The sequence below is a fragment of the Mesorhizobium sp. L48C026A00 genome, from assembly GCF_000502375.1.
Classification (GTDB): Bacteria; Pseudomonadota; Alphaproteobacteria; order Rhizobiales; family Rhizobiaceae; genus Mesorhizobium; species Mesorhizobium muleiense.
Genome location: NZ_AYWU01000002.1, coordinates 477416 through 533138, shown reverse-complemented (window position 1 = coordinate 533138; position 55723 = coordinate 477416). Strand labels below are relative to the sequence as shown.

General features: G+C 62.4%; 58 protein-coding genes, 1 tRNA gene and 2 pseudogenes (2 of these 61 cut by a window edge). 29 read left to right on the top strand and 32 right to left on the bottom strand.

What is annotated here, in order from left to right; genetic code table 11:
• The 3 genes from X738_RS49625 to X738_RS49615 all read right to left on the bottom strand — a co-directional run.
• Positions 1 to 2672 carry the 5' portion of a sarcosine oxidase subunit alpha gene (locus tag X738_RS49625; RefSeq protein WP_023797526.1) on the bottom strand. Its footprint begins 319 nt before the window's first position, so only the first 2672 of its 2991 coding nucleotides appear in the window; its start codon is at positions 2670 to 2672; the stop codon falls past the left edge of the window.
• Positions 2669 to 2965, bottom strand: coding sequence for a sarcosine oxidase subunit delta (locus X738_RS49620; protein WP_023797525.1), 297 nt, complete (start codon positions 2963 to 2965; stop codon positions 2669 to 2671). Before X738_RS49620 ends, X738_RS49625 begins: the two co-directional genes overlap by 4 nt.
• Before the next feature lie 88 nt (positions 2966 to 3053).
• Positions 3054 to 4307: a sarcosine oxidase subunit beta gene (locus tag X738_RS49615; protein ID WP_023797524.1), complete on the bottom strand. Its 1254-nt coding sequence runs from the start codon at positions 4305 to 4307 to the stop codon at positions 3054 to 3056.
• 259 nt (positions 4308 to 4566) lie between these two features.
• On the opposite strand from X738_RS49615, the gene X738_RS49610 reads away from it, so the two are divergent.
• Both X738_RS49610 and X738_RS49605 read left to right on the top strand, forming a co-directional pair.
• Complete coding sequence (locus tag X738_RS49610) at positions 4567 to 5325, top strand: SDR family oxidoreductase (RefSeq protein WP_023797523.1); 759 nt, start codon at positions 4567 to 4569, stop codon at positions 5323 to 5325.
• 83 nt (positions 5326 to 5408) lie between these two features.
• A complete protein-coding gene (locus X738_RS49605) occupies positions 5409 to 5795 on the top strand; it encodes an SET domain-containing protein (protein WP_023797522.1) in 387 nt (128 codons plus the stop codon).
• An 88-nt stretch (positions 5796 to 5883) separates the two neighbouring features.
• Here X738_RS49605 and X738_RS49600 read toward each other — a convergent pair whose 3' ends face one another.
• Together X738_RS49600 and X738_RS49595 are read right to left on the bottom strand one after the other, a co-directional pair.
• Complete coding sequence (locus X738_RS49600) at positions 5884 to 6327, bottom strand: DUF6766 family protein (RefSeq protein WP_023797521.1); 444 nt, start codon at positions 6325 to 6327, stop codon at positions 5884 to 5886.
• Positions 6314 to 6823, bottom strand: a complete 510-nt coding sequence (locus X738_RS49595; protein ID WP_023797520.1) for a ferritin-like domain-containing protein — start codon at positions 6821 to 6823, stop codon at positions 6314 to 6316. Before X738_RS49595 ends, X738_RS49600 begins: the two co-directional genes overlap by 14 nt.
• Before the next feature lie 406 nt (positions 6824 to 7229).
• Here X738_RS49595 and rpsU point away from each other — a divergent pair, with 406 nt between their 5' ends.
• From rpsU to X738_RS49580, 3 genes are all read left to right on the top strand, one after another.
• Positions 7230 to 7496, top strand: coding sequence for a 30S ribosomal protein S21 (gene rpsU / locus X738_RS49590; RefSeq protein ID WP_023797519.1), 267 nt, complete (start codon positions 7230 to 7232; stop codon positions 7494 to 7496).
• A gap of 153 nt (positions 7497 to 7649) precedes the next feature.
• On the top strand, positions 7650 to 8498 hold the full coding sequence (locus tag X738_RS49585; RefSeq protein ID WP_023797518.1) for a tetratricopeptide repeat protein: 849 nt from the start codon (positions 7650 to 7652) through the stop codon (positions 8496 to 8498).
• Positions 8499 to 8662: 164 nt separating this feature from the next.
• Complete coding sequence (locus X738_RS49580; protein WP_023797517.1) at positions 8663 to 9136, top strand: DUF992 domain-containing protein; 474 nt, start codon at positions 8663 to 8665, stop codon at positions 9134 to 9136.
• A 137-nt stretch (positions 9137 to 9273) separates the two neighbouring features.
• Here X738_RS49580 and X738_RS88295 read toward each other — a convergent pair whose 3' ends face one another.
• The 5 genes and pseudogenes from X738_RS88295 to X738_RS49565 form a co-directional block, all read right to left on the bottom strand.
• Positions 9274 to 10194, bottom strand: a complete 921-nt coding sequence (locus X738_RS88295; protein WP_084833617.1) for an ABC transporter permease — start codon at positions 10192 to 10194, stop codon at positions 9274 to 9276.
• 199 nt (positions 10195 to 10393) lie between these two features.
• Positions 10394 to 10540 (bottom strand): annotated as a pseudogene (locus tag X738_RS88965) (ABC transporter permease); the annotation flags it as partial.
• A 94-nt stretch (positions 10541 to 10634) separates the two neighbouring features.
• Positions 10635 to 11378: an ABC transporter ATP-binding protein gene (locus X738_RS49575; RefSeq protein WP_063830523.1), complete on the bottom strand. Its 744-nt coding sequence runs from the start codon at positions 11376 to 11378 to the stop codon at positions 10635 to 10637.
• A gap of 7 nt (positions 11379 to 11385) precedes the next feature.
• Positions 11386 to 12843 (bottom strand): efflux RND transporter periplasmic adaptor subunit, encoded by a 1458-nt coding sequence (locus X738_RS49570; RefSeq protein WP_023797515.1) that lies wholly within the window; start codon positions 12841 to 12843, stop codon positions 11386 to 11388.
• A gap of 143 nt (positions 12844 to 12986) precedes the next feature.
• Positions 12987 to 13325, bottom strand: a complete 339-nt coding sequence (locus X738_RS49565; RefSeq protein ID WP_023797514.1) for a hypothetical protein — start codon at positions 13323 to 13325, stop codon at positions 12987 to 12989.
• A gap of 627 nt (positions 13326 to 13952) precedes the next feature.
• On the opposite strand from X738_RS49565, the gene X738_RS49560 reads away from it, so the two are divergent.
• Entirely contained in the window at positions 13953 to 15389 is a 1437-nt protein-coding gene (locus X738_RS49560) for an MFS transporter (RefSeq protein WP_023797513.1), read from the top strand.
• Here the strand turns inward: X738_RS49560 and coaBC are convergent.
• The 6 genes from coaBC to ubiE form a co-directional block, all read right to left on the bottom strand.
• Positions 15386 to 16603, bottom strand: a complete 1218-nt coding sequence (gene coaBC / locus X738_RS49555; protein ID WP_023797512.1) for a bifunctional phosphopantothenoylcysteine decarboxylase/phosphopantothenate--cysteine ligase CoaBC — start codon at positions 16601 to 16603, stop codon at positions 15386 to 15388. The genes X738_RS49560 and coaBC overlap by 4 nt on opposite strands.
• 19 nt (positions 16604 to 16622) lie before the next feature.
• On the bottom strand, positions 16623 to 17030 hold the full coding sequence (locus tag X738_RS49550) for a type II toxin-antitoxin system VapC family toxin (protein ID WP_031254220.1): 408 nt from the start codon (positions 17028 to 17030) through the stop codon (positions 16623 to 16625).
• Positions 17027 to 17281, bottom strand: a complete 255-nt coding sequence (locus X738_RS49545; protein ID WP_023797510.1) for a FitA-like ribbon-helix-helix domain-containing protein — start codon at positions 17279 to 17281, stop codon at positions 17027 to 17029. Before X738_RS49545 ends, X738_RS49550 begins: the two co-directional genes overlap by 4 nt.
• A gap of 2 nt (positions 17282 to 17283) precedes the next feature.
• Positions 17284 to 17493 carry a FitA-like ribbon-helix-helix domain-containing protein gene (locus X738_RS49540; RefSeq protein WP_023797509.1) on the bottom strand — a complete coding sequence of 70 codons (210 nt, stop codon included), beginning with the start codon at positions 17491 to 17493 and terminating at the stop codon, positions 17284 to 17286.
• 76 nt (positions 17494 to 17569) lie between these two features.
• Complete coding sequence (ubiB, locus tag X738_RS49535; protein WP_023797508.1) at positions 17570 to 19144, bottom strand: 2-polyprenylphenol 6-hydroxylase; 1575 nt, start codon at positions 19142 to 19144, stop codon at positions 17570 to 17572.
• 70 nt (positions 19145 to 19214) lie between these two features.
• Positions 19215 to 19991 (bottom strand): bifunctional demethylmenaquinone methyltransferase/2-methoxy-6-polyprenyl-1,4-benzoquinol methylase UbiE, encoded by a 777-nt coding sequence (ubiE, locus tag X738_RS49530; RefSeq protein ID WP_023797507.1) that lies wholly within the window; start codon positions 19989 to 19991, stop codon positions 19215 to 19217.
• Between the two features lie 148 nt (positions 19992 to 20139).
• Here ubiE and X738_RS49525 point away from each other — a divergent pair, with 148 nt between their 5' ends.
• From X738_RS49525 to X738_RS49515, 3 genes are all read left to right on the top strand, one after another.
• Positions 20140 to 21114, top strand: a complete 975-nt coding sequence (locus tag X738_RS49525; protein WP_023797506.1) for an adenosine deaminase — start codon at positions 20140 to 20142, stop codon at positions 21112 to 21114.
• A 177-nt stretch (positions 21115 to 21291) separates the two neighbouring features.
• Complete coding sequence (upp, locus tag X738_RS49520) at positions 21292 to 21921, top strand: uracil phosphoribosyltransferase (RefSeq protein ID WP_023797505.1); 630 nt, start codon at positions 21292 to 21294, stop codon at positions 21919 to 21921.
• Between the two features lie 110 nt (positions 21922 to 22031).
• A complete protein-coding gene (locus X738_RS49515; protein WP_023797504.1) occupies positions 22032 to 22583 on the top strand; it encodes a TIGR02281 family clan AA aspartic protease in 552 nt (183 codons plus the stop codon).
• Between the two features lie 59 nt (positions 22584 to 22642).
• Here X738_RS49515 and deoA read toward each other — a convergent pair whose 3' ends face one another.
• The 6 genes from deoA to X738_RS49485 all read right to left on the bottom strand — a co-directional run bounded on the left by deoA (position 22643) and on the right by X738_RS49485 (position 28933).
• Entirely contained in the window at positions 22643 to 23971 is a 1329-nt protein-coding gene (gene deoA / locus X738_RS49510) for a thymidine phosphorylase (RefSeq protein ID WP_023797503.1), read from the bottom strand.
• Positions 23971 to 24789, bottom strand: a complete 819-nt coding sequence (locus X738_RS49505) for a purine-nucleoside phosphorylase (protein WP_023797502.1) — start codon at positions 24787 to 24789, stop codon at positions 23971 to 23973. Before X738_RS49505 ends, deoA begins: the two co-directional genes overlap by 1 nt.
• A gap of 31 nt (positions 24790 to 24820) precedes the next feature.
• The gene (gene cdd / locus X738_RS49500) at positions 24821 to 25213 is read right to left on the bottom strand and encodes a cytidine deaminase (protein WP_023797501.1); all 393 of its coding nucleotides are present in this window, start codon (positions 25211 to 25213) and stop codon (positions 24821 to 24823) included.
• A gap of 78 nt (positions 25214 to 25291) precedes the next feature.
• A complete protein-coding gene (locus tag X738_RS49495) occupies positions 25292 to 26263 on the bottom strand; it encodes an ABC transporter permease (protein WP_023797500.1) in 972 nt (323 codons plus the stop codon).
• A gap of 1 nt (position 26264) precedes the next feature.
• Positions 26265 to 27404 (bottom strand): ABC transporter permease, encoded by a 1140-nt coding sequence (locus X738_RS49490; RefSeq protein ID WP_023797499.1) that lies wholly within the window; start codon positions 27402 to 27404, stop codon positions 26265 to 26267.
• Complete coding sequence (locus X738_RS49485; protein WP_023797498.1) at positions 27401 to 28933, bottom strand: ABC transporter ATP-binding protein; 1533 nt, start codon at positions 28931 to 28933, stop codon at positions 27401 to 27403. The genes X738_RS49490 and X738_RS49485 overlap by 4 nt, the downstream gene beginning before the upstream one ends.
• 163 nt (positions 28934 to 29096) lie before the next feature.
• On the opposite strand from X738_RS49485, the gene X738_RS49480 reads away from it, so the two are divergent.
• Positions 29097 to 29306 (top strand): SlyX family protein, encoded by a 210-nt coding sequence (locus tag X738_RS49480; RefSeq protein WP_031254215.1) that lies wholly within the window; start codon positions 29097 to 29099, stop codon positions 29304 to 29306.
• A 21-nt stretch (positions 29307 to 29327) separates the two neighbouring features.
• Here the strand turns inward: X738_RS49480 and X738_RS80705 are convergent, their stop codons facing one another.
• The 4 genes from X738_RS80705 to X738_RS49465 all read right to left on the bottom strand — a co-directional run bounded on the left by X738_RS80705 (position 29328) and on the right by X738_RS49465 (position 32122).
• On the bottom strand, positions 29328 to 29663 hold the full coding sequence (locus X738_RS80705; RefSeq protein ID WP_245277592.1) for a GNAT family N-acetyltransferase: 336 nt from the start codon (positions 29661 to 29663) through the stop codon (positions 29328 to 29330).
• A gap of 226 nt (positions 29664 to 29889) precedes the next feature.
• On the bottom strand, positions 29890 to 30879 hold the full coding sequence (locus tag X738_RS49475) for a BMP family lipoprotein (protein WP_023797496.1): 990 nt from the start codon (positions 30877 to 30879) through the stop codon (positions 29890 to 29892).
• A gap of 186 nt (positions 30880 to 31065) precedes the next feature.
• Positions 31066 to 31728: a peptide-methionine (S)-S-oxide reductase MsrA gene (gene msrA / locus X738_RS49470; RefSeq protein WP_023797495.1), complete on the bottom strand. Its 663-nt coding sequence runs from the start codon at positions 31726 to 31728 to the stop codon at positions 31066 to 31068.
• A gap of 76 nt (positions 31729 to 31804) precedes the next feature.
• Complete coding sequence (locus X738_RS49465; RefSeq protein ID WP_023797494.1) at positions 31805 to 32122, bottom strand: hypothetical protein; 318 nt, start codon at positions 32120 to 32122, stop codon at positions 31805 to 31807.
• Between the two features lie 415 nt (positions 32123 to 32537).
• Between X738_RS49465 and X738_RS49460 the strand changes: the two genes are divergently transcribed.
• A tRNA-Ser gene (locus tag X738_RS49460) sits at positions 32538 to 32627 on the top strand.
• A gap of 1201 nt (positions 32628 to 33828) precedes the next feature.
• Here the strand turns inward: X738_RS49460 and X738_RS49455 are convergent.
• The 3 genes from X738_RS49455 to X738_RS49445 all read right to left on the bottom strand — a co-directional run bounded on the left by X738_RS49455 (position 33829) and on the right by X738_RS49445 (position 36842).
• Positions 33829 to 34185, bottom strand: coding sequence for a hypothetical protein (locus X738_RS49455; RefSeq protein ID WP_023797493.1), 357 nt, complete (start codon positions 34183 to 34185; stop codon positions 33829 to 33831).
• Positions 34186 to 34870: 685 nt separating this feature from the next.
• Positions 34871 to 35593, bottom strand: coding sequence for a hypothetical protein (locus tag X738_RS49450; protein WP_023797492.1), 723 nt, complete (start codon positions 35591 to 35593; stop codon positions 34871 to 34873).
• Positions 35594 to 35945: 352 nt separating this feature from the next.
• The gene (locus tag X738_RS49445) at positions 35946 to 36842 is read right to left on the bottom strand and encodes an ATP-dependent DNA ligase (protein ID WP_051407697.1); all 897 of its coding nucleotides are present in this window, start codon (positions 36840 to 36842) and stop codon (positions 35946 to 35948) included.
• Between the two features lie 138 nt (positions 36843 to 36980).
• Between X738_RS49445 and X738_RS86785 the strand changes: the two genes are divergently transcribed.
• Entirely contained in the window at positions 36981 to 37100 is a 120-nt protein-coding gene (locus X738_RS86785) for a DUF3606 domain-containing protein (RefSeq protein ID WP_023797490.1), read from the top strand.
• A 61-nt stretch (positions 37101 to 37161) separates the two neighbouring features.
• Here the strand turns inward: X738_RS86785 and X738_RS49440 are convergent, their stop codons facing one another.
• Positions 37162 to 37569: a hypothetical protein gene (locus tag X738_RS49440; RefSeq protein ID WP_023797489.1), complete on the bottom strand. Its 408-nt coding sequence runs from the start codon at positions 37567 to 37569 to the stop codon at positions 37162 to 37164.
• A gap of 227 nt (positions 37570 to 37796) precedes the next feature.
• The gene (locus X738_RS49435; RefSeq protein WP_023797488.1) at positions 37797 to 38687 is read right to left on the bottom strand and encodes a LysR family transcriptional regulator; all 891 of its coding nucleotides are present in this window, start codon (positions 38685 to 38687) and stop codon (positions 37797 to 37799) included.
• A gap of 139 nt (positions 38688 to 38826) precedes the next feature.
• Here X738_RS49435 and X738_RS49430 point away from each other — a divergent pair, with 139 nt between their 5' ends.
• The 14 genes from X738_RS49430 to X738_RS49365 all read left to right on the top strand — a co-directional run bounded on the left by X738_RS49430 (position 38827) and on the right by X738_RS49365 (position 50858).
• The gene (locus tag X738_RS49430; RefSeq protein ID WP_023797487.1) at positions 38827 to 39552 is read left to right on the top strand and encodes an SDR family oxidoreductase; all 726 of its coding nucleotides are present in this window, start codon (positions 38827 to 38829) and stop codon (positions 39550 to 39552) included.
• Between the two features lie 85 nt (positions 39553 to 39637).
• Positions 39638 to 39910 (top strand): Atu4866 domain-containing protein, encoded by a 273-nt coding sequence (locus X738_RS49425; RefSeq protein WP_156941535.1) that lies wholly within the window; start codon positions 39638 to 39640, stop codon positions 39908 to 39910.
• Positions 39911 to 39996: 86 nt separating this feature from the next.
• A complete protein-coding gene (locus X738_RS49420) occupies positions 39997 to 40758 on the top strand; it encodes an NYN domain-containing protein (protein WP_023797485.1) in 762 nt (253 codons plus the stop codon).
• A gap of 132 nt (positions 40759 to 40890) precedes the next feature.
• Positions 40891 to 41121: a hypothetical protein gene (locus tag X738_RS49415; RefSeq protein WP_023797484.1), complete on the top strand. Its 231-nt coding sequence runs from the start codon at positions 40891 to 40893 to the stop codon at positions 41119 to 41121.
• Between the two features lie 167 nt (positions 41122 to 41288).
• On the top strand, positions 41289 to 41549 hold the full coding sequence (locus tag X738_RS49410; protein WP_023797483.1) for a DUF982 domain-containing protein: 261 nt from the start codon (positions 41289 to 41291) through the stop codon (positions 41547 to 41549).
• Between the two features lie 196 nt (positions 41550 to 41745).
• On the top strand, positions 41746 to 41934 hold the full coding sequence (locus tag X738_RS49405) for a DUF3606 domain-containing protein (RefSeq protein ID WP_023797481.1): 189 nt from the start codon (positions 41746 to 41748) through the stop codon (positions 41932 to 41934).
• Complete coding sequence (locus tag X738_RS49400) at positions 41934 to 42116, top strand: hypothetical protein (RefSeq protein WP_023797480.1); 183 nt, start codon at positions 41934 to 41936, stop codon at positions 42114 to 42116. The genes X738_RS49405 and X738_RS49400 overlap by 1 nt, the downstream gene beginning before the upstream one ends.
• A 516-nt stretch (positions 42117 to 42632) precedes the next feature.
• Positions 42633 to 42722 (top strand): K(+)-transporting ATPase subunit F, encoded by a 90-nt coding sequence (locus X738_RS49395; protein WP_023797479.1) that lies wholly within the window; start codon positions 42633 to 42635, stop codon positions 42720 to 42722.
• Between the two features lie 33 nt (positions 42723 to 42755).
• The gene (gene kdpA, locus X738_RS49390) at positions 42756 to 44459 is read left to right on the top strand and encodes a potassium-transporting ATPase subunit KdpA (protein WP_023797478.1); all 1704 of its coding nucleotides are present in this window, start codon (positions 42756 to 42758) and stop codon (positions 44457 to 44459) included.
• Positions 44460 to 44483: 24 nt separating this feature from the next.
• Positions 44484 to 44696 (top strand): hypothetical protein, encoded by a 213-nt coding sequence (locus X738_RS49385; RefSeq protein WP_023797477.1) that lies wholly within the window; start codon positions 44484 to 44486, stop codon positions 44694 to 44696.
• Positions 44693 to 46786 carry a potassium-transporting ATPase subunit KdpB gene (kdpB, locus tag X738_RS49380; protein WP_023797476.1) on the top strand — a complete coding sequence of 698 codons (2094 nt, stop codon included), beginning with the start codon at positions 44693 to 44695 and terminating at the stop codon, positions 46784 to 46786. Before X738_RS49385 ends, kdpB begins: the two co-directional genes overlap by 4 nt.
• Positions 46787 to 46798: 12 nt before the next feature.
• Positions 46799 to 47368: a potassium-transporting ATPase subunit KdpC gene (gene kdpC, locus X738_RS49375; RefSeq protein ID WP_023797475.1), complete on the top strand. Its 570-nt coding sequence runs from the start codon at positions 46799 to 46801 to the stop codon at positions 47366 to 47368.
• A gap of 69 nt (positions 47369 to 47437) precedes the next feature.
• Positions 47438 to 50155, top strand: coding sequence for a sensor histidine kinase (locus X738_RS49370; RefSeq protein WP_023797474.1), 2718 nt, complete (start codon positions 47438 to 47440; stop codon positions 50153 to 50155).
• Between the two features lie 10 nt (positions 50156 to 50165).
• Entirely contained in the window at positions 50166 to 50858 is a 693-nt protein-coding gene (locus X738_RS49365; RefSeq protein ID WP_023797473.1) for a response regulator transcription factor, read from the top strand.
• A gap of 31 nt (positions 50859 to 50889) precedes the next feature.
• Here the strand turns inward: X738_RS49365 and X738_RS88960 are convergent.
• Positions 50890 to 51214 (bottom strand): annotated as a pseudogene (locus tag X738_RS88960) (IS5/IS1182 family transposase); the annotation flags it as partial.
• Between the two features lie 236 nt (positions 51215 to 51450).
• Here X738_RS88960 and X738_RS49360 point away from each other — a divergent pair.
• From X738_RS49360 to X738_RS49350, 3 genes are all read left to right on the top strand, one after another.
• Positions 51451 to 52692: a CAP domain-containing protein gene (locus tag X738_RS49360; protein WP_023797472.1), complete on the top strand. Its 1242-nt coding sequence runs from the start codon at positions 51451 to 51453 to the stop codon at positions 52690 to 52692.
• A 78-nt stretch (positions 52693 to 52770) separates the two neighbouring features.
• Positions 52771 to 54531, top strand: coding sequence for a type I secretion system permease/ATPase (locus X738_RS49355; RefSeq protein WP_031254207.1), 1761 nt, complete (start codon positions 52771 to 52773; stop codon positions 54529 to 54531).
• Positions 54528 to 55723, top strand: the 5' portion of a protein-coding gene (locus X738_RS49350) for an HlyD family type I secretion periplasmic adaptor subunit (RefSeq protein ID WP_084833615.1). Its footprint extends 259 nt past the window's final position; the window shows 1196 of its 1455 coding nt (coding positions 1–1196); it begins with the start codon at positions 54528 to 54530; the stop codon falls past the right edge of the window. Before X738_RS49355 ends, X738_RS49350 begins: the two co-directional genes overlap by 4 nt.

Here is a 55723-nt window from a genome sequence, read left to right as displayed (position 1 = left end):
CCCCTGATACCGACGAAATCGGTCTTCTTCTTGCCGACCGCCCATTCGAGCCCGGCATCGCCGGGCGTCACCGTACCGTCGGTGTCCTGGCCGACGATGATGTAACCCTTTTCGGCACGCAGCACGTGCATCGCTTCGGTACCGTAAGCACAGGCGCCGTGCTTCTGGCCCTCGGCCCACAGCGCTTCCCAAACGGCCTGGCCGTAATCGGCCGGCACGTTGACCTCGAAGCCGCGCTCGCCGGTGAACGACATGCGGAACAGCCTTGTCGGCACGCCGCAAATCCTGCCCTCGCGCACCGACATATGCGGCAGCGCCCCGTCCAACATGTCGATGCCCTCGACCAGCGGCGCGATGATCTCCCGCGACTTCGGTCCCTGCACGGCGATCACCGCCCACTGCTCGGTGATCGAGGTCAGCCAGACGTTGAGATGCGGAAACTCGGTCTGGAGGTAATCCTCCATATGGTTCATGACTCGCGGCGCACCGCCGGTCGTCGTCGTCACATGGAAACGGTGGGGTGCAAGCCTGCCAACGACACCGTCGTCATAGATGAAACCATCCTCGCGCAGCATGATGCCATAGCGGCAGCGGCCGGGCTCCAGTTTCTCCCACGGATTGGTGTAGAGCAGTTCCATGAACTTCGCCGCATCCGGCCCGACCACCTCGATCTTGCCCAGCGTCGAGGCGTCGAACAGGCCGGCCGTCTTGCGCACCGTGACACACTCGCGATCGACGGCGGCGTGCATGTCCTCGCCTGCCTTGGGAAAATACCAGGCGCGCTTCCATTGGCCGACATCCTCGAACACTGCACCTTGGCGCTCGGCCCACGGATGGATCGCCGTCTTGCGGGTCGGGTCGAAGAGCGGACCCCGCGCGTGTCCGACGATCGAACCGAAAGTGACCGGCGTGTAAGGCGCCCGGAACGTCGTCAGGCCGACTTGCGGGATCGGCATGCCCAGCGTCTCGGCGGCGATCGCCAGGCCGTGCATGTTCGAGGTCTTGCCCTGGTCGGTCGCCATGCCGTTGGTGGTGAAGCGCTTGACGTGCTCGATCGAGCGCATGCCTTCATGCACCGCCTGGCGGATGTCCTTGGCGGTGACGTCGTTCTGGAAGTCGACGAAGGCTTTTACCGTCGTGTCCGGCCCGGCGCCGGGCGCCGCGCCCAGCATGCCACGCGACCAACTCTCGCTGGCGTCGACCTTCGGCTTGGCGCCGGCATTCTTGACGCCCGCATCCTTGGCCACCTTGGCGCCCGCCGCATAGGCCTCGTCGATCGTCGCCGACAGTCCGTCCGTGCCGTTGCAGGCGCCGACCGACACGCAATCCTGCGCGTAGGTACCGGGCACGAAACGCTTGGTCTCGTCGTTGAAGGCGACCTTGCCGCGCGATTGCGAGAACAGATGCACCGACGGTGTCCAGCCGGCCGACATCAGGATGGCGTCGACCGGGATGGTGCGCTCGCCGCCGCCATTCTTCGGCTGAACGGTCATCGACGAAACCCGCAATTTGCCGCCGGCGCGGATCACCGCGCGGCCGAAATTGACCTCGATTCCAAGCGCCCTCGCCTCGTCGATCACCGATCCGGTCGGGTTGTCGCGCAGGTCGACTATCGCCGCCACGCCGACGCCGGCCTTCTTCAGGTCGATCGCCGCCGCATAGGCGGAATCATTGACCGTATAGACGCCGACATTCCTGCCGACCGCGACGCCAAAATGGTTGAGATAGGTGCGCGCCGCCGACGCCAGCATGATGCCTGGCCGGTCGTTGTCGGCAAACACCATGTGCCGCTCGATGGCACCGGTCGCCAGCACGACGCGTTTGGCACGGACCTGCCACAGCCGCTCGCGCGGCAGCTCGCGGCCGGCATTCTTTAGATGGTCGCTGACGCGCTCGACCAGCCCGACGAAATTCTGCGCGTAATAGCCGAAGGCCGTGGTGCGCGACAGCACGCGGACATTGTCCATGGCCTTGAGCTTGGCGACTGCACCTTGCGCCCAAGCAAAACCATCCTGGCCGTCGATCCTGGCGCCACTCTCGAAATGCAGGCTGCCGCCAAAATCCGGCTGCTCGTCGGCAAGGATGACGCGCACGCCGGTTTCGGCCGCGGCAACTGCCGCGGCGATGCCGGCAGCACCGCCGCCCAGCACCAGCACGTCGCAATGTGCGAAACGCGCCGAATAGTGGTCGGGATCCGGCTGGTCGGGAGCGACGCCAAGCCCTGCCGCAGCCCTGATCCTGGGCTCGTAAAAGTTCTTCCAGGCGGACTTCGGCCACATGAAGGTCTTGTAGTAAAAGCCCGCCGAAAGCAGCGGCGAGGCGATGTCGCCGAGCGCGCTGACGTCGAAGGCCAATGACGGCCAGCGGTTCTGCGACTGTGCCGTCAGCCCGTCATAGAGCTCCTGCACGGTGGCACGGACATTTGGCGTCCTCCTGGCCGAGTCGCGCTTGATCTCAACCAGCGCGTTGGGCTCTTCCGCCCCGGCGGACAGGAAGCCGCGCGGCCGGTGATATTTGAACGAACGGCCAACCAGATGGACGCCGTTGGCGAGCAGCGCCGAGGCCAGCGTTTCGCCCTCGACGCCGGCATAGGACTGGCCGTCGAAGCTGAACCGCGCGGTCTCTGCCTGCTTGAGGCGCCCGGCGCCGGGAATGCGGAACGTCGCGATCATTCGGAGGCTCCCGGCAGCTTCGCCGGCTTCGGCTCGCCGGCCTTGTAGGTCATCAGGAACCTGTCGCTGACGGTGTCGCGCACGGCATTGAAGAAACGCGCGCAGCCATGCATGTGCCGCCAGCGCTCATAGATGATGCCTTTGGGATTCGAGCGGATGAAGAAGAACTTTTCGAAGTCGTCATCGCTTGTCGCGGCCATATCCGCCGAACGCGCGATATGCGCCTCGCCGGCGTTGCGGAATTCGAGTTCCGGACGCTCTTCCTCGCAATAGGGGCAGCGGATGAGAAGCATGGTTGTTCCTACAATTCGCCGTGGCCGACGCAAGCGCCGGCGGGTTGATCGCAAAGCCTCTGTCCCAACATCACAAAGCGGGCCATCATCAGTGTGCCACCGCCGCCGCCGCCGCCTCGTCGATCAGGCGGCCGGTGCGGAAGCGCTCGATGGTGAAGGGCGCGTTGATCGGGTGCGGATCGTCCCTGGCGATGGTGTGGGCAAAGACATGGCCCGAGCCCGGCGTCGCCTTGAAGCCGCCCGTGCCCCAGCCGCAATTGACATAGAGGCCGGGCACTGGCGTCTTGGCCAGGATCGGCGAACGGTCGGGCGTCACGTCGACGATGCCGCCCCACGAGCGCAGCATCTTCATGCGCGTGAACATCGGGAACATCTCGCAGATGGCGTCGAGCGTGTGCTGCAGGATGTGCAGGCCGCCGGTCTGCGAATAGGAGATATACTGGTCGGTACCGGCGCCGATGACCAGTTCGCCCTTGTCGGACTGCGAGATATAGGCGTGCACCGTGTTCGACATCACCACGGAGGGGAAGACCGGCTTGACAGGCTCGGAAACCAGCGCCTGCAGCGGATAGCTTTCCAGCGGCATCCGCACGCCGGCCATGTCCATGATGACGGACGAATGGCCGGCGGCAACGACGCCGACTTTTTTGGCGCCGATGAAGCCGCGCGTCGTCTCGACGCCGGTGACCGAACCGTTCGGCGCCCGCTTGACGCCGGTGACCTCGCAATTCTGGATGATGTGGACGCCGCGCGCCGAAGCGCCGCGCGCATAGCCCCAGGCGACCGCATCGTGGCGGGCGGTGCCGCCGCGACGCTGCAGGGTCGCGCCCATCACCGGATAGCGGGCATCGCGCGAAATGTTGAGCGGCGGGCAGAATTCCTTGGCGGCTTCCGGCGTCAGCCATTCATTGTCGATGCCGTTCAGACGGTTGGCATGGACGTGGCGTTTCAAGACCTGGATGTCGTGCACATTGTGGGCCAGCATCATGACACCGCGCGGCGAATACATGACGTTGTAGTTGAGCTCCTGGCTGAGCCCGTCCCACAGCTTCAGCGCATGGTCGTAGATGCCGGCGCTCTCGTCATAGAGATAGTTGGAGCGGATGATGGTGGTGTTGCGGCCGGTATTGCCGCCGCCGAGCCAGCCCTTTTCCAGCACCGCGACATTGGTGATGCCGTGCACCGTGGCGAGATAATAGGCGGTGGCCAGGCCATGGCCGCCGGCGCCGACGATGATGACGTCGTACTCCTTCTTCGGCTCTGGCGAGGACCACTGTTCCTCCCAGCCCTTGTGGCCGCGCATGGCCTCGCGGGCGATGGCGAATACCGAGTATTTCTTCAACGTTCCAGCCTCGCAGATAGCGGCCGGACATCCAATCGAGCCCCGGCGCGCGAGGTGTATCACTAGCGAAACAGCGCTGCCACCCTTGCGCTGTTTGCGACGGCGCTTGCCGTTTTGCGCCACGGCCAAAAAGACCTGTCGAGCAACGAGCCGAACGACGCATCCGGACGCCTTCAGGTGTCGGGTGGCTCGTGCCGCCTCGATCTGCGACCAAGCATCCGATTGCCGGCGAAAGCTGGCGCGAAAGAAGGATGCAAAAATGCTCGCACTCGCCAACAAGATCGCCATCGTCACCGGCGCCAGTTCCGGCATCGGCCGCGCCACGGCAAAACTCTTTGCCGAGGAAGGCGCCAAGGTGGTCGTCGCTGCCCGTCGCCAGGCAGAGCTGGACGCGCTCGTCGCGGAAATCGAGGAAGCCGACGGCACGGCGATCGCCCTTGCCGGCGACGTTCGCGACGAAGCCTATGCCAAAGCCCTTGTCGACCTGGCGGTCGAGAAATTCGGCGGGCTGGATATCGCCTTCAACAACGCCGGCTCGACCGGCAAGATGGGTCCAATCTCGGAGCTGTCGCTGGAAGGCTGGCGAGAGACGCTTGACACCAACCTGACCAGCGCATTCCTCGGCGCGAAATATCAGGTCCCGGCGATGGTCGAACGCGGCGGCGGATCGCTGATCTTCACCTCTACCTTTGTCGGCCATACCGTCGGCATGCCCGGCATGACCAGCTATGCCGCAAGCAAGGCCGGGCTGATCGGATTGACGCAGGTGCTTGCCGCCGAATACGGCGCCAAAGGCGTGCGGGTCAACGCGCTCCTGCCGGGCGGCACCGACACGCCTTCGGCAACGTTCAAGACACCTGAATCGCGAGCCTTCGTCGAAAACCTGCATGCCTTGAAGCGCGTCGCCGAGCCTGAGGAGATCGCCCATTCGGCGCTCTATCTGGCTTCCGACGCATCGAGCTTCACCACTGGAACTGCGCTGTTTGCCGATGGCGGGGTCTCGATCAATCGGACGTGAGGCAATCTCGCAAAAGCGGTCTTGCTTTCCGGTGCGATTTGGCGATTTCTTCGGACACTTCTGTTCGAAGACAGGCCTAGAACATGCTGCTGATCAGGACCTACATCGCTGCTAGCGCAATCGAGGGCGTCGGCGTGTTCGCCGCCGAGCCGATCAGGAAGGGAGCGTCGATCTGGCGGCTCGATCCCGACTTCGATCGGCTGATCCCGCTGGAAAAATATGGGGCCGCGCCGCCGCACCTCAGGGAATTGCTCGACAGATATGCCTATCCAAGCCCGGACCGGCTCGGATTCATCGTCTATGAGGTCGACAATGGCCGCTTCATGAACCATTCTGAAAGGCCGAACACGGATTTTTCTCGGCATGGTGGGGCAACCGCGATCCGCGCCATTGCGGCGGGCGAGGAAATAACCTGCGATTACGGCGAGTTCTTCGAAGATTTCGAGCGGCTTCATTTGGCGACGGCATAGAGGAGCGCCTGTCGCCGCTTGCGAATGCAAGGACCATCAAACGGGCCCGGAGTGGTGAGCGGCTCCGGGCCACATTTCCATTCCCAGATCAGTTCCGGTGGGCGTGCGGCTCGTCGGTGTGGCGGCCGTCATACTGCAGGTCCAGCTCGCGAATCGCCTCCTTGCCTTTCTTCGGATCGACAAGCCTGAGAAGCGCGTCGATCTTGGCCTCCATCCGGTCGGTACTCTCCTTCGATTGCGGCGAACCGACGAAGAGCAGGAACGCCAGGCCACCGACCTGCCAGAGCAGCTGCAGGAATTCCGATTGCCAGTTCTCGAGCGTGTCGCGGCTCATCTCGATCAGATAGCCGCCGAACTCTGGCGGTTGGCTCAGCGCTCGCTGCTCGTCGAGATAGGCGAACCAGCCGAAAACCCAGTGGCCGACGATCGAAATGATGAAGAAGCCGAGGGTAATCCAGGCATAGCTGTAAGCCCGCCACACCGAAGGTGGTGTCACCTTGGCCGCCGGCCTGTCGTCCTCATCGTTTGGCATTGTCGCTGTCCGACCCCGAGCGAGCCAAGAACTGCTCCGTAGTCGCGGGCAGCTTGTTTTTCAGCCACTCGGCCATCGCCTCCTCCTCACGCAGATTTTCTTCGCAGGCCCGGGCGACTTCTGTTTCGCCTAGGGATTCGGCGGCTGCGATGAGGATCGTGTAGGATGCGATCTCCATGTGCTCGAAGGTGTAGCTCGCCAGTGAGCCTTTCATCACCTCGTCGCCGGCGAAGACGCCGCTTAGGGACTGTGCCATCGCCAGCAGCTTGCCGCCGGCGTCCTTCAGCGTGGACGTATCTTCGCCCACTTGTTCCAGGCAGGTCCTGAGGCGCGCGGCTTGCCCTCTCGTCTCGTTGAGGTGCAGGCTGATGCGCTCACGGAGTTCGGGATAACTCTCCAGCCGGCTCAGCTGGCCGTTCAGCATGGTTTCGGCCTGCTCCTCCATCGCATGCGCGTCCCTGAGCCACTGGACGAGCCATTCACGGGTCTCTGACATCGGTTTTCTCCTGTGCTTGCGTATGCGAAACAACCATGGGGAACGAGGTTTGTTCCTTCGTCGATAAAGCCGGGCGGACCGTTTTGCCGGATTGAGGCAGCAGGTTTTATCGGTGGCTGAGAAAACGTCAACGATGCTCTCATCGGCGCGGAGAGCCCGCCCGATAAGGCAAATCTACTACCAAGGGTCGTAATTCCTTGCTTTCTGACGGCAGTTATGCTAATGATTTGCGCATGGTGCTGATTGCGCCGACGACCCGCCGCCGAGGCGGGTTTTTCGTTTCGGCAGTGGACAGAGCGGCGTGATTCTGCTATCAGCCGCCACAATTCGTGGTGTAGACCGCCGCGGAGGCAAGCGACTATGGCCACTTGCCTGTTGTTAACAAACCCGAAAGACAGGATTGCCCGTGCAGGTACTCGTCCGCGACAACAATGTTGATCAGGCGCTTCGCGCGCTCAAGAAAAAGATGCAGCGCGAAGGCATCTTCCGCGAAATGAAGATGCGCGGACATTATGAGAAGCCTTCCGAGAAGCGCGCCCGCGAAAAGGCGGAAGCCGTTCGACGCGCCCGCAAGCTGGCCCGCAAGCGCGCTCAACGCGAAGGCCTGCTGCCGATGACGCCGCGCCCGGTGGCGGCTGGTGCTGCTGGCGCGCCGCGTCCGCCGCGGTTCTGACGTCAATTTTTCGTCCTTTTCGAAGGATACCAAGGGTGGCGCGATGTATAATCGCCGCCACCTTTTTGTTTTGAATTCGACCAGTTCGCAGAGGACCGGTTCGGAGAGGGAACAGACCTGACGGCGCGGGCGGGCAGTGAGGACAGAGCAGACATGAACGCAATTAGCGTGGAGCGCAGAACCGCAATGCGCGGCTTCGCCCTGACGGCAACCTTGCTTTCCGGGCTGGCGCTCGCCAGCTGCCAGACAGCAGCCCCGACCGGCGAATTCACCAACATCGACAGGGCGCAAGGGTCGGCCGAGAACATCTCCTCGCTATCGGCCGTTATCCAGCGCAGTCCTCAGGACCCGGAAGCTTACAATGTGCGCGGCTCGGCCTATGGCCGCGGCGGCCAGTATCAGGCGGCGCTCAAGGACTTCAACACCGCCATCCAGCTCAATCCGAATTTCTACCAGGCCTATTCGAACCGCGCTCTCATCCAGCGCTTCCTCGGCGATCAGGCGGCCGCCCTTGCCGACTACAACCGCTCGATCCAGATCAATCCCGATTATGACGCAGCCTATATCGGCCGCGGCAATCTCTACCGCAAAGCCAACCGCATCCAGGAAGCGTTCAACGATTTCCAGAAGGCCATCCAGCTCGACACGACAGATGCGCGCGCCTATCACAATCGCGGCCTGATCTATCAGAGCCAGGGCCAGCACGCTTTCGCCATCGAGGATTTCTCGACCGCCATCTCGCTGGCGCCGGACGCCGCCGATCCCTACAATGGCCGCGGCCTCTCCTATCTCGCGACGAACGACGAGGACAACGCCTTCGCCGACATCAACATGGCGATCAAGCTCGACGGCAAGAATGCCGAGGCCTGGTCCAACCAGGCGCTGATCTACGAGCGGCGCGGCGACAAGGCCAAGGCGGCAAAATCCTATCGAGAGGCCGTGCGCCTCAGCCCCACCTACCAGCCGGCCAAGGACGGCCTGGCGCGTACCAGCGCCGCCTGACCGACGGCGGCTTTTCGGCCTGATATGGCGGGCCTGCTGTTTGGCATGGCTTCGAAACCTTCAACGACTGTGCATTGACGCCCGCCTTGATCGCGCCAAGTTCTCGGCGGAACGCTCGCGACGCTTAGCCGTTGTTCAAGGCTATTCGCGAAAGGACCCCTCCCATGATCAAGAAACTCGCCTGTGCCGCCGCCCTCGCCGCTACGGTTCTCGCCGCCCCTGCCAGCGCGGGCAGGCTACAGCTCGGCGTGCTCGACTGCACCATCGACGGCGGCACCGGCTATATCGTCACATCCAACAAAGGCGTGGCCTGCACCTTTCGCCCTCATCATGGCGGTCCCCCCGAAGCCTATACCGGGGTCATTTCCAAGCTCGGCGTCGACGTCGGCAAGACCCACCAGGGCGAATTGATATGGGCGGTTCTGGCGGCCACCCGCGACCGTGATGCCGGCGATCTTGCCGGCAGCTATTATGGCGTCAACGCCGAGGCCAGCGTGGTAACCGGCGGCGGCGCCAACCTTCTGGTCGGCGGCTTGAACAGCGCCTTCTCGCTGCAGCCTCTCAACGTACAGGCGCAGACCGGCGTCAACCTGGCAGTCGCCGTCACCTCACTGCAACTGATTCACTCGTTCAAGTAGACGGCAAAGCGCGGCTCTGCGCGGCGCGGAACGGGATAGGACTGTTCCGCGCCGCGTGGCCCCGGCGCGTGGTAGCCTTTTGATTAGGCGCTTTGGGGCTTCGAGATTAACCGATTATCGCGCGGTGGCGCCAAACCTCATTCTGTGCGCAGCGCTTCGATTGGCTGTAGTCGTGCGGCCTTGCGGGCGGGATAATAGCCGAAGGAGACGCCTACAGCCGCCGCAAAGCCGATAGCCAACAGGACGGCGCTGAGGTCGATGATCACCGGCCATTGGGCGATAGAGCCAACGGCGATTGCCGCAGCAATCCCAATAGCGGCACCCAGAATACCGCCGAGCAAGGCAAGCGTTGCTGCCTCAACGAGAAACTGGGCAAGGATATCTCGCCGTCGCGCGCCAACCGCAAGCCGAAGTCCGATCTCACGGACCCGCTCCGTCACCGTCACCAGCATGATGTTCATGATGCCGATCCCGCCCACCACCAGCGAAATTGACGCCACCGCCGAAAGCAGCAGCGACACCACGCGCGTGGTCGAACCCTCGACATTCGCAGCTTCGGCGAGGTTGCTCACCACGAAGCTGTCTTCCTGACCCGTCCGCAACCGGTGGCGCTGCCACAGAAGGTTGCGGATAGCTGCCATTGTGTCCTCGGCCGAGGCCCAATCTGCGAACTTGACCGTGATGCTGTGTACGAAGGTCGGATTGGCGCGGCTCGTGCCGATGAACTGACGTCGTACTGTCTTTAGCGGCACAAGTGCCACATCGTCCTGATCATCGCCCCATACGCTCTGACCCTTCCGCTCCAGCAGTCCGATCACCGTGAACGGCACGTCGCGGATGCGAATCGCGGCACCTACCGGATCGGCTCTTCCGAACAATTTCTCCCGCATCGTCGTTCCGAGGAGCACCACATTGGCGACGCGCTTGTTGTCCTCCGGGGTCATCTCCTGCCCGGCGATAACCCGCCATTCGCGCGCCGAGAAATATTCCGGCGTCACGCCGCGCACNCGGCTCTTCCGAACAATTTCTCCGCATCGTCGTGCCGAGGAGCACCACATTGGCGACGCGCTTGTTGTCCTCCGGGGTCATCTCCTGCCCGGCGATAACCCGCCATTCGCGCGCCGAGAAATATTCCGGCGTCACGCCGCGCACCACGCCTTGCCAATTGCTGGAACCGATCGTGAACTGCTCGCGGGCGTGGAGGAGTGGCGCCGCCACCACAACGCCGGGGATTTCCATTCCGATCGCCGTCGCGTCCTCTTCACTCAGCCGCGGCGCGCCACCGGCCCCAAGCCGGACGCTGCCCATCTTCGCACTGCCCGGACTGATGCTGATGAGATTGGCGCCAAGGCTGCGGATCTGAGCTGCGATGCGTTCGCGCGCACCAACTCCGATCGCGATCATCACCACGACAGCCGCCACGCCGATGATGATGCCCAACATGGTGAGCGCGCTGCGCAAATGATGGGAGCGTAATGATCGCAGCGCCGTTCTTGTGCTACCGGACATTGCTGTTAGCCAAAGATAGATGGCGAGGGTTACCTAGAGATCGGGCTTGTTGCGCGACAGGGGTGTCGGACACAACGCGACCGTCTCGAAAGGCGACAATGCGATCGGCATGGGCAGCTATCTGCGCCTCATGGGTGACCAGCACAATGGTCAGGCCCTCTTCATTGAGGCGGCGGAAAATTGCCATGATCTCCAGCCCGGTTTGGCTGTCGAGCGCACCAGTGGGTTCATCGGCGAGCAGAAGCAAGGGCTGCGTCACCAGAGCACGGGCAATGGCAACGCGCTGCTGTTGTCCGCCCGAGAGTTCGGCAGGAGTATGTCTGGCCCGATCGGCGAGCCCTACCCTGGCCAGCATCGCCAGGGCTGCGCGCCGCCGCTCTCCAGCCCACATGCGGCGATAGACAAGCGGCAGCTCCACATTTTCTAGTGCGCTGGCCCGCGGCAGCAGGTTGAATGACTGAAACACGAAACCGATGTTGCGATTGCGGATTGCAGCGAGCTCATCGTGATGGAGACCACCGACGTAAACCCCGTTCAGGCGGTAGCGGCCTTCGCTGGGACTGTCGAGGCAGCCCAGTATGTTCATGAAGGTAGATTTGCCTGACCCAGAAGGTCCGATCACCGCGACGAATTCGCCTCTTTGAATCGTCATGCTCACCCCTTCGAGCGCCCACACCGGCCCTCCGCCAACACGGTAGCAATGGCGCAGCCGGTCGACTTCGATCAGGGCCATGGATGCCTCACCGCAACCGGAACTTGACCAGGACGGAAGAGGCGTCATCGTCCCGACGCGGAGCAGTGGCAAGCCCTGTAATGACCTGCTGCCCCTCGGTCAAGTCGCCTGCCAGCACCTCTGTTGCACGACCGTCGGTGATTCCAAGCCGGAGCGAAACCAGCTTCGGCTCGCGGTCTGGGCCTAATACAAAGACCTCGCCCGGGCTTCCCGCCTCTACGCCCGTTTCGGCGAGGGCCGGCGCGGTTGAGCGCGCCTCGTCCCCGGTGTCGCTTGGCGGCCGAAAACGCAGGGCCGCATTAGGCACTTTCAAGACACCCTGTCGCTTTGCCACTACCACGCTCAGATTGGCTGTCATGCCGGGCAACAGCAGCTCTTCGGAATTTTTCGTAGCGACCACCACTATGTATGTGACGACATTTTGAACGACCTGCGGTGCCTTGCGTATCTGCTTCACCGTGCCGGTGAAGATTCGGTCAGGATAGGCATCGGCGGTGAAAGTAACCGGCTGCCCGAGCGCAAAACGGCTGATATCGGCTTCCACCACCGAAGCCTCCACCTGCATCTCAGTCAGGTCCTGAGCTATGGTGAACAGGATCGGTGTCTGCAGGCTAGCCGCAAGGGTCTGACCACCACTAACGGCGCGGTTGACCACTGTGCCGGTGACCGGCGCGCGTACATACGTGCGGTCGAGATCAATTTGGGCCTGCTGAAGCACCGCTTGCTTCTGCTTCACCTGGGCAAGCGTGTTGGCGAGCTCCGCTTCGGCCATGTTGAGTGTCGCCTTGGCGGCTCGAACGGCTGCCGATTGCGACAGTTCCTCCGCTTGGGCGGCAGTCGCCTGTGCCTTGGCAGAGTTATGCGCAGTGTTGTCCCGCTCCCACTCACCCACCGCGATAATCTTCTGCTTAGCCAGCGAGCGTTTGCGGTTCACTTCCTGCGCCGCACCATCGAGCGCGATTTCGGCGCGTCTAGTCTGTGCCGCGGCAGAATCATATCTGGCCGCGGCGGTCTCCATCTCTGCCCTGGCCCGCTCGATTTGCGCCCGCTGTACGGAGACCTGCGTTTGGGCCATCTCCCGTTCGGCAAGAGTTTGCGCTAGTCTTGCTTCGTAAATTTCCGGCTCAACCCGGGCGATGACCTGGCCTCTGGTGACCTTGGAGTTGAAGTCGACGTAGAGTTCCTTCACCCGGCCCGAGAGCTGAGAACCGACTTCCACCATAACCAGTGCGTTCAGCGTGCCAGCCGCCTGCACCGTTGTGACGATGTCGCCGCGCTCCACGCTCTCGGTTCGGTACAATGGAGCATCAGGTTGGACCGAAGACGGCTTCACCAGCATCGACAGTTGATCGAAAGCCGAAGAAATCTGGGCGGAAGCCAACCATGGCGACGGCGCCACCGAAGAACTCCCCGGCGTCGCCACCGCGCCTATAAATATGGTCGCAAACAGAAAGCTGCGCATCATTGCTCGGCCTCACTTGGGAGCCGGGAGAGAAATCCCTCGGCTCCCTTATCTCGCTCGGAGAACAGGCCTGTGAGAAAGCCGCCTGTTGGTTGAGATCAGGCTACAAAGACTTCGCGTCGTAAGCCGCAATCCAGGCGTTCCGACTACTGCTGTTTGCACTGACCCACGTTGCCCTCGCACGGCTGCACCTCGGTCTTGTTTCCCAGGTTGCCCTTGCCTTCGGCGGACTCTTGGGTGGCCGTGCCGAGTGCCTTGCCCTGCCCGGCATCCTTCGTCGTCTCCTTGCACACGCAGTCGGGAGTCGAGCCGGTCTTCGTGCAGGACAATGCCGTGGATCCCTCGCCGGCGCAGAACTCTTCGCACTGTGTCTGCGATACGCCGGGACATTCTTGCGCTAGCGCTCCGCCTGCTCCAAGCAACAGTGTCCCACCCATGAAAGCCGCAGCCGCGGCCAGCTTTAAACCACTACATCCAACAGTCATGTTTTCCTCCCAATTTTGCCAGAGCTAAGGGGTGCTGCGCAGGCCATCTCTGGCACTGGTCGGCAGCATGAGGGCGCAAGAAAGCCTTCGATCGGCTCGATCGATTATGCTGTGGAAGATGAGGATGCTATGAGGCCGCCAGCAGCGGGTTTAAGCCGCCGGGCCTCCGAAGACTCTTTCGGGTGAAGGTCCCTCTGCGGCGCGTAGAACCGCCGCGATACTTGGCCTGTGCAAATCGGCAACGCCCATTGTCGTGCTCCAGTACGACCGTAAGCAGGATAATATTCGCTCTTACTAATATATTAACCACAACTGCGGAAGCTGGCAACAACTATCTAGGGTAACACCTCATCTGACGTACCGCTAAATCGATTGGGTAGAGCGGCGTCGACATGGCGATCGGCGCATCCAGTCACAGTTGCGCAGCGCGGCGGATTGACCTGGAGTTGAGAACACGAGCATCCTGGCTTCCCGGCCGTCGCATCTCAGCGCACCCCGCAAAAACCGCTTGAGCTCAACTGCGGTTGAGGTTCTACAACCCGTCCCCGAAGCGCCGCGTGCCCGTTGGAGACGAAGAGCGCTCAACCATTTTTTGAATTGGCATATAAGAAAGTTCGGGAGGGCGGGGTGACCAAAACCAGCACAAACAGGGTCGACTGGCGGGCGCTGTGGGCGAGCGGCGATCTGGCGCGCTTCTGCTTCATCAGCCTCGGCATCCTGCTGCACGCCACCAACGAAACCATGGTGGCAACGGTGATGCCGGCGATGGTCGGCGAACTCGCCGGGGTTCAGCTGGTCGGCTGGTCGCTGGCGATCTACGAGCTCGGCGCCATCGTCGCCGGCGCTGCCGCCGGACGGCTGGTGAGCTATGTCGCGTTGCGCACCAACATGGTGGTTGCCGCCCTGCTCTACGCGGCCGGCGCCCTGGTCTGCGCCATCGCGCCGTCCATGCCGCTGTTCCTGGCCGGGCGACTGATCGAGGGATTTGGCGGCGGCGCGCTGGTGTCGCTGGCCTTCGTCTCGGTCGAGCGGCTGTTTCCACGCGCCATCTGGCCGCAGCTTTTCGGCGTTATGTCGGCGATCTGGGGCGTCGCCGCCTTCAGCGGGCCGGTGCTCGGTGCGTTGATGACCGAGTTGCTCTCCTGGCGCTGGGCTTTCGGCGTCTTCACGCTTGGCGGCACCGCCATGGCGTTGGCGAGCTTCATCGTGCTCGACACGCCCGAGGCGACCCGGCCGCAGGCGATCACTGGAACCGCGCCGCCCTTCCCCTTTGCCGCGCTCGGCTGCCTTGCCGTCAGCGTCGTGCTGATCGCCACGGCCGGTGTCGACATTGCCCTGCTGCGCTCGTCCCTGCTGCTCATCCTCGGCCTGATCGGGCTCGCGCTGTTCATCCGCATCGATGCGCTGAAGCCGGACTCGCGGCTGTTCCCGTCGCGGCTGTTCTCCTGGCGCTCGCCGGTCGGCGCAGGCATGACCATGGTCGCCGCCTTTTCGGTGGCGACCTGTTCCTTCGCCGTCTACGGGCCGCTGCTTCTGACCAGCCTGCATGACATTCCGATCCTCACCACCGGCTATATCATCGCCGCCGAATCGATCGCCTGGTCGATCCTGTCGATCCTCGTCGCCAATGCGCCGCCGGAGCGGGAAAGACTGATCATCACCGGCGGCGCGCTGATGATCGCGGCCGGCATCGCCGGTTTCGCCTATGCCGTGCCGGCCGGTTCGATTCCGCTGATCCTGTTTTGCGCCTTGCTGCAGGGCGGCGGCTTCGGCATTGCCTGGCCCTTCGTCACACGCGTGATCGTCGCGTCGGCCAGTGACGGCGAGCAGACGATCGCTTCCGCCGCCGTACCGACCATGCAGCGCATCGGCTATGCGGTCGGTGCCGCGTTGACCGGCATCGTCGCCAATGCCAGCGGTTTTTCCGAAGGCCTGAACCGTGAGGCGGCGGCGAATGTCGCCACCTGGCTGTTCCTCGCCTTCGTGCCGCTCGGGATTCTGGGCTGCCTCGCCGCGCTGAGGATCTCGGGCCCGGCAACCCGGCCTCAGGAAGCGACGGGCTAGACAGTAATCGTCTTCAGCCGTTCGGCGATCAAGGCGGCGAGCCGCGTCGCCACCTCGTCCTTGCTCATCTCGGGCCATTCGTCGGCACCGGCCTTCCAGACGATCCGCACCTTGTTGCGGTCGCCGCCCATCACCCCGCTTTCGTGGGATACATCGTTGGCGACGATGAAATCGGCGCCCTTTTTCCTGAGCTTGGCCTCGGCGTTCCTGACGAGATCCTGCGTCTCGGCGGCGAAGCCGACGACCAGGCTGGGCCGCTTTCTGTGATGGCCGACACCGGCAAGGATGTCAGGGTTTTCGATCATCTGCAGCGCCGGCGGCCCCTCGCCCGCCACCTTCTTTATCTTCTCGCCGGCCGAAGTCTCGCTGCGCCAGTCCGCAACCGCCGCGACGAACACCGCCGCGTCCGCCGGCAAAAGCCGTTCGACCGCGTCCTTCATCTCGTTGGCGGTTTCGACATGCAACGTGGTGACCTCAGCCGGATCGGCAATGCCGACCGGACCGGAGACGAGGCGCACATCGGCACCCAGCCTTGCCAGCGCCGCCGCGATGGCATGGCCCTGCTTGCCGGACGAACGGTTGGCAATATAGCGCACCGGGTCGATCGGCTCATGCGTCGGCCCTGAGGTGACGATGATCTTTCTGCCTGCCAGCGGCTTCGGACTGATATCGAGCAGCGCCTCGATCGCAGCGACGATTTCCAGCGGCTCGGCCATGCGGCCTTCGCCCGCCTCGTTGCTCTCGGCCATTTCGCCCTTTGCCGGGCCGACGAATGCGACGCCGTCCTTCCGCAACGTCGCCCGGTTTCGCCGGGTCGCGGGATGCGACCACATTTTCGGGTTCATGGCGGGCGCCATCAGCACCGGCTTGTCGGTCGCAATGAGCACGGTCGAGGCAAGGTCGTTGGCATGGCCGTTGGCGAGCTTCGCCATCAGGTCGGCGGTAGCCGGCGCCACGACGACAAGATCGGCCTCGCGCGACAAGCGGATGTGGCCGACATCGTGCTCGTCATTGCGGTCGAACAAATCCGTGAACACGTGGTCGGCCGACAGCGCCCCGACCGACAGCGTGGTGACGAATTCCTGCGCCGCGGCGGTCATCACCACGCGCACCACAACACCCCGCTCGCGCAGCCGGCGGATCAGGTCGAGTGCCTTGTAGGCGGCGATACCGCCGCCGATGATCAGCAGGATGCGCTTGCCGGAGAGGGTCATGCCCAGTTCTTGTCCGATGTCATGCCGGCTTCAGCGCCGGTTCGATGTCGGTATGGATGAAATCGTCGCCCTTGAAAAGCAGCGGCAGGTTTCGCGTCTTGGCCAAGGCGTAGGCGAAGCAGTCGCCCATGTTGAGATTGGCGCGATGGCCAGTACCTCGGCCATACAGTGCATAGGCTTCAATTCCGGCTTGCGCATGTTCGGCGGAGAGCGCGACGATTGTGACTTTGAGTCTAGCAAGAAGGCCCGTCAACTCGGCCGTGCCAGCCGCGCCATAGCGGCGGACAATTACTGTGCCGCATTCCATCAGGGTTGCGGCGCTCATCAGTATCCGCTGATTTCCGGCGAGGCGCTGGGCGATCGCCGGAGCGTCGGGCTCCTGCTTCAGGATGGCCACGATCGCTGAGGTGTCGACCACCACGGTCATTCCTCCTCGATGAAGGACCAGAGGTCATCAGTGAATTTCTTCTGATCGAAATCCGCTTGTTGCAATCGTCGGCCGAATTCGAGGATTTCCTCCGCCGTAACAAAATCCCCGTCACGTTCTTTGGTGACTGCCACATCCTTCAGCAAGAGATTTCTTGCCTCCTGCTCCATTGACACGCCATGTCTGGCAGCCCGCTCGCGCAGTTTTTGCTTCAGATCGTCGTCGAGATTGCGAATGGTCAGGGTGCCCATAACTACCCTTGCCCCCGTGTGGTCGGTCTGAACTTGGCTTCGTCCTCGGCTGCAATGCCCGACGAGTCGAAACCTTTGGTGGTCGGAAGCCCTACGGATGCGGCGAGCACGTCCCGCGCCTCCTGCTCCATGGAAACGCCACGCGCGGCGCCACGCTCCCGCAGTCGCCGCATGACACTCTCATCCACATTGCGAACAGTAATCCGGGCCATGATCGCGCTCCCGCGAACCTAATATAGCGACACCGGAGCATGACTGCAATGACAGCAGTGCTGTCATTGCTTGCAGTCAGAGCAGCTTCGAGGCGATAAAGACCAGCGTCAGCGCGATCACCCACAGCGCCAGCCTGCCTGAGCGGGTGTGGCGCGCCTCGGCCTTGCCGATGGCGTGCGCCGTCCTTTCATCGAAACGCAGCCCGTGTTCGGCCATCAGATCGATCTCGCGCGACAGCCGCTCGGTGCGGGCGGCGAGGTCCGGCGCCTGGCGGGCCAGCGCCAGCAACGCGTTGGCGCCGTCGCGTGCGTCGGCCAGCAGGGCACGCGGGCCGAGATTGCCTGATATCCAGCCTCCGACCACCGGTTCTGACGTCTTCCACATGTTGAATGCCGGGTCGAGCGTGCGGGCAACGCCCTCGACGACCACCATGGTCTTTTGCAGCAGCACCAGTTCGGACCGTGTCGCCATGTCGAAGAGGTCGGTGACCTCGAACAGAAGCGCCAAGAGCTTGGCCATCGAGATGGTTTCGGCCGGCTGGCCGTGGATCGGCTCGCCGATGGCGCGGATCGCTTGGGCGAATGCCGCGACGTTATGCAGGCGCGGCACGTAGCCGGCCTCGAAATGCACTTCGGCGACGCGCAGATAGTCACGGGTGATGAAGCCGTAGAGAATTTCGGCGAGGAACCGGCGCTCCTTCTTGCCGAGCCGGCCGGCAATGCCGAGATCGACAGCGACGATGGTGCCATCGGGCTCGACGAACAGGTTTCCCGGATGCATGTCGGCGTGGAAGAAACCGTCGCGCAGCGTATGGCGCAGGAACGACTGGACCAGATTGGCGGCGATCGCCTTCAGATCGTGGCCGGCGGCAGTCAGGCCGGCAATGTCGTTCATCTTGATGCCGTCGACCCATTCCATGGTCAGCACGTCGCGGCCGGTGCGTTCCCAATCGACCGTCGGCACGCGAAAGCCGGGATCGTCCCTGGTGTTTTCGCCGAGCTCCGAAAGCGCTGCCGCCTCAAGCCTCAGATCCATCTCGATCTTGGTGGTCTGCGCCAGCGTCTGGGTCACCTCGACCGGCCGCAGCCGGCGCGACGACGGGATGTATTTTTCCTGGAGACGGGCGGCGAGGAAATAGCTTTCGAGATCGCGGAAGAAACGGCGCCGCACGCCCGGCCGGATCACCTTCACCGCCACCCGCGAACCGACGCCGTTCTGCAAGGTTTCGGCGGTATGGACCTGAGCGATCGAGGCCGCGGCGACCGCCTCGCCGAAACTGGCGTAGAGCTCGCCGACCTTGCGCCCGAGCGAGGCCTCTATCGCCGCAATGGCCTCGGTCTGCGGAAATGTCTGCATCTTGTCCTGCAGCATGGCGAGATCGAGCGCTATGTCGTTGCCGACGACATCGGGCCGTGTCGCCAGGAACTGGCCGAGCTTGACATAGGATGGGCCGAGCCGGACGACGGCCTTGGCCAGCCGATCGCCACGCTCGTAGGCAAGCGCGCGGCGGCGGGTGAACAGCCGTGCCACCCGCCAGCCGAATTTCGGCAGGCCGAACAGCTCATCGCCCGGCAACGCCGCGACGACGCCTTCGCGGACCAGCACCCAGCCGGCCCGTACGAGCCTGAAACCAGCGCCGACATTGCTCATGACTGCGCTTGTCCTGCCGGTTTTCTAGACCGGCGAAGGGCAGGTCGCGTATAAAAAATACGGGCCAGCCTCAAAGCTTCCAACCCGAATGAAGCGCAGCTATGCCGCCGGCATAATTGCGAAAAGACACGCGCTCAAAACCGGCGCGGGAAATCATCGCGGCAAAATTCTGCTGATTGGGAAATTTGCGGATCGATTCGACCAGATAGGAATAGGGTTCGTTTTCGCCGGTCACCGCCTTGCCGATCCTGGGGATGGCGTTGAACGACCACGCCTCGTAGACCCTGTCGAGCAGCGGCATGTCGACCTCGGAAAATTCGAGGCAGAGAAAGCGCCCGCCAGGCTTCAGCACGCGAAAGGCTTCGGCAAGCGCCACATCGATGCGCGGCACGTTGCGAATGCCGAAAGCAATCGTGTAGGCGTCGAAACTGGCCTCAGCGAAAGGCAGCTCCTCGGCATTGGCCTCGACGAAATCGGTATTATCCGTCAGGCCCTTTTTCTCGGCCCGGTCGCGGCCGACGGCGAGCATCGAGCCGTTGATGTCGAGAACCGTGGCATGGGCGTTCCTGCCGCTCGCCTCGACGATGCGGAAGGCGATGTCGCCGGTGCCGCCGGCAACGTCGAGAACGCTCCAGCCCGGTCCTTTCGGTGGATTGAGCCATGTGACCATGGCGTCCTTCCACAGCCGATGCAGGCCGCCCGACATCAGGTCGTTCATCAGATCGTAGCGGTTCGCCACCTTGTGGAAAACGTCGTTGACCAGGGACTGCTTCTCGCCTGCCCCTACGCGCTTGAAACCATAGGAGGTTTCCATACCGCCAACGGCCGTGGTTCTCTCAACCGACATTATTTTTGATCCGCCATAAAACCGGCGGGACCATAGCCGATCGATGGTGCCGACGCTATTGTTTAAGGCGCGGTGTTCGGCCGCGCTTCCCGGTCGTGGAATCATGCTTATGGCTCCATGTCCTGGACTGACCTGACGGGATGATTGCATGCCTTTGAAAGCGGAACTGCACTGCCATATCGAAGGGGCAGCGGCGCCCGAACTCGTCATCCGCCAGGCGCAGAAATACGGCAAGGACACCTCGCCCTACATTCAGGACGGCTCTTTCGTCTGGCACGATTTCAGCTCCTTCCTCGCCGCCTATGACTTCTCCTCCGACCTGTTCCGCACCGAAGAGGACTATGCGCGGCTGGCCGATCATTATCTGACCAGCCTCGCCCGCGACGGCGCCATCTATTCCGAGATCTTCACCTCGCCGGACCACGCCGGGAAGGCCGGGCTGTCGCCCAGGGCCTATACGGACGCGCTCGGCGAAGGCATGGCGCGCGCAAAGGCCAAGACCGGCATCGAGGGCCGCATGATCGTCACCGGCGTGCGCAATGCCGGCGTCGAATCGATCGAGCAGGCGGCGCGCTTCGCCGCCCGCTGCGGGCATCCGCTGGTCACCGGCTTCGGCGTCGCCGGCGACGAGCGGATGGGCGATCTGGAGGACTATGTCAGGGCCTTCGAAATCGCCCGCGAGGCCGGCCTTGGCATCACCGTCCATGCCGGCGAACTGATGGGCTGGGAGAGCGTCAAGGCCGCGCTCGATCACATCCGCCCCGCTCGCATCGGCCATGGCGTGCGCGCCATCGAAAACCCCGACCTTGTCCGTCGCATCGCCGATGAAGGCGTCGTGCTCGAATGCTGTCCGAGCTCTAACATCGCGCTAAGGGTGTTCGACAGTTTCGCCGATCACCCCTTTCCGGCCCTGTTGGCGGCAGGCTGCAAGGTGACGCTTAACTCCGACGATCCGCCCTATTTCCGGACGTCGCTGAAGCGCGAATACGACATTGCCGCCGAGCATTTTTCGATGAACGACAAGGCGCTCGCCTCCGTCACCAGAACCGCCATCGACGCCGCCTTCGTCGACAGGAAGACCAAGGCAATGCTGCTAGGCCGGCTCGACGTCAAGGGCAGGTGAATGGTGAATGGTGAATGGTGAATGGTGAATGGTGAATGGTGAATGGTGAATGGTCCACCCGGCGCTTCGGTCCGTCAACCGCGAGTTCTCCGCTGAACCAAGGACTCGCAAACCTGTTCACTATTCACTATTCACCATTCACTACTCACTTTTCACCTGCGCAGCTAGGAGACCACCATGCAGGGCGTCACCGTCGTCGACCACCCGCTTGTCCAGCACAAGCTGACCATCATGCGCAAGAAGGAAACTTCGACGGCCGGCTTCCGGCGGCTGCTGCGCGAGATCTCGCTGCTGCTCGGCTACGAGGTCACCCGCAACCTCGAATTGACGACGACGACGATCGAAACGCCGATCGAGACGATGGAAGCGCCGACGCTGGAGGGCAAGAAGCTGGTCTTCGCCTCAGTACTGCGCGCCGGCAACGGCCTGCTCGAGGGTTTGCTCGACCTGGTGCCGGCGGCGCGCGTCGCCCATATCGGTCTCTACCGCGACCACGAAACGCTGGAAGCGGTCGAATATTTCTTCAAGGCGCCGAGCGATCTCGCCGACCGGCTGGTGATCGTCGTCGATCCGATGCTGGCGACCGCCAATTCGGCGATCGCGGCGATCGACAAGTTGAAGGGGCGCGGCGCCACCAACATCCGCTTCCTCTGCCTGCTGGCGGCGCCAGAAGGCCTCGATCGCTTCATCAAGGCGCATCCCGATGTCCCGGTCTTCACCGCTTCCATCGACCGCCAGCTCAACGAGAAGGGCTACATCATGCCAGGCCTCGGCGATGCTGGCGACCGCATGTACGGGACCAAATGACCGTGGCGCCGCTCGTTTACCGATCGTTTACGCAAACGACCGCTTTCTGCATCTGTTAAAGCGGCAAACACCATGCCGCGATAAGCATGGGTCTTCACGAAGGCCGGTCCATGCTGCGCAATCTTCTCATCCTTGGCGTGCTCGCCGTAGCATCGGCGTCGTTCCCGATGCTCTACCAGTCGAATCCGCAGATGTTCGAAGGCCTGCTGAAATCGGCGGTCGGGGCCAGCCCGGCGGTCGAAACGGACCTGAACCTGGCCACGGTTCCCGACAGGCCGGCGCAGCCGCTCGGCCGCAAGGTCGTGATCCCGGCTGACGCGCGCGGGCATTTCACGTCGGCGTTCAAGCTCAACGGTCGAACGGTCGACGGCATGATCGACACCGGCGCAACGCTGGTCGCCATCAACAGTTCGACGGCGCGCAGGATCGGCGTTTCGCTGAACGCGTCGGATTTCAAGCACCAGGTCAACACCGCCAACGGCGCGATCAAGGCTGCGCTGGTGACCGTCGATCGGCTGCAGATCGGCAAGATCACGCTCGACGGCGTCCAGGCGGTCGTGCTCGACGACAAGGCGCTGCGCACCAATTTGATCGGCCTGAGCTTTCTCCAGAGGTTGGAAAAATACCAGGTCGAGAACGGCGCGCTGCTGCTCGTCCAGTGAACCATGATCCCGAAAAGTGGAAACCGGTTTTCGGAAGATCATGGTCCAATAAAAAAACTTCATCCGCGCGGCAGGATGCGCCGGATGACGGTTTTTTCCGCGGGCGGCTTCGAAGCGCCGATCGAATAGGCCGAAAGCACGGCGGCGGCGGCCGCCTCGGCATCCCCGGCATTGCGGGCGTGGACCAGCGCCAGCGCCTCGCCGGCCCGCACCTCCGCGCCGACAGGCAGCAGCCGGGTGATGCCGACCGCATGGTCGATCCTGTCGTCCGGCCGGATGCGCCCGCCGCCAAGCCCGACGACGGCAAGCCCGATGTCGCGGGTGGAGATACCGGTGACGAANGTGACGAAGCCGTTTTCGGTCGCCTTGACCGCAAACTCCATCGCCGCCCTCGGCAGGTGTTTTTCCGGGTTCTCGACGAAGTCGGCCGGACCGCCGAGCGCCGCCACCATGCGCGCGAAGACGGCGGCGGCACCGCCGCCGGCAAGCGTCTCGGCGGCGCGCCGCATGCCGTCCTGGTTGGACGAGACCAGCCCGGCCGACTGCAGCATGTCTGCGGCCAATGCCACCGTCACATCCTCCAGGCGCCGGTCGCGGAAGCGGCCGGTGAGGAAATCGACGGCATTGCGTACCTCGACCGCGTTGCCGGCTGCCGAGGCCAGCGGCTCGTTCATGCCGGTGACCAGCGCCGAGGTCTTCAGGCCGGCGCCAGTGGCGACTTCGACCAGGCTGTTCGCCAGTGTCGTTGCGTCGCGCGACTTTTCCATGAAGGCGCCGTTGCCGACCTTTACGTCGAGCACCAGCGACTGCAGGCCGGCGGCCAGCTTCTTCGAGAGGATCGAGGCGGTGATCAGCGGCACCGATTCGACGGTTCCCGTCACGTCGCGGATCGCATAGAGCCGGCGGTCGGCGGGCGCGAGATCGGCGGTCTGGCCGATGATGGCGCAGCCGGCTTCGAGCACTGCCTTGCGGAATCCCGCGACATCCGGCTGGCTGGTATAGCCCGGGATGGCGTCCATCTTGTCCAGAGTGCCGCCGGTATGGCCGAGGCCGCGGCCGGAAATCATCGGCACATAAGCGCCGCAGGCAGCGACGATCGGCGCCACCAATAGCGAGACATTGTCGCCGACGCCGCCTGTCGAATGCTTGTCGGTGACCGGGCCCGGCAGGTCCGACCAATCGAGCACGTCGCCGGAATCGCGCATCGCCAGGGTCAGCGCCACCGCCTCGTCGCGGCTCATGCCGTTGAAGAACACCGCCATGGCGAAGGCCCCGACCTGCCCGTCCGAGACGGTGCCGGCGGTGAGGCCTTCGATGAAGCTGGCGATCTCCTGCGTCGACAGCTTGTGGCCGTCGCGCTTGCTGCGGATGATTTCCTGGGGAAGCATCAGGCCGGGACCTTACGCTCCGGCAACCCATCCTGGAACACACGCTGGAGGATCGTCGCCAGCCGCGCGCCGCCAATCGGCGCCATGTCCTTGGTCTCCTGGTGCGAAAGCTCCGCCCCTGTCAACCCTGCGGCGAGATTGGTGATGACCGAGCAGGCGGCGACGCGCAGGCCGAGAAAACGGGCGAGAATGACCTCCGGCACCGTCGACATGCCGACGGCATTGGCGCCCATGACGCGCGCCATGCGGATCTCGGCGGGCGTCTCGAAGCACGGCCCCGAAAACCACATATAGACGCCCTTGTGCAGCGCGGTGTCCGTCGCCTTCGCCGCCGTCTCGATCGCTGAGCGAAGGCCGGCATCATAGGCTTCGGTCAGGCCGACGAAGCGGCGGTCGCTCGGCTCGCCGATCAGCGGATTGGAACCCGAGAAATTTATGTGGTCGGTGATCAGCATCACCGAGCCCGGCCCCATGCCCGGATCGACCGAGCCGGCGGCATTGGTGAGGATCAGTTGCGAGATGCCGAGGCCGGCAAGCACTTCAAGCGCCGGCCGCATCGCCGCCGCGTTGCCGTGTTCGTAGTAGTGAGCGCGGCCGGACAGCATCAGCACAGGCGTGCCGGCAAAATGTCCCGCCACCACCTCGCCGTCATGGCCGGTGACGCCGCTTCTGGGAAAGCCCGGCAATTCGCCATAGGAAATGCGGACAGGATCCTCGACCTGGTCGACAAGCCCGCCAAGGCCCGAACCCAGCACCAGCGCGGTGGCGGGCGCCAGCCCGTCCAGCCTTTCGACCAGACGATCCAGCGCTTCCTTCATGTCAACCAGCTCTTCATTTCAACCAAGCTCCTCATTTCAACATTTCGCCCTGAAAGCCGTAGGGCAGCATCTCGCCCATGGTCACGGTTTCGACCACGCCGGCATTGTCGCAAAGATAGAGTTTGGTTTCCGGCCGGCAGAATTCGGCCAGCCGCTGCCGGCAGCCGCCGCAGGGCGAGCATTTAGCCATGCGCTCTGCGATGACAGCGATCTCCGTTATCCTGCCGCCGCCGGCCATGATGAAGTGGCCGAGCGCGGTGGTTTCGGCGCACCAACCTTCCGGATAGGACGCGACCTCGACGTTGGCGCCGGTAAAGACGCGGCCGTCCTCGGTGCGCAGTGCCGCCCCGACCGGGAATTTCGAATAGGGCGCATAGGCCTTGGCCATGGCGGCCTTGGCCTCTTCGAACAGATCATGCGACATTGTTTTTCCATTGCATGATCTTGTCCGAAAACCGGCTTCTACATTTCGCTGACGCTGACCTGCGGTTCGAAATCACGCTTAGCGTTCCTTGACATAGGGCACGCCGCCGGCGCGCGGCGGAATTGCCTTGCCGATGAAGCCGGCGAGCAGGATGACGGTGAGGATATAAGGCAGCGCCTGCATGAGCTGCACCGGCACCTTGCCGATCAGCGGCAGCGGCGTGCCCTGCAGGCGGATCGACAGCGCGTCGAGGAAGCCGAACAACAGGCAGGCGAACATGGCGTTGACCGGCTTCCACTTGGCGAAGATCAGCGCGGCCAGGGCGATGTAGCCCTTGCCGGCAGTCATGTCCTTGACGAAGCCGCCATTCTGCACCATCGACAGATAGGCGCCGGCAATACCGGTGAGCACGCCGGTGCAGATCAACGCCCGGTAGCGCAGCCAGGCGACCGAGATGCCGGCGGTGTCGACCGCGGCCGGGTTCTCGCCGACCGCGCGCATGCGCAAGCCGAAACGGGTGCGGAACAGCACCCACCAGGTGAACGGCACGGCGAGGAACGCGACATAGACCAGCACGGAATGGCCGGAGATCAGTTCCGAATATATCGGTCCGAGGATCGGCACGCCCCTGAGCGCGTCCGCGCCGGGCCAGACGATCGCCCCGAACCGCTCATCCGATGCCAGAGCCGGCGTACGTCCACCTTGCTGGAACCAGGCCTGGCCGAGCATGATCGTCGATCCGGCGGCGATGAAATTGATCGCCACGCCGGAGACGATCTGGTTGCCGCGATGGGTGATCGAGGCAAAGCCGTGGACCAGCGCAAAAGCGACCGAGATGAGGATGGCCATGCCGAGGCCGATATAGGCGGAATGGAAGACGGAGGCGGAGGCAGCACCGGCGAAGGCGCCGACCAGCATCTTGCCCTCGAGCCCGATGTCGAAAATGCCGGCCCGCTCCGAATAGAGACCGGCGAGGCAGGCGAGCAGCAACGGCACCGACAGGCGGATGGTCGAGTCCAGAACCTGGATGATGGCGTTGAACAGATCCATCTCAGGCACCCTTCCTCTTGATCGCTTCGATGCCAACAGATCTCGGGCTGAGCGAGGCGAACAGCGCCTGGACATAGGGCCGGAACATATGCTCGAGCGCGCCGGCGAACAGGATGACCAGGCCCTGGATGATGACGATCATGTCGCGGCTGATCGCCGGCATTTCGAAGGCGAGCTCGGCGCCGCCCTGGTACAGCATGCCGAACAATATTGCGGCGAGCACGATGCCGACCGGGTGCAGGCGCCCCATCAGCGCTACTGCGATGCCGACGAAACCGGCGCCCGAAACGAATTCGAGCGCGACATTGTGCTGGTCGCCCATCGTTGGGTTGAGCGCCATCATGCCGGCCAGCGCGCCCGAAATCATCATGGCGACGATGATGATGCGGGTTTCCGAAATGCCGGCATAGCGCGCCGCTTTCGCGCTGTGGCCGTAGGTGCGCATCTCGTAACCGAGCCTGGTGCGCCAGATCAGCACCCAGACCAGAAACGCCATGGCCAGCGCCAGCAGGAAGCTGATGTTGAACGGCGCCGAGCGGATCTTGGCGCCGAACAATTCGATGACCCAGTTGAGCTTTGGCAGTTGCGCGCCGTCGAGGAAGGTGCGTGTCTGCGGCGCCATCGAATTGGCCGGCTTCAGGAATCCGACCAGCGCGTAGACCATGACGCTGGCGGCGATGAAATTGAACATGATGGTGGTGATGACGATGTGCGAGCCGCGCCTGGCCTGCAGATAGGCCGGGATCAGCGCCCACAGCGCCCCCATCGCCGCAGCGGCAATGATCGCCAGCGGAAAGGTGAGCCACCATGGCAGCACGCTGTCGAAGGCCAGGCAGACGATGCCGATGCCGAGACCGGCGATATAGCCCTGGCCCTCGCCACCGATGTTGAACAGGCCGCAATGCGCGGCAACCGCCACCGACAGCCCGCTGAAGATGAAGGTGGTGGCGTAGAACAGCGTGAACGCAATGCCTTGCCCACGGCCGAAGGCGCCCTCGACCAGGACGGCGGCAGCGCGGAACGGATTTTCGCCCACCAGAAGCATGACGAGGCCGGCGACGATGAAGGCAACGGCGAGATTGATCACCGGGATCAGCCCGTAATCCGCCCAGGCCGGCAGCTTGGCGTAAGGCGTGCTCATTCCGCCGCCTCCCGGTGCTCGACGCCGGCCATCAGCAGTCCAAGCTCGCCTTCGCTCGCCTCGGGGCCGCGCTCGCCGACGATGCGGCCGGCAAACATCACCAGGATGCGGTCGGAGAGCGAACGGATCTCGTCGAGCTCGACCGACACCACCAGCACCGCCTTGCCCTGATCGCGCATGGCGATGAGCCGCTTGTGGATGAATTCGATGGCGCCGACATCGACGCCGCGCGTCGGCTGGCCGACGATCAGCACGCCCGGGTCCTGTTCCATTTCCCGCGCCAGCACAATCTTCTGCTGGTTGCCGCCGGAGAAATTCGCGGTCTTGAGACGGCAGTCCGCCGGGCGGATGTCGTATTTGGCGATCTTGTCCCTCGCGTCGTCGCGGATCGCGTCGATGTCGAGGAACGGTCCCTTCAGGTATCGCGGATCGTCGTGATAGCCGAGTATCGAATTCTCGTTCTCCTCGAAGGCCAGCACCAGCCCGACATGATGACGGTCTTCCGGGACATGGGCGAGGCCGCGGTCGCGCAGTTCGCCGGGATCGGCGGCCCCGGTCAGATCGATCGGCTTGCCGTCGAGCATGACGGAGCCCGAGACGGCGCGCCTGATGCCGGAAATCGCCTCGAGCATTTCGGATTGCCCGTTGCCGGCGACGCCGGCGATGCCAACGATCTCGCCGGCGCGCACATCGAAGGAGACGTTGTCCACCATGGTGACGCCACGCGAATCCTTCACCGTCAGGTTCCTCACCGCGAGCTTGACCCCGCCGGCTTCAGCCTCGCCCTTCTCGACCCTGAGCAGCACGCGGCGCCCGACCATCAGCTCGGCCAGTTCCCCGACCGTGGTCTTCGTGGTTTCCCGTGTCGCCACCATCGTGCCCTGGCGCATGACCGAGACCGTGTCGGTGATCGCCATGATCTCGCGCAGCTTATGGGTGATCAGCACGATCGTTTTACCCTGCTCCTTCAACTGCCTGAGGATGCGGAACAGATGGTCGGCTTCTGCGGGCGTCAGCACGCCCGTCGGCTCGTCGAGAATCAGGATCTCGGCGCCGCGATACAGCGCCTTGAGGATTTCGACACGCTGCTGCAGTCCGACCGGCAACTCCTCGATGATCGCATCGGGATCGACCTCCAGCCCATATTCGCGCTCGAGCCGTTCCAGCTCGGACCGCGCCTTGGCGATGCTCTTCTTCAGCAGCGCATCGCTTTCAGCGCCGAGAATGACGTTTTCCAGCACCGTGAAATTGTCGACCAGCATGAAATGCTGATGTACCATGCCGATGCCGAGCGCGATGGCGTCGTTGGGCGATTTGATCGACGCCGGCTGGCCGCCGACGCGGATCTCGCCGCTGTCGGCCTGATAGAAACCATAAAGGATCGACATCAGCGTCGACTTGCCAGCGCCGTTCTCGCCGACAATGCCGTGGATGGTACCGCGCGCGATCTCCAGATTGATGTCGCGATTGGCGCGGACGGCGCCAAAACTCTTGTTGATGCCGACCAGCTCGATTGCGGCTTGCGCCATGCGGCCTTTCCCATCGTATTTTTATCGCTTGGTCAAAACGCCTAGCATGACGCCCCGCCTGTGCCAATTGCCGGAGCAGCGTTCACTCTCGACAAATCCCCGCGCGCTTGTCAATTTCGAACGTGGCCGCAGCCTGCACAATCGCTTGGATCGAGGATTTCAAATGACCATGCCCGACGACCGGCTGACGACGCTGGAAATCCGCGCCGCCGAGCAGGAGAAGACCATCGAGGAACTGTCCGGCCAGATCGCCGAGCAGTGGAAGGTGATCGAGCGCATGCAGCGCAAGCTCGATGCGCTGGCCGACCGCTTCCTGGCGCTGGAGGAACAGAGTGCGTCCGACGTGCCGGTGACCAAGCCGCCGCATTGGTGAGCGACCGAGGATGAGCAAAGGCTAACGGCCGAGCCTGCGCGTCATCAGCAGCATTGTCCGGCCATCCTGCTCGAATGTTTCGACCGCATGCCAGCCGAGCGTAGCGTAGAAATCGCGAGCTTCCCAGGTATAGAGATAAAGTTTGCTGACGCCGGCCGAAGCGGCATGCGCTTCGATCGCCCTGACCAGAGCCCGGCCGATCCCGCACCGCTGATGCTCGGGAACGACAGCCAGCCCGGCAAGCCATGGCGTCAGATCATGCGCCGGCTCGAGTTCATGGCGGACCAGCAAGCAAGTCCCGACCGGGACACCACCGATCCGGGCAACCAGCGAAGCCTCGAAGCCGTCGCCAGCCAACAACTTTCGCAGCCCCGCCGTGTCCTCCGTCAGCGTTCATCCGGTGCCCTCAAAAAATACAGCGAGCCGCAGTCGCGCAACCATCTCGACGTCGCCCTCGTGCATTGGTTCGATTGTCTGCTGCATCGGTGTCCTGAATGGCTGATATTGTTTGGAGGAAAAACTGCTGCCCCAAACAAAACCGCCGGGACCATGCCCCGGCGGTTCGCAATCAGTGTCGGGTCGATCAATAAGGGCAGGAATTGTCCGACATGTAATCATGCACCTTGATGGTACCGGCGATGATGTCGGCCTTGGCCTTTTCAACCGCCGCCTTCATCGCGTCGTCGACAAGCGCCTTGTTGTTGTCGTCCATGGCGTAGTCGACACCGCCTTCCTTGAGGCCGAGATCGTTGATGCCGCCGGTGAACTTGTCGTTCTTGGCGTCCATGAAGGTGTTGTAGACGGCGACATCGACGCGCTTGACCATCGAGGTCAGCACCTTGCCGGGCTGCAGTCCATTCTGGTTGGAATCGACGCCGATGCCGAGCTTGCCGCCGTCGGCCGCTGCCTGCAGCACGCCAACACCGGTTCCGCCTGCCGCTGCGTAGATCACGTCGGCGCCCTGGTCGATCTGCGTCTTGGCGATCTCGCCGCCCTTGGCCGGATCGTTCCAGGCTGCCGGCGTGTCGCCGGTCATGTTCTGGATGACATCGGTCGCGCCGGCCGCCTTAGCGCCACCGACATAACCGCAGCCGAATCGGCGGATCAGCGGAATGTCCATGCCGCCGATGAAGCCGACCTTTTTGGTCTTCGAGGCCATCGCCGCCATCACGCCGACGAGATAGGAGCCTTCCTGCTCCTTGTAGACGACGGAGCGGACGTTGGGCTTGTCGACGACCATGTCGATGATGGCGAATTTGGTCTCGGGAAACTCGACGGCGATCTTCTCCAGCGCATCTGCCCAGGAGAAGCCCGCCATGGCGATTGGATTGCGGCCATCCTCGGCGAAACGGCGCAGCGCCTGCTCGCGCTGGGTGGCGTTTGAGACCTCGAATTCCACATAGGCGATGCCGGTTTCGGCCTTGAACTTTTCGGCGCCGTTGTAGGATGCTTCGTTGAATGACTTGTCGAACTTGCCGCCGAGATCGTAGAGAAGTGCTGGCTGGATGTCCGCGGCGAAGGCCGGAAGAACCATCGCAGTTGCGGCCAGGAGGCCGAGAACGATACGTTTCATGTGATCCACACCCTGTCGGTTATTTTTCCGTTATGCACCGCCTGCCTGCCCGGTTCTCCGGCAGGCAGGCGACATCAGACAGGAGTGTCTTCCTCCCGCTTCGGGCCAATCTGGCACGGCCCGAAGCAAAATTCACGCGGAATTTTGACCTGTTGGAAAAGCCGGGATCATCGTCCCGCCAAGGCCTCAGGCGGAGACGGCAGCCGGGATGGCGCAGGTGACGCCGGTGCCCTGCAGATTGCAATAGCCGTAGGGATTCTTCGCCAGATATTGCTGGTGGTCTTCCTCGGCGAAGTAGAATTCCGGCGCCGGAGCGATCTCGGTGGTGATCTTGCCGCGCCCGGCGCCGCGCAGCGAGGCCTCGTAGGCGTCGCGCGAGGCGATCGCCGCCTGGTATTGCGCATCGCCGAAGGTGTAGATCGCCGAGCGGTAGGTGGTGCCGACATCGTTGCCCTGGCGCATGCCTTGCGTCGGATCGTGGCTTTCCCAGAACAGCTTCAGAAGCTGTGCATAGGACACGATTTTTGGGTCGTAGACGACCAGCACGACTTCGGCATGGCCGGTCAAACCGGTGCAGGTTTCCTGGTAGGTCGGATTGGGGGTGACGCCACCGGCATAGCCGACGGCCGTGACCCATACGCCCTCGACCTGCCAGAACATGCGTTCCGCGCCCCAGAAGCAGCCCAGCCCGAACATCGCCTTCTCCAGCCCGTCGGGATAGGGGCCCTTCAGCGGCCGCTTCGAGACAAAATGATTGGATGCCGTCGGGATAGGATTGGCGCGACCCGGCAGCGCCTCGGCAGGTTTCGGCAGGTTGAGCTTCTTGTTCAGCATGTCGCTGAGAAACATGTGCAGTCTCCCTTCTCTTTGGTTGGGGACGCCTTGGTTGGGACGCCAGAAGATCTTTAACAACAAATTATCAAGTCTAGGCGAACCGCCCGGTCGCCCGCTCCCGCCGGTAGCCGATCATGTAGAGAATGAAGGCAAGCACCGCGAACACCGCGAAACCGGGCTGGTTGAGCACCCAGGCGATGGCGCCGTCCCACAGCAGCGGACCAAGCCTGTCGCGGACGAAGCTTTCGAAGGCGCTTCGCGTATCCGGCGCGACGGCGAGCCAGCTCGTGTTGAGCGGGGTCATGACCAGGGCGGAGGCCGCCACCGAGCGCGTCGCGTCCATCACCGCCATGATGACCGAAACCGAAAGCGCAACCATTGCGGCAAGACGGAAGACGAAGCGGAACATCCAGACCCTACCTCCCCGCAAGCTTCAGAAATATCTGTATCGGCCTGATAAATAGGATCTGCGAGCTTTATCCGCAATCGCGACACGCGAAGTTGAACCTGCGCCGCCGGTTTTCGCCGCTCGGTCGGCCAAGACGACGCCGCCGATCGCGGCGATCGGCTACCAAGGCAGCGCTGGTGGGATGGTCAGAGCATCGCTGTCCGACAAAGCGAATAGAGTGCTGTTATGTCTTGGCATTCGGCACCGGATCGACTAGATGAGCCCCGCGCCTGTTGCTTTGACGGCTCAGGTGTGGGGAAAAGGTGTCCGCTGGTTGACGGCGCCGACGGTGCGGAGTTCCGGACCGGGAATCCCCAAGGAGACGGCATCTCCCCAACCCGCGCGGCGAAACCGGCCGTAGCGAAAATGCCAGGACGGAGAGGTGGCCGAGTGGTTGAAGGCGCACGCCTGGAAAGTGTGTTTACGGGAGACCGTAACGCGGGTTCGAATCCCGCTCTCTCCGCCACATTTCCCTACTAAAAGGTTGTTTTAGCTGAGAAATATCGATCGTTGTCGAATTTACTTGCACCTTCCTTGCACCTTCGGTTGGCGCTTTGCGCAGGCCCGATCCGCGACAGCCTGCCGCATTCTCGAACCATCCGAAACGACGCTTCCGCCTGCATTCGCGTCAGGCAGTTTCCCCTTCACCAAACGTGGTTCAACGACGGACGCCACGGCGGTGAACGCAAGTAGTGTACGGCGGGTGACTTCGGGCATGCGTCATATCCTTGCTATCTGACAGGGCCGGCCGGCGCAACACTTCGGAAAGGCGCTCTAGGACGCGACTACATCGTTTGCTGACGAAATGTATCCGCATTGCTGGCCGGTTCCCTAAAAGCCGAAAAGAACGCAGCGTGGTGGGCCCCACAATCCGCACCCACCCCGCCTTCGGACAAGCTTCCCCGGGGGTCAACCGGCACGGACAAGGATGCCTGCTTCGCGCACCCATCAGCGGCGGTGTGGCTTCTAGCCGCAAGCAATTGCTTGAAGCAGTTCCCGACACCACATGGTGTTCCATAGCCAGCCAAGCGAGATGAACTCGCCCGACGCAGTCGCTGCCCTCCACGGTGGAAATCAGACTATTGGATCATGGCGATGACGTACGGCCAACCTTTAGGAACCAGAAAGACATCATGCCTGAAAATACCAGACTGCCAACAAGTGACGTCCCCCTCATCAAGCTGGGCAGTTGTCAATGCCGCTTCCCGGTTCGCGAAGATCGGTCAGTGCCCGGCGGTCACCGCTTTTGTGCTGGGCCAACTTCGCCTGACCGCGTGTACTGCGATCACCACCACAGCATCGTGCCCGCCGTCGAGCCTCGTCGAGCCCGTTCGGGTTTCCACCTCGCTCAANCCCGGCGGTCACCGCTTTTGTGCTGGGCCAACTTCGCCTGACCGCGTGTACTGCGATCACCACCACAGCATCGTGACCGCCGTCGAGCCTCGTCGAGCCCGTTCGGGTTTCCACCTCGCTCAACGACGCGCCGCGTAAGTAGATACCGGGCGGCTGCACCTCGAACCGGTCTCAAGGGCTCGATGTGATGCTCTCCCACGTGTTCGGGCACCCACATCGTCGGGCCGAGCAGTCCAAGAGAGCCGCAGAACCATCCGCTTTCCATTGAACTCGCTGGAGCCATCGAATTGCGGTGGCTGCCGGTGACAATGGTATCAGCCACGCATCATCGAGTGCAGGATGGCCTGCATGTGCTCTTCCAGGTCAAGTTCGCCCCGTGCCTCAGTGGCTAACAGATACTCGGCCTTGGCTCGGCGCTCGCCTCGACTGATCGCAGGATAGGAGCAGATGGCCAGCAATGCGTCCTCTTCAATCCGGTCTGCCCTCTTGCGGTCGTGGCTGCTGCTGTCCGTTCGATGAACAACCCTGTGGAGCGCGACATAGGCGGCCTCATGGGCTCCGATTAGCGCCTGCAATTCGGGTGAGGCACGTTCCCCTTCAGCAAACGTCGGGTCAACAACCGAGGCTACGGCCGTGAACGCAAGAAGTGTACGGCGGGTGATTTCGGGCATGCCTCATATCCTTGCAGTCTGATCATGCAGGAACACCATAGCACCGAAACAACAGTTCGGAGAGGCGCTATGGAATGGGGCAGCGTTGTCTGCTGACAAAAATGTATCCGTTCCCGCAGTTGCTTGCCTCGCCTACTGCTGGCCGGTTGGGCCTCTGAAAACTGAAAACACGCAGCGTAATGGGGACGCAGCAGGCGAGGAAAAGAAATAGTGCACTGTCACCGTAATTGCCTATAGATCAGCCGAAAGCTTGCTTTTGAGGGGTCATTCCGGTTCGAAATGAAGGCCGCCGTCATGAGGCGGCGAGGCGCTACGTCGTTCTTGCGCGGCGGTTATGACTTCCTATCGCCGTTTGGATTTGGTGCCGGAGCCTCGCGCACGTCTCGTGGCGGCGGGTCCACATGTTCAGGCTCCGGCGACGCTTTCTTGTCGGGACGACGGACAGGTGTCTTCTTCGGGGCGGGCTTCGGTGGCGGGTCTTTGATTTTGTTTGGCATATCCAGTTAACCGGATCGCCAAGCTCTGGTTCCGGTGTGCCCATCAAAAGGCCCCGCCACCGTGAGGCAGCGGGCGACGGGTGGAATGCGGGAACGGAAGAAGACAAAAGGTGCACTGTCACCGGAAAAAAACTTCAGGTCCCGGCGGCGGCAGAAAGGCAGCAAGGTCGGACCTACTTCGAGGAAGGTTACTGGAGAAAATACGGCAACGTTGTCTTGTGTCCATTCCGGTCGAATTCCGAAGCAAAGCTGTAAGACCTCGAGAACTCGAAGCTGACCTTGTCGTAGAGGCCGGGTTTGTTGGAATAATCCTGCAACTCTTTAAACAGGATTTTCTGATCGAAAGGCCAAGCCAATCCTTCGGCCACGCTGCGCACCTCGCCGCAACCGACCTCGATGTCGACGACAGTCTTTCGCGATTGGACGTCCCCCAGAAAATGAAGTTGTTTATGACGGTCGGCGCGTTTGGTGTGCCCGCAGCTGTTCAGCTTGAAAACCTCCACAAGATACTTGACTTGTTTACCGACAATCTTCCTATTTTCTTGATAATATATATATATCTTGGTTTGCCTTACCCGCTGGATCAAATATTCCCTCTTGCACTGCGGTGCCGAGATTGAATTGTAGAATATCAGGTAGTGTACTGCTCTGTTGGCTCCAGATTCCTTCCGAAATCCTTTCGCATAGTAATCATCCAGGAATTGGTCTATCTCGACGCCAGCTTTCGCTGCGGGCTCCTTTTCCTCACGGTACACCTTGTTTTTGCTGTAGGTTTTCGGATCGTCCAAGGCTCCCGACTGCCTGGTGTCGCCTTCCATCCCTCGGCGCAATGTGACCTGCTCCAGGATGATCTCCGATGCCGATAAAGGTACCGAAAAGAGCACAATGCCCAGAGACAACAGATACTTCATACTTCACGCACCTCAGGGATAGCATGAGCCACGGCAGACAGTTGAACCGGGACATTGCGGCCAATTCGCGGCCTGGTTGCCGCCCATCCGGGCATGTCCGTAGCGGGCTCGATCGTCGCATAATACAGCGGTGGGCACGCCCATTGCCGAGCGCCCCACACAGATCCGACGAGCCCAATCAAGGCAAGGGGCATACGGCTCCTGCTTCGGCTAATTGACGGCGAAGCGCTGGTGCAGCCAAGGATGAAGGTTTGGGCAGCCAGTCATTGGCCAGCCGCGTGAACCAGGTCACGACGTCGTTCTGGCTGCGGTGCCGAAGCGCCCGTCGCTCAAAGGGGGCAGACAAAGCGCACTAGCTCTCGTCACCGAAACCCAGCAGCGACGCATTGCGTATGTGGCTGTGGTCGCCGCGAAGATGCCTGATGCGCAGCTTCACCCCGGGCCTGAGCCATTGTGTCCCCGGCCGTTTCTTCATGGCCTCTGGCGGCGGCCCGGCGTGCTCCCGAACCCGCTTGAACAGCCGCTCCTTCATGTCGCGGCCGAGGCTGATCAGGGCGGAACCGACATATTTCCCGGTGCCGGGCTGTGCCAAAAGGGCGAAGGCTGCCTCGCCGGGCTGGCGCTCGACGCCCAGCAGTTCGAATTCATCGACTGTGAAGCTCTTGGTCTTCAGCCAGTTCGAGGTCAGGCCGCTGCGATATTTGCTGTCGGCGCGCTTCGAGACAATTCCCTCAAGCTCGACCTCCTCGACGAGGTGGAAGAGCGACCGCGCGTCACCAGGCAGGACCTCGCTAAACCGAATCCGGCTGTGCGGCTTGATGATACCGCTGAGAATTTCGCGGCGCGCCTTGCAGCCGACGTCGCGCAGATCATGGCCGTTCAGGTGCAGAATGTCGAATGCGCACAGGTACATGCCGTAGGGATTGTTGTGGACGGCGTTCTGGAGCGCGTTGAAGTCGGGCATGCCGGCCTTGTCGGTGACGACCGCCTCGCCGTCGATGATGGCGTTCTTGACCTCAAGCTCACCCGCGGCTACCACGATCCCCAGATATTGACGCGTCCAGTCCTTACCGGTTTCGGTATAGACGCGGATATCCTCGGGGCCGTTGATAATGATCTGGGCGCGGTAGCCATCCAGCTTGATCTCATGAATCCAGTTGTCACCCTCGGGCGGCATGGCCACCAGCTTGGGCTCCATCGGGGGAATGAACTCTAGCCGGCCGGTGCCGACATCTGCCCGCCTGCGCATGGAACCCAGTCTAGGTCATCGGCGTATATTAGCCATAGTCAATATTAGAAAATTCTAAAGGACGTGCGATATGGCAGACGACCAAAGCAAAAGCGACTTTCGTGACCGCAACAAGCTATCGGCGAGCTCGACTATGAGGTGAACTTTTTCGCTCTGCAGAACAACATCACGCCGGAGCAGGTGCGCGAACTGATCCGCAAGCACGGCAACGATCGGGCAGCCCTGACCGCCGCCGCGAAGGCATTGCCGGCACAATGATGACCAAACGCTCAGAGGTGCCGCGAGCCTTTTTGCTGGCTCAGCAATATCCTGACATCGTTTAGCGTGGAACCGCAGGCATTCCCAAGACTGAGCGCGCCGTTTCGGCGGAGAAAACCACGAACGCAAAGATGAGCACGCTGGCAGCGACGATCATTGAGCCGGTGGCGACGATCGGCTCAAGCGCCGGATTTCCATGCAGCATCAAGTAGAGGGCCGGCAACATCACCACCAGGCCAAGATTATAGACGCCATAATGGACCATTGCGATACTGCGGGCGGCTTTTGCCGGGTTCAGGGCGGAGTACCCACCGAAGATTGCACTTGTTACCCATCCCAGGAGATTGATGTGTGCGTGAGCCGGGTAGGCGCCGTGATTGCCTGAAATTGCCATTTGCAGGCCGGCTGCAATTCCCAAAATAAGAAAGACGATCGCTGTCTTGAAAAAGAGTTCCGAGATTTTCGGCATGTCATGTCCTCCCAACCCGTTGCTGGCGGCCCGGCAGCCTGTTGGGGGTGACCGGCTGGCCGCCGGGCCTAACCGGCTTGCGCCGGCTGATGAAAACATGCGCTCACACTAATATAAATGCAACATCGAGATACCGGGTGCGCACAGCGGAGTTTGACGATCTGGACTCCCGTCCCAAAGCGGGCGGCCGGAAAGCGATTTCGGTTCAATCGTCCGCGTGGAAAACGCTAGCCAGGACGCCGCAGGTGTTCGACAAGCGCGCGCAGCTTCGGCGCGACGTTGCGACGGCTCGGATAATAAAGGTAGAAGCCGGCAAAGCGCGGGCAATAGTCGACGAGAACCGGCACCAGTTCGCCCCGAGCGATCCACGGGCGAAAGCTTTCCTCCATGCCGAAAGTGATGCCGGCTCCGGCAATGGCGAGCTTTATCATCAACGCCATGTCGTTGGTCGTGATCGCCGGCGCGACCGCGACGCTGAACTCCTTGCCGTCCTCGGCGAATTCCCAGCGATAGGGCGCGACCTTCGGGGCGCGACGCCAGCCAATGCAGCGATGGCCCGCGAGTTCCTGCGGATGCGACGGCTCGCCAAACCGATCACGATAGGCCGGCGCGCAGGCGGCCAGCTGCCGCTCGTCACCGGCGACAGGCACCGCGATCATGTCCTGCTCGATCACCTCGCCGAGCCTGACGCCGGCATCGTATCCCTCGGCGACGATATCGAATTCCTCGTCCGTCACCGTGATGTCGATCCGGACCTCGGGATTGGCTTCGGCAAAGGTCGCCAGGAACGGCCCTGAAAGAAAGCGCTCGGCGATCGACGAGACGGCGAGCCGCAACTGCCCGCGCGGACGCCCGCGCAGGTCCCCGGTGCTCTCCATCGCGGCGCGCATGTCGGCGATGGCGGGCGCTATCTCGGCGTAGAGGCGTTCGCCAGCCTCGGTCAGGCTGACGCTTCGCGTCGTGCGCTGGACCAGCGCGATACCGAGCGTCTCTTCCAGCCGCTTCATCGTCTGGCTCACCGCCGAGCGGGTGACGCCCATCCGGTCCGCAGCCGCGCGAAAGCTCCGCTCCTCGGCGACGAGGGCGAAGACGGCAAGCGCATTGAGATCCGGCTGCATTGGTTAGCTGTGCTTTCGACGCTGTAAACAAATGGGCGTCTTATCGCAACAGTGAAGCAGATCCATCTTCGTGGCAATCGCTGCATGGCGGTTCGCAAGATCAACCAGACCGAGACCGAACATGTCCCTCAACCCAAACTTGTCCCCCAACAAAGTCGTGCTCATCACCGGGGCTTCGAGCGGCATTGGCGCCGCCATCGGCCGGGAGCTCGGTGCCGCAGGAGCAAAGGTCATGCTGGGTGCGCGCCGCACCGGTCGGCTGGACGCGCTCGCAGAAGAGATCAGGGCAAAGGGCGGGGAGGCAATGACACGCCGCCTGGACGTGACCGACCGCGACGATGTCGCCGCTTTTGCCGATGCGGCGCGCCAGGCCTGGGGACGAGTCGATGTGATCGTCAACAATGCCGGCGTCATGCCGTTGTCGCTGATGGCCTCGATGAAGGTCGATGAATGGGACCGAATGGTCGACGTCAACATCAAGGGCGTGCTCTACGGCATCGCTGCGGTGCTGCCGCAGATGACGGCCCGAGGCTCCGGCCATGTCGTCAACGTCGCCTCCATCGGCGCGCTTTCAGTATCGCCGACAGCCGCGGTCTATTGCGCAACCAAATACGCGGTCCGCGCCATCTCCGATGGCTTGCGGCAGGAGCACGACAACATCCGCGTCACCTGCATTCATCCCGGCGTGGTCGAGAGCGAGCTCGCCGACACGATCACCGATCCGGTCGCGGTGGAAGCGATGAAGACCTATCGTGCCATTGCCCTGCAGCCCGACGCGATCGGCCGTGCCGTGCGCTTTGCCATCGAACAGCCGGACGATGTCGACGTGAACGAGATCGTCATCCGGCCGACAGCCAGCAAGTAGTCCCATGAAACAGATTTCCATACTTGCCGCTGCCGTGCTTGTTGCCGGCGCGGCCGGCTTATCCGCACAGAAAGGCTTCGCCCAAATGAATATCGCGCAAAATACCGCTGCCAGACCTTCGGCAAGCCACCCCTATGTCGGGATGTGGGTCACGGCCGATGGCCATATCCGCCACAACTTGCTTCCAAATGGTCGCTATGACGAAGCGCGCGGGAACCGTAAGAGCGCATACCAGGGGCGCTATGAGATCCGGGGAAATCACATCGACTACTGGGACGACACCGGCTTTACCGCTGACGGAACGTTCATTGACGGCGTGCTGCACCACGCCGGCATGATTTTGTATCTGGAGAAGTAGATGACGTTCGTATTTCGATAAAAAGGTTTCGCATGGCGCCGCTGCACCATATGTCTCTGGTGCTCAGCCAAAAACAGGGGCTCACCTTGCCAACCGAACCACGTTCTCCACGTCTTGCAGTGCTGATCGACGCGGACAATACCTCGGCCAAGATTGCCGACGGTTTGTTCGAGGAAATCGCGAAGATCGGCGAGGCAAGCGTCCGTCGCATCTACGGCGATTTCTCCAGCACCCGCTCAAAGGCATGGGCCGATGTGCTGTCGAAGCATGCGATCATCCCGCAGCAGCAATTCGCCTACACCACCGGCAAGAACGCATCCGACATCACGCTCGTCATCGACGCCATGGACCTTCTCCACAGCGGGCGGTTCGAAGGCTTCTGCCTGGTGTCGTCCGACAGCGATTTCACCCGCCTAGCCGCTCGCATCAGGGAGCACGGGATCGACGTTTATGGGTTTGGCGAGCAGAAGACGCCGGAGACTTTCCGGCAGGCTTGCCGCCGGTTCGTATACACCGAGAACCTGCTGCCGACTGCGCCAGCCAACGCGAACGATGCGGCGCCAACGAAGTCCTTGCAGCCGCCCAGCGCCGCGACGCCGATCATCACCAGGGTCATTTCACAGATGGGAACCGAGGACGGCTGGGTGCCGCTCGGCATTGTCGGCAATCAGCTCGCCAATCTGGCATCCGACTTCGATCCCAGGACCTTCGGCTTTCGCAAGCTGAGCGATCTCGTGCGCAAGACCAATGCCTTTGAGATCGATCATCCCGAGGGTGGAGCGATGCGCATAAGGGTCAAGCCAGCTGCGAAAGGCAGAGAGAAATCGAGGTCGGCAGCATCGCGCTGAGCCCTGCAAAAAGCTAGCTGTCCCAGTTCGATTGGTGTCCGATTGGCCTCTGGTCGGACCACAATTTCGCTGGCGAAAACCACCATTCGGCGTATTATTCTCGTGGCAGAGAGTTCATGGCGGAGGAGGCCAATGGACATCGTTTCGAAAGCGCCTGTCGTTGACTTGCCGGCCCATGAACTCGTTTCATCTGCGCTTTCAAAATTCCGCGCCGGCGACACCATATCGACCAGAGCCGCAATAGATACCATCCGCCGGGCAGGCCCAGCTTGTACGGACAGCGACGACCAACTGGTCGAGCTTATCGTCATGACCGCAATTGGCAGGACCATGGGGATCGTGTTCGACCATCGGTGCCGCTGATGCACATCGCCCGGCCCGCAATTGGCTTGCGCACTGTCTAAAATGAGACTGGCGACATAAGCCACTCCGTAACCATGAATTGTGATCGGGATGGATCGCGCCATTCGCTGTCGGAACGAATAACTCCGCTGCGCCGTTGCTGTCCTTGGAGTCGAGGAGTGGCGGCAATGCGTGATGAACAATTCGACGTTCCGGTGACGATCGAGAGCGAACGCACCGGACGCCGGCTTTCTGTGACGAGGACGGTCCAGGCGGCCTCGCTTCTGGTCGACAAATGGCCAAACGAAAAGCGCGGGCCGAAATATCGCGCGGCCTTGAAAGCCATGATGGATGCGATGGAGCAGCGGCGGGCGGTTGGGACTGCGCGGCGGGCATTCACGGCGGCAGCCAAGGAAGCCCATGTGTTTGTGCGCGAAGGGCGGCGTTAAAGCGCTTCACGTCGCATTGCTGTCGCTATGCATGTCGTTGTCCCAAAACCGCTGCGCACTTTTGGGCGACATGCATTGCTCCTGTTTATTTATGTCGTTGTCCCAAAACCGCTGCGCACTTTTGGGCGACATGCATTAAGGAACCTCACGAAATCTCCGCCGTTATGCTCAAGGTCCAATGGAGGAGAGAACTGCCATGCCCGACGACAAGACCAAGACCGACAACCGCGATCGCTCACAAGTAGCCGGCGACGAAGACTATGAGGTGAGGCATCTCGCCGAGGAAGCCGGCATCACTCCCGACCAGGCTCGCACGCTGATCAAGCGCCACGGCACCGACCGCAAGGTGCTGAACGAAATCGCCAAGAGCATAAAGGCATTGTGATGGCTGACAAACGGACCGCAATGGCCGATCGGAAGAAACGCCAACCGGACGACAAGGAGGCCCTGCGACTGGCCGAGACAACTGACGTTTCGCCCAACCAGGCGAAGGATCTGATGCGCAAGCACGGCAAGGACAGCGCCAAGGTCGAGAAGGAAGCCAAGAACTTCAAGGCCGAAGGCTGAGCAGCCGATTTGGCGGAGCGAGTCCGCCCTCGTTCCCGCATCAGCTTCGCACCCGCCAGCCATTCGCACGCTGGACGACTGCCCCATCCCATTCTTCGATCAACTCGGCTGGAAGCGGGCGTATGCGGACGACTATGCCGTGATCTATACGCGAAATCGCTGATTTTCGGCGGCTTCGTCCCGCCGCACGGCTTCTCTTTGAGCGCCGCGCTGAGAGCCGCGACGGCAAATCCTTTATAGGATTCTTATTTCTTTCCTCTTCGCCACGTCTCGAACCTTTATGGGGTTTGGATCCATATTTCGTCGGGAAGGACACATCTCGGTCGCCATTATCATCGCGACAGAGTGTCTTCACATGACTTCAACGCTGCCCGGCTGCAGGCAAGCCAGTGCAAAAACGAAAATAAGGAACAGCTCCGATGGACATCATCGTTCTCGGGATAGGGTTTTTGTTTTTCGCCCTGTTCTTCGCCTTCGTCAAAGCCTGCGACAGTCTTTAGGCGGAAGGACCGCAACATGCTTGTCGACTATATCCTCGGTGGCGCTGTGACCCTGTTCCTTCTCGTCTACCTGACATACGCCCTCATTCGCCCAGAACGTTTCTAACGGCAACTGGCGCAGGCACGGAAGGCTATTTCAATGACTTTCAACGGATGGATGCAGATCCTCGTCTATTGCGGGATCGTCGTTTTGCTGGTGAAGCCGCTCGGCGGCTACATGTATCGTGTTTTCAGCGGCGACCGCACGTTCCTTTCGCCGATTTTGGGCCCTGTCGAGCGGAGCCTTTATCGCATATCGGGGACCAGCGAGCGTGAGGAGCAGCACTGGACCACCTATGCGGCGGCCTTGTTGTTCTTCAACCTCGCCGGCTTCCTGGTGCTCTACGCCCTGCAACGGCTGCAAGGCAGCCTGCCGTACAATCCGGCCGGCATGAGCGCCGTCGAACCCGGGCTCGCCTTCAACACCGCCGCCAGCTTCATGACCAACACCAACTGGCAGAACTACGGCGGTGAAAGCACGATGTCCTATCTCGTGCAGATGGCCGGCCTCACCGTGCAGAACTTCCTGTCCGCAGCGACCGGCATCGCCGTCGCAATCGCGCTGATCCGCGGCTTCACCCAGGCTTCCGGCAAATCGATCGGCAATTTCTGGGTCGATATGACCCGCTGCACCCTTTACCTGCTGTTGCCGCTCTGCATCGTGCTGACGCTGGTCTATGTCTATCTCGGCATACCGCAGACGCTCAGCGCCTATCTCGAAGCCACAACCCTGGAAGGCGCGCGGCAGACGATCGCGGTCGGGCCAGCAGCCTCGCAGATCGCCATCAAGATGCTCGGCACCAATGGTGGCGGCTTCTTCAACGCCAATGCCGCGCATCCCTTCGAAAACCCCGACGCGATCTCGAATCTTATCCAGATGGTTTCGATCTTCGCCATCGGTGCGGCGCTGACCAACGTATTCGGCCGCATGAACGGCGACCAGCGCCAGGGCTGGGCGATCTTGACGGCGATGGGCGTCCTGTTCATCGCCGGCGTCGCCGTCTGCTACTGGGCGGAAGCATCAGGCAATCCGCTGGTGCATGCGCTGGGCATCGACGGCGGCAACATGGAAGGCAAGGAAACACGCTTCGGCATCGCCTTGTCGGCGCTGTTTGCGGTGATCACCACCGCCGCGTCCTGCGGCGCCGTCAACGCCATGCATGACAGCTTCACAGCGCTTGGCGGCATGATCCCGATCATCAACATGCAGCTCGGCGAGGTCATTGTCGGCGGTGTCGGCGCCGGTCTTTACGGCATCCTGATGTACATCGTGATCGCCGTCTTCGTTGCCGGACTGATGGTCGGACGCACGCCCGAATATCTCGGCAAGAAGATCGAGGCCAAGGAGGTCAAGATGGCGATGCTCGCCATTCTCTGCCTGCCGCTGGCGATGCTGATCTTCACCGCCATCGCGGTGGTGCTGCCGACCGGCGTCGCTTCGATGGCCAATGCCGGCCCGCACGGCTTCTCCGAAGTTCTCTATGCCTACACCTCGGCTGCCGCCAACAACGGCTCGGCCTTTGGCGGCCTGACCGGCAACACGCCCTGGTACAACATCACGCTCGCCATCGGCATGCTGATTGGCCGCTTCCTGGTCATCATCCCGGCTCTGGCGATCGCTGGTTCGCTGGTCGCCAAGAAGACGGTGCCGGCCTCCGCCGGCACCTTCCCAACCGACGGGCCGCTGTTCGTCGGGATGCTGGTCGGCGTCATTCTGATCGTAGGCGGCCTCACCTTCTTCCCGGCGCTGGCGGTCGGACCGATCGTCGAGCACCTGGCTGGCATCCACGGGCAGACTTTCTGAACCGTCCCACCTTGGATCAAAATTATGTCCTGGCTCGAAACCATACGTCGCAAGATTCGGCATCGAGATGATCGGAAAGGGGCAACCCCGCCTCCTTTCCCGACCATGTCCACGTTCTTCGGCATTGCGGCAGTCATGATCGTGATCTGGCTGCTGGCCTCCGGGCTTCCGCATCTTCGTTCGGCATCCGATCGATCGGCGCCAACCAACAACATCGATACTGGAGCCACCAAATGAGCCAGTCCAAATCCGCTGTCATCATGGATGCCCGCATTCTGCTGCCCGCCATCGACGGCGCCTTCAGGAAACTGAACCCGCGCACCTTGATGCGCAATCCGGTGATGTTCGTCGTCGCCGTGGTCTCGGCGCTCACGACAGTCCTGTTCGTCAAGGATCTCGTCACTGGTGGCGGCGATCTCGGCTTCTCGCTGCAGATCATCATCTGGCTGTGGTTCACCGTGCTTTTCGCCAACTTCGCCGAAGCGATCGCCGAAGGCCGAGGCAAGGCGCAGGCCGATTCGCTGCGCAAGGCTCGCACCGAGAGCCAGGCCAAGCTGTTGAGCGGCGACGACCGCACCAGGTTCAAGCTCGTGCCCGGCACCAGCCTGAAGGTCGGCGACGTGGTGCTCGTCGAAGCCGGCGACATCATTCCATCGGACGGCGAGGTGATCGAAGGCGTCGCTTCGGTCAACGAGGCGGCGATCACCGGCGAATCCGCTCCGGTGATCCGTGAATCCGGCGGCGACCGTTCGGCGGTGACCGGCGGCACGCAGGTTCTGTCCGACTGGATCCGCGTGCGCATCACCGCGGCCTCCGGCCATACGTTCCTCGACCGTATGATCTCGCTGGTCGAAGGCGCTGCGCGCCAGAAGACGCCCAACGAGATCGCGCTGAACATCCTGCTCGTCGGCTTGACGCTGATCTTCGTGCTGGCGACGGCGACGATCCCGAGTTTCGCCTCCTATTCGGGCGGCACCATTTCGGTGACCGTCCTCGTCGCCCTGTTCGTCACCTTGATCCCGACGACGATCGGCGCGCTGCTTTCGGCCATCGGCATCGCCGGCATGGATCGCCTGGTTCGGTTCAACGTGCTGGCGATGTCGGGCCGCGCGGTCGAAGCGGCGGGTGACGTCGACACGCTGCTGCTCGACAAGACCGGCACGATCACGCTCGGCAATCGCCAGGCGACGGGATTCCGCCCGGTCAAGGGCGTCACCGAGCAGGAGTTGGCCGACGCGGCGCAGTTGGCCTCGCTTGCCGATGAGACGCCGGAAGGCCGCTCGATCGTCGTGCTGGCGAAGGAGAAATACGCCATCCGTGCCCGCGACATGGCGACACTGCATGCCGCTTTCGTGCCCTTCACTGCGCAAACCCGCATGAGCGGCGTCGACATCGATGGCTCTTCGATTCGCAAGGGCGCGGTCGATTCGGTGCTCGCGTTCGTCAATCAGTCGACCGTCGCCACGCATGGCACGCGCCCCGGCAGCGACACCGTCCGCGACCTCCAGGCGATCGCCGACGATGTCGCCAAATCCGGCGGCACTCCGCTTGCGGTCGAGCGCGACGGACGCCTGCTCGGCGTCGTGCATCTCAAGGACATCGTCAAGGGCGGCATCAGGGAACGCTTCGCCGAACTGCGCAAGATGGGTATCCGCACGGTGATGATCACCGGCGACAACCCGATGACGGCGGCGGCGATCGCGGCGGAGGCCGGCGTCGACGATTTCCTTGCCCAGGCGACGCCCGAGGACAAGCTGAAGCTCATCCGCGACGAACAGGCCAAGGGCAAGCTCGTCGCCATGTGCGGCGACGGCACCAATGATGCGCCTGCTCTTGCGCAGGCCGATGTCGGCGTTGCCATGAACACCGGCACGGTCGCCGCACGCGAAGCCGGCAATATGGTCGACCTCGACAGCGACCCGACCAAGCTGATCGAGATCGTCGAAATCGGCAAGGCGCTGCTGATGACGCGCGGCTCGCTGACAACCTTCTCCATCGCCAACGACGTGGCCAAGTATTTTGCCATCATCCCGGCCCTGTTCGCCGTCTTCTACATCGCGCCGGGGCAGACATCAGGTCCGCTGCAGGCGCTTAACATCATGCATCTGGCGACGCCGCAGAGCGCCATTCTCTCGGCCATCATCTTCAACGCGCTGATCATCGTCGCGCTGATCCCGCTGTCGCTGAGGGGCGTCAGATATCGCGCCATCGGCGCGGCCGCGCTGCTCAGCCGTAACCTTCTCGTCTACGGCCTCGGCGGCATCATCGTCCCCTTCGTCGGCATCAAGGCGATCGACATGGCCATCACCGCGCTTGGCCTCGCATAAGGAATGAAGTCGATGCTCAAGCAAATCAGACCCGCCATCACCATGATCGTTTTCTTCACCATCCTCACCGGCCTGATCTATCCGATCGGCATGACCGGCATCGCCCAGGCCTTGTTCCCGCGCCAGGCCAATGGCAGCCTGATCGAGAGGGACGGCAAGGTCGTCGGCTCCGAACTGATTGGCCAGGCTTTTGCCAGCGAGCGCTATTTCCATGGCCGGCCGTCGGCTGCGGGCGACGGCTACGACGCCGCCGCTTCGAGCGGCTCGAATCTCGGGCCGACCAACCCCAGGCTGATCGACCGCGTCAAGAGCGATGCCGACAGGCTGAATGCGGAAAATCCGAACCAGAAGGTGCCGATCGATCTGGTCACGACTTCAGCCAGCGGCCTCGATCCGCATATCAGCCCCGAGGCCGCTTATTTCCAGGTCGCCAGGGTGGCCAGGGCCAGGGGCGCCGATGAAGCCAGTGTCAAGTCGCTTGTCGACAGCCATGTGGAGGACCGCGAGCTCGGCTTCATGGGAGAGCCTGTGGTCAATGTGCTGGCGCTTAACCTGGCGCTGGACGAGGCCATCAAGCAATGAATTGTGGGAAGCAATGAGTGGCAGGCTGGGGATCGACACCATCCCCGGCGCCATTCATGATCGATTGTGATGCCGGACGACAGAAGCAACGAAACCCGACCCTCACCCGACGCCCTGCTTGACCGTGCGGAGCGGGAGGCGCGCGGTCGTCTGCGGATTTTTCTGGGCGCAGCACCCGGTGTCGGCAAGACCTATGAAATGCTGATGTCGGGCCGTGCAAGATTGGCCGACGGAGTGGACGTGGTGATCGGCGTCGTCGAGACGCACGGCCGCAAGGAAACCCAGGTGCTGGTCGACGGCTATGAGGTGATTCCCCGTCATCGGGTCGAGTACAAGGGGCGCATCCTCGAGGAAATGGATCTCGATGCCATCCTTGCCCGGCGTCCGGCGCTGGTCCTCGTTGATGAGCTTGCCCATACCAACGCACCGGGCAGCCGCCATCCCAAGCGCTATCTCGACGTTCAGGAAATCCTGACGCACGGCATCGACGTCTACACCACGCTCAACATACAACATGTCGAAAGCCTGAACGATGTCGTGGCGCAGATCACGCGCGTCAGGGTGCGCGAGACGGTTCCAGACTCCATCATCGACCAGGCCGACGACATCGAGATCATCGATCTCACGCCCGACGACCTGATCAAGCGGCTCGAGGAAGGCAAGGTCTATATCCCCAGCACCGCCCGGCGCGCGATCGAGAATTATTTCTCGCCGGGCAATCTGACGGCGCTCAGGGAACTGGCGCTGCGCCGCACCGCCCAGCGCGTCGACGAGCAGTTGCTGACCCACATGCAGGCCCACGCCATACCCGGGCCCTGGGCGGCGGGGGAAAGGGTTCTCGTCTGCGTCGATGCGCGTCCGGGCGGGGCGGCCCGCGTCCGCTATGCGCGGAGATTGGCCGACCGGCTCCGCGCTCCCTGGACGGCGCTTCATGTCGATACCCCTCGTTCAGCCGCCATGTCCGAGGAGGAAAAGGATCGGCTCGCGACGCTGCTGCGCCTTGCCGAGCAGCTTGGCGCCGAAGTAACGACCATTCCAGGCCAGAACGTCGCGCAGGACATCGTTCGCCATGCGACCGCCAACAACTTCACCCATATCGTGATCGGCAGGCCGACCCGTTCGCGCTGGCGGGAATTGATCGAAGGCTCGCTCACTTATGATCTCATCCGCAATGCCGGCGACATCAGCGTCCATGTCATTTCGGGAAACGAACGCAACGACGAGGCGACGTCACGGACCGTAAAGGTGGCGGACGAGCAGTGGCAATTCGATATCTGGCCCTATCTCAAGGCCACGGCCTATGTTGCTGGCTCGCTCGCCTTCGCGGTCCTTCTCCACCAGTTCCTCGACGTCCGCAATCTGGCGATCATCTTTCTCATCGGGGTTCTGACGTCGGCGGTGACCGGCGGTCTCTGGCCGGCTTTGTATGCCTGCCTCATCAGCGCCATTGTCTTCAACTTTTTCTTCCTGGAACCACGCTACACGCTGACGATCCAGGACCCGGAGAGCATCGTGGCGCTGGCTGCCTTCCTGGTTGTTGCGGTCATTGCCAGCAATCTGACAGCGCGGGTGCAGCGACAGGCGGTCGCTGCCCGCGCGCGGGCACGTGCCACGGAAGATATCTATCTTTTCTCGAAGAAGCTCGCCGGCGCCGGCACGCTAGACGACGTGCTCTGGGCGACTGCCTTCCAGATCGCCTCGATGCTGAAGCTGCGCGTGGTGCTGCTGCTGCCGGAAGACGGCACGATCACCGTCAAGGCCGGTTACCCACCCGACGACACGCTGGCCGAGGCCGACATCGCGGCCGCCCGTTGGGCCTGGGAGCACGATCGCCCCGCAGGCCGCGGCGCCGACACGCTTCCCGGAGCAAGACGCCTGTATCTGCCGTTGCGGACCGGTCGCACCGCCGTCGGCGTCGTGGGCCTCGACAACGACAAGCAAGGCCCGTTGCTGACCCCCGAACAGAAGCGCCTGCTCGACGCGCTCGCGGATCAGGCGGCGGTCGCGATCGAGCGCATCCAGCTTGTTGCCGACGTCGACCGGGCCAGGCTCGAGGCCGAGGCGGACCGCCTGCGCTCGGCGCTGCTGACCTCGATTTCCCATGACCTGAAAACGCCGCTTGCCGCAATCATGGGCGCCGCCGGCACATTGCGGGAATTTGCGCCGGCGCTTCCCGAAACGGACCGGGCGGACCTGCTGTCGACCGTGCTCGACGAATCGGAGCGGCTGAACCGCTTCATCGCCAATCTGCTTGACATGACCAAGATCGAATCCGGTGCGATGGAGCCGAACTACGCGTTCCACTATGTCGGCGACATTGTCGGCACCGCCTTGCATCGAGCCAGAAAAATCATCGGCGAACACAAGACCGAAATGGACATTCCCACGGATCTGCCGATGCTGAGGGTCGACCCCGTCCTGTTCGAGCAAGCGCTGTTCAATCTCCTCGACAATGCCGCTAAATTTGCCCCGCCAGCTTCGACGATCCGCCTGCAGGGCTGGGCCGACAATGGTTCCGTCATGCTGCAGATCATGGACGACGGGCCAGGCGTTCCGCCAGCGGATCTGGAGCGCATTTTCGACACGTTCCACCGGGTGCGCAAGGGCGATCAGGTCCGTGCCGGCACCGGGCTCGGGCTCTCGATCTGCCGTGGCTTCATCGAGGCGATGGGCGGGACGATTTCGGCGGCCAACAGGACCGACCGCCCGGGTGCGGTTTTTACCATCAGGATGCCGGTAGCGGCAGACCAACATGTGGGCGACCCCGGCATGGATGACCTGCCATGACGAACTTGCCATGACGAACCTGGACGTCAGGATTTTGGTCGTCGATGACGAACCGCCGATCCGCAAGCTGCTCCGCGTCGGCCTTGGCAGCCAGGGCTATGCGATCGGCGAGGCGCCGAACGCCAAGACGGCGATCGAACTCGTGGAGACGGAAAAGCCGGACCTGATCCTGCTCGATCTCGGCCTGCCCGGCATGGGCGGTCACGAATTGCTGCGCAAATGGCGGGACGACGGCCTGGATGTTCCCGTCGTCATCCTTTCCAGCCGCACCGACGAGGCCGGCATCGTCTCGGCACTTGATCTCGGCGCCGACGACTATATCACCAAGCCGTTCGGCATGAACGAGCTTGTCGCGCGCATCCGCGTGGCGCTCCGCCACAAGTTCCAGCAGCAAGGCGAGAAGCCGGTCTTCCACACCGGCGATCTCACGGTCGATCTGGTGAAGCGCATCGTCATGATCGAGGACAGGGAGATAAAGCTCTCGCCGAAGGAGTACGACATCCTGCGCATCCTCGTGCAGCACGCCGGCAAGGTTCTCACCCACCAGTTTCTTTTGAAGCAGGTCTGGGGCGATTCGACCGACGTGCAGTATCTCAGGGTCTATGTGCGGCAGCTCAGGCAAAAGATCGAGAAAACGCCCGACCAGCCGCGTTACATCACCACCGAAACCGGCGTAGGATACCGCCTGCGCGAAGTCGACTGAAGCGAGGGCCGCGGGCGGGCCCGTCTAACCCCACTGCGGGGCGCGCGTCTACCATCAGCCGCCTGTTGCAGCTGATCCAGCGCTCCACAACCAAGCGTCCCGGTTGCACGGCGAAGCCGACTTGATCAGCTTTTCGTTTAACGATCTTGACAGCGATCGAGACGGCCCGGCCACACGGGTCCCTGATGTCCAGGATCGGCGCACAACCTTCGGTTAATGGCAATGGTCGACGCGAGGCGTTCGGGACCGGACCGGGCGCCGTCCCGATCTGGATCCCGGCGGCATGCGGGTAAATGACGAGAGCCCGACCTCTTGCCGGCGGCATAGCCGCGGCCGCCACTCTCGCAACTCGTCACGGCGTGGCGCGCACGTCGCGCATCGCGAGAACGCGCATAATTGAATGTCACACTTGCTGGTTGCATTACAATATGAAATTTTGTGTTATCGCATCCCCACAAATTCTCTTTAACAAAATCATGGTTAACAGCTGCTTGCCGCAGGTTAGCCACAGTCGGCTTTTACCAAGCGTGATTGGGTAAATTCTACATCTTGGCGGGACCGTCCAAAAACGAAACAGTGGAGCGACGACCTAATGCCGCAACATAGCGCACATGAACAATATCTACTTGAACTTATCAACGCGGAGAGGGCTAAGGCCGGCGTGCAGCCGCTGGCCTTCGATAATGATCTCAGCGAGGCGGCTGAGGGGCACAGCAGATGGATGCTTGCAACCGACACCTTTTCTCACACGGGGTCGGGAGGGTCCTCGCCCACCCAGCGTATGAAGGCTGCCGGCTACACCCTAACGGGCTCCTGGGCGACAGGAGAGAACATCGCATGGGCTACGACCAGGTCACCGACGGGCTACAATGACGAGATTCTGCTCCTGCACAACAACCTGATGAACTCCCCGGGTCATCGTGCCAACATCCTCAACGGGAACTTCCGCGAGGTAGGTCTTGGATTCGAGGTTGGCGATTACCGGGGGCGCTCCAGCGGTTTCGTGGCGGAGAATTTCGCCAAGACCGGATCAGACCTGTTCCTGACCGGTGTGGCGATCGACGACAAGGACGGGGATAGGTTCTACGATCCCGGTGAAGGTCTATCCGGTCTCACCATCACAGCGAAGAGTTCGACGGGCGCGACGTTTACGACGAAGACCATGGGCGCCGGCGGCTACGACCTCGCGCTCAAGCCCGGCACCTACACAGTAACCTTCTCGGGAGCGGGCATCGAAGCTTCGACGCGCACCGTCTCTGTCGGGAGCAAGAACGTCAAAGTCGATCTCGTCGATCCGAAGCAGGGAGCCGTCGCTGCCGTTCAGGATGAACCGGCGGCAGTTTCCGATCCGGCGCCGCAGCAGGAACCAACGCCAACGGCGCAAGCTGAGCCGGCCCCGACACCAACGGCGCAAGCTGAACCGGCCCCGACCACGCCGCCGGATTCTGGGCAGCCGAATTCTGGCTCCCAGTGGCTTGCAACCTTCTTCGGCAAACAGGGCGTAAACTTCCGGTCTGACCAGACCCTGGCCGAACATGAGGAGGCTGAAGGAACGCCTGGCACGGCTAAGGAGAGTGGTGCACAGGTGGCGCTTGACGGCGATAACATCGTGTTTCCACAACTCGGGAACGCTCGGGGCCAACTCGACGACGCTATCGAGCAGGTCCGGGACAATGCGTCGACCGCGCTAGCAAATTCGGGCGATCCGAGACCGGCTTTTGATTGGGCAGAGTATGCACATACGCAAGCGGGCGATGCCGACGCGCTGGCTGCGAAACTCATCGAGCAACTGTCTGCGCATAACAACAGCGTGATCGCCGATCAGGCCGCGTAGCCAATGCCGGGCGATGCGGGCCTGCAGTTATGGGCCCGCATCGCCTGCTGACGCATGCGGTTGATCGAGGGGACATCAATGTCACAATCTGGTTCAGAGAAGCTCCGCCCGCCGAGGGCGAAGTCCGAATTGGCTGCCTGCCTGGCGCATTTCCGGCGCGCCTTTTTGGCGGTGGCGGCTTTCAGCGGCCTTATCAACGTGCTGATGTTGTCCGGCTCGGTGTTTATGCTGCAGGTCTACGACAGGGTCCTGCCCAGCCGTAGCGTGCCGACGCTGGTGGCTCTGGTCCTGCTGATTTCGATTCTATTTGTTTTTCAAAGTGCACTCGACGCGATCCGCGGCCGGGTGCTGGCGCGTATCGGCAGCGGACTCGACGAGCGCCTAAGTGAGCGGACCTACCGCGTGATGTCCCAATTGCCCTTGGCCAGAGGCCGTTCGGGCGAGGGCATGCAGCCGGTGCGCGATCTCGATCAAATCGGCGGTTTCCTGGCCAGCGGTGGTCCCGCCACTCTTTTCGACCTGCCGTGGATGCCGCTTTATCTCGCGCTCTGTTTTGCCTTCCATCCTTGGCTCGGCCTGGCTGCGCTGATTGGGGCGATCCTGCTTTTGGCATTGACCGTGCTCACGGAGAAAACGGTCCGCCATCCAGCAACTGAAATGTCTGGATATGCCGGAGCGCGCAGCAATATCGCACTGGCAAGCATCCGCAATGCCGAGGTGCTCGAAGCGATGGGCATGAGATCCACTATGGCCTCGCGCTGGGCGGAAGCAAACGGCAAATACAGGCAGGCGCAGATGCGTGCCAGCGATGTCACGGGTTCATTCGGCGCGCTCTCCCGCGGCTTTAGGATGCTGCTGCAATCAGTCGTTCTCGCGATCGGAGCGTATTTGGTGATCGGCCAGGAAGCCACGCCTGGCATCATCATCGCAAGTTCTATTCTCACCGCGCGAGCGCTGGCGCCAGTCGAACTCGCAATTGCGCACTGGAAGAACTTTCTTGCCGCTAGACAAGGCTGGCATCGGCTGAGCGAACTTTTCAGGGAGTTCCCCGCCACAGAGGATCGCTTGCAGCTGCCGCCGCCGCGGACCGAACTCTCGGTTGAAGGGATCGGCGTCGTTCCGCCAGGCGAGCGCCGTTTTGTTGTACAGGACATTACGTTTTCGCTGAGCGCCGGCTCCGCGCTCGGTGTCATCGGTCCGAGTGCATCGGGCAAATCGTCACTGGCGCGGGCGCTCGTCGGCGTCTGGCCGGCAGCGCGCGGCAAAATCCGCCTGGACGGCGCCGCCATCGAACAGTGGCCGGCTGAGGCACTGGGGCGGCACATCGGGTATCTGCCGCAAGATGTCGAACTTTTCGCAGGCACCATTGCTCAAAACATTGCCCGCTTTGATCCTTCTCCGGATCCGGCAACCATTATCGCGGCGGCCAAGACCGCGGGCATGCACGAAATGATCCTGCGCTTGCCTCGCGGATATCAGACCGAGATCGGCGAGGGCGGCGCATCGCTTTCAGCAGGACAGCGGCAGCGCATCGGACTGGCCCGCGCGCTTTATGGTGATCCTTTCCTCGTTGTTTTGGATGAACCGAACTCGAATCTGGACGCTGGAGGCGAGCAGGCTTTGACCCAGGCGATCCTTGCAGTCAAACAGCGGCACGGCGTGGTTGTCGTAATCGCCCATCGTCCAAGCGCCCTGGCGGCAGTGGACCTTTTACTTGTTCTCGACTCCGGCCGTCAGCACGCATTTGGGGCGAGGGATCTGGTCGTCCGGGGCACGACGCGGAGTGCCTCCGTGGGAACGCTTCAAGCAGTTGCCCCGGAGGAAAAGGCATCAGGATGACGTTATTTCATGATCGATCGTTCTTTGGCGCGCGTAACGGCGTGAGGGTGATGATTCCGCATATTCGTGCCGGAGCGAGCCATCTGGCCGGCGTCAAGGGCAAAATCGGCGGGCTGCTGTTCGTTCGGGCTAACCTCCCTACCGATGTGCGATCGCAGCCGACGCAGAACGACTTATCCCTTCGCCGGTATATGCTTCTTGGCGCCGCAACCGTGGCGCTGCTTGTCGGCGGCCTTGGTGCATGGGCCGCAACGACGGAATTGTCAGGCGCCGTCATCGCTACCGGCCATATCGCAGTGGAATCCAACGTCAAGGCGGTTCAGCATCCAAGCGGCGGCGTTGTGGGTGAGATCAACGTGCGCAACGGCGATGAAGTCAGAGCAGGGGATATTTTGCTCCGTCTCGACGACACGCTTACACGCGCCAATCTCGCCGTCATAACCAATACCCTGGACGAACTCTCGGCGCGGGAGGCACGCCTCACAGCGGAGCGTGAGGGTGCCGAGACGATAGCCTTTTCCGAGGATCTCACCAGCCGCTCCTCTGTTGGACATGTGGCGCGTGTGATCGGCGGGGAGCAGAAACTTTTCGCTTTGCGCCGGGGAGCTTACCGTGCCCAAATCGAGCAACGCAGGCAACGGGTGAGCCAGCTCAAGGAGGAGATAGCGGGCCTCGAGGCACAAAGGGCGGCCAAGGAGCACGAGATTGCGTTGGTCCGCGACGAGATCAAGGGCGTCAGGGGCCTTTGGGAAAAGAAACTCGTCCAGCGGTCGCGACTCCTGGACCTAGAGCGGGGCGAGGCTCAGATCGAGGGAGGGCGCGGCCAACTCGTCGCTGCGATGGCCGAAGCGAACGGCAGAATCAGCGAAACAGAAATGGCCATCATCCAGATCCAGCAGGATTGGCGCAGCGAGGTCGCGAAAGAATTACGCGAAACGGAGGCTCGAACCACAGAATTGGCAGAGCGAAAGATCGCCGCGGAGGAATTGCTTAGACAGACCGATATTCGTTCACCCCAGAACGGACGGGTGCATCAGCTTGCGATCCATACGGTCGGCGGCGTCGTCACGACCGGCGAGCCAATTATGATGATTGTCCCGACCGCTGACGAATTGACTGTGGACGCACGCATCGCGCCTCAAGACATCGATCAGGTCCAGCCCGGCCAGCTTGTCCATCTGCGGCTGTCGGC

Coding starts and splice junctions, on each gene's coding strand:
- X738_RS49620 (WP_023797525.1), bottom strand. CDS start 2,965: ATGCTTCTCATCCGCTGCCCCTATTGCGAGGAAGAGCGTCCGGAACTC.
- X738_RS49610 (WP_023797523.1), top strand. CDS start 4,567: ATGCTCGCACTCGCCAACAAGATCGCCATCGTCACCGGCGCCAGTTCC.
- X738_RS49605 (WP_023797522.1), top strand. CDS start 5,409: ATGCTGCTGATCAGGACCTACATCGCTGCTAGCGCAATCGAGGGCGTC.
- X738_RS49600 (WP_023797521.1), bottom strand. CDS start 6,327: ATGCCAAACGATGAGGACGACAGGCCGGCGGCCAAGGTGACACCACCT.
- X738_RS49595 (WP_023797520.1), bottom strand. CDS start 6,823: ATGTCAGAGACCCGTGAATGGCTCGTCCAGTGGCTCAGGGACGCGCAT.
- X738_RS49585 (WP_023797518.1), top strand. CDS start 7,650: ATGAACGCAATTAGCGTGGAGCGCAGAACCGCAATGCGCGGCTTCGCC.
- X738_RS49580 (WP_023797517.1), top strand. CDS start 8,663: ATGATCAAGAAACTCGCCTGTGCCGCCGCCCTCGCCGCTACGGTTCTC.
- X738_RS49575 (WP_063830523.1), bottom strand. CDS start 11,378: ATGGCCCTGATCGAAGTCGACCGGCTGCGCCATTGCTACCGTGTTGGC.
- X738_RS49570 (WP_023797515.1), bottom strand. CDS start 12,843: ATGATGCGCAGCTTTCTGTTTGCGACCATATTTATAGGCGCGGTGGCG.
- X738_RS49565 (WP_023797514.1), bottom strand. CDS start 13,325: ATGACTGTTGGATGTAGTGGTTTAAAGCTGGCCGCGGCTGCGGCTTTC.
- coaBC (WP_023797512.1), bottom strand. CDS start 16,603: ATGACCCTCTCCGGCAAGCGCATCCTGCTGATCATCGGCGGCGGTATC.
- X738_RS49550 (WP_031254220.1), bottom strand. CDS start 17,030: ATGACCGTGGTGGTCGACACCTCAGCGATCGTGGCCATCCTGAAGCAG.
- X738_RS49545 (WP_023797510.1), bottom strand. CDS start 17,281: ATGGGCACCCTGACCATTCGCAATCTCGACGACGATCTGAAGCAAAAA.
- X738_RS49540 (WP_023797509.1), bottom strand. CDS start 17,493: ATGGCCCGGATTACTGTTCGCAATGTGGATGAGAGTGTCATGCGGCGA.
- ubiB (WP_023797508.1), bottom strand. CDS start 19,144: ATGAGCAATGTCGGCGCTGGTTTCAGGCTCGTACGGGCCGGCTGGGTG.
- ubiE (WP_023797507.1), bottom strand. CDS start 19,991: ATGTCGGTTGAGAGAACCACGGCCGTTGGCGGTATGGAAACCTCCTAT.
- X738_RS49525 (WP_023797506.1), top strand. CDS start 20,140: ATGCCTTTGAAAGCGGAACTGCACTGCCATATCGAAGGGGCAGCGGCG.
- upp (WP_023797505.1), top strand. CDS start 21,292: ATGCAGGGCGTCACCGTCGTCGACCACCCGCTTGTCCAGCACAAGCTG.
- X738_RS49515 (WP_023797504.1), top strand. CDS start 22,032: ATGCTGCGCAATCTTCTCATCCTTGGCGTGCTCGCCGTAGCATCGGCG.
- X738_RS49505 (WP_023797502.1), bottom strand. CDS start 24,789: ATGAAGGAAGCGCTGGATCGTCTGGTCGAAAGGCTGGACGGGCTGGCG.
- cdd (WP_023797501.1), bottom strand. CDS start 25,213: ATGTCGCATGATCTGTTCGAAGAGGCCAAGGCCGCCATGGCCAAGGCC.
- X738_RS49495 (WP_023797500.1), bottom strand. CDS start 26,263: ATGGATCTGTTCAACGCCATCATCCAGGTTCTGGACTCGACCATCCGC.
- X738_RS49490 (WP_023797499.1), bottom strand. CDS start 27,404: ATGAGCACGCCTTACGCCAAGCTGCCGGCCTGGGCGGATTACGGGCTG.
- X738_RS49485 (WP_023797498.1), bottom strand. CDS start 28,933: ATGGCGCAAGCCGCAATCGAGCTGGTCGGCATCAACAAGAGTTTTGGC.
- X738_RS49480 (WP_031254215.1), top strand. CDS start 29,097: ATGACCATGCCCGACGACCGGCTGACGACGCTGGAAATCCGCGCCGCC.
- X738_RS49475 (WP_023797496.1), bottom strand. CDS start 30,879: ATGAAACGTATCGTTCTCGGCCTCCTGGCCGCAACTGCGATGGTTCTT.
- msrA (WP_023797495.1), bottom strand. CDS start 31,728: ATGTTTCTCAGCGACATGCTGAACAAGAAGCTCAACCTGCCGAAACCT.
- X738_RS49465 (WP_023797494.1), bottom strand. CDS start 32,122: ATGTTCCGCTTCGTCTTCCGTCTTGCCGCAATGGTTGCGCTTTCGGTT.
- X738_RS49455 (WP_023797493.1), bottom strand. CDS start 34,185: ATGCCCGAAATCACCCGCCGTACACTTCTTGCGTTCACGGCCGTAGCC.
- X738_RS49450 (WP_023797492.1), bottom strand. CDS start 35,593: ATGAAGTATCTGTTGTCTCTGGGCATTGTGCTCTTTTCGGTACCTTTA.
- X738_RS49445 (WP_051407697.1), bottom strand. CDS start 36,842: ATGCGCAGGCGGGCAGATGTCGGCACCGGCCGGCTAGAGTTCATTCCC.
- X738_RS49440 (WP_023797489.1), bottom strand. CDS start 37,569: ATGCCGAAAATCTCGGAACTCTTTTTCAAGACAGCGATCGTCTTTCTT.
- X738_RS49435 (WP_023797488.1), bottom strand. CDS start 38,687: ATGCAGCCGGATCTCAATGCGCTTGCCGTCTTCGCCCTCGTCGCCGAG.
- X738_RS49425 (WP_156941535.1), top strand. CDS start 39,638: ATGAATATCGCGCAAAATACCGCTGCCAGACCTTCGGCAAGCCACCCC.
- X738_RS49415 (WP_023797484.1), top strand. CDS start 40,891: ATGGACATCGTTTCGAAAGCGCCTGTCGTTGACTTGCCGGCCCATGAA.
- X738_RS49410 (WP_023797483.1), top strand. CDS start 41,289: ATGCGTGATGAACAATTCGACGTTCCGGTGACGATCGAGAGCGAACGC.
- X738_RS49405 (WP_023797481.1), top strand. CDS start 41,746: ATGCCCGACGACAAGACCAAGACCGACAACCGCGATCGCTCACAAGTA.
- X738_RS49400 (WP_023797480.1), top strand. CDS start 41,934: ATGGCTGACAAACGGACCGCAATGGCCGATCGGAAGAAACGCCAACCG.
- X738_RS49395 (WP_023797479.1), top strand. CDS start 42,633: ATGCTTGTCGACTATATCCTCGGTGGCGCTGTGACCCTGTTCCTTCTC.
- kdpA (WP_023797478.1), top strand. CDS start 42,756: ATGACTTTCAACGGATGGATGCAGATCCTCGTCTATTGCGGGATCGTC.
- X738_RS49385 (WP_023797477.1), top strand. CDS start 44,484: ATGTCCTGGCTCGAAACCATACGTCGCAAGATTCGGCATCGAGATGAT.
- kdpB (WP_023797476.1), top strand. CDS start 44,693: ATGAGCCAGTCCAAATCCGCTGTCATCATGGATGCCCGCATTCTGCTG.
- kdpC (WP_023797475.1), top strand. CDS start 46,799: ATGCTCAAGCAAATCAGACCCGCCATCACCATGATCGTTTTCTTCACC.
- X738_RS49370 (WP_023797474.1), top strand. CDS start 47,438: ATGCCGGACGACAGAAGCAACGAAACCCGACCCTCACCCGACGCCCTG.
- X738_RS49365 (WP_023797473.1), top strand. CDS start 50,166: ATGACGAACCTGGACGTCAGGATTTTGGTCGTCGATGACGAACCGCCG.
- X738_RS49360 (WP_023797472.1), top strand. CDS start 51,451: ATGCCGCAACATAGCGCACATGAACAATATCTACTTGAACTTATCAAC.
- X738_RS49355 (WP_031254207.1), top strand. CDS start 52,771: ATGTCACAATCTGGTTCAGAGAAGCTCCGCCCGCCGAGGGCGAAGTCC.